Genomic DNA, 42352 nt, shown 5'->3' with positions numbered 1-42352 from the left:
ATCGCCTGCTGCACCGAGGCGACCAGGTCCAGGGCCAGCAGGCAGTCGAAATCACCGCGCACCACCAGCAGATCACTGCCGCCATAGACCAGCTCGCCGCGCGGGTTGCGGTTGCGCTGCTGCACGCCGTGGTAGCTGAGCAGCACGCCATTGATCATCACCTGGCCGACGCTGTGGGTCTGCGGGTCGTCCAGGTCATCCTCGATCACCAGGCCGTGCAGGTAATCCTGCTCTTCGTAGCGGGCCAACGCCTGGGCCAACTGGTCGGCATCGGCGACCACCTGCTGGCCCTGCCCGCCCCGGCTCGCCGCCGGCTTCAGGCGCTGCGGGCCCCTGTGCAGCCGGGCACTGGCGCCGCGCAGGGCGTCGTGGTGACAGAACACGCTGTGACCATCGAGCACCAGCGGCCTGACCCGTGTCGCAAAGGCTTCGCTCCAGCCGCGCGGGGTCAGGGTCGGGCGCTCGATCAGCGGATGGACGATAGCCTTGCCGGCCTGGAAGGCGCGCTCCACGTAGCCGCCGAAGAGGTCCAGCGGTCCCTGCACGCCCAGCTCGGCCGCCTGTTCGCGGCCAGCCACCGTCGCGTCGGGTATCCAGTAGAAGTGCTGGCCGGGGCGGCGTTCGGCCGGGGGCTGGGCAGCGAACGGCAAGCCCTGGATTTCCGCCAGCCAGGCGGCCAACGCCTGGTGCGTGCTGCGGTCGGCCGGCTGCGCTTGTGGGTCCAGTGTGCAGGCCACGACCAGGCGTGAAGGCTCGGCGTCGTGCATGGGGGCGTCCCTCGGTCAGGCTGTATGAACACTCGACTGATCTGGCAGTCATCGGTTCTACACAGATGACAAACAGTCATCGGGCAGTCAGTCATCGGGCAGTCGTTGAAGAAGCCGGGAGCAACCCATGGAACAAGATCGCCAAGCGCAGATACGCCAGAAGGCCCATGACCTCTGGGTCGCCGAGGGCAAGCCGAGCGGCCAGGCCGCCCGCCACTGGAAGCAGGCCGAGGAAAGTCTCGACCAGCCCTTGCCGGTCGAGCGCGCCCAGGACCTCGACTACAAGGGCAAGAACAACCCGCGCCGCGAAGCGTAGCGGCAGGCCATGAAGGCATTGCACATCGGTATTTCCGGCTGGCGCTACGTCCCCTGGCGCGGCGATTTCTACCCCGCGGGGCTGCGCCAGAAGGACGAGCTGCGCTACGCCTCGCGGGCCTTCAACAGCATCGAACTGAACGGCTCGTTCTACGCCCTGCAGAAGCCCGAGCGTTACCGCCAATGGGCGCAGGACACGCCGGACGGCTTCCTCTTCAGCCTCAAGGCGCCGCGCTACATCACCCATATCAAGCGGCTGCGCGACGCCAGCGAAGGCACTGCCAACTTCTTCGCCTCCGGCCCGCTGGAGCTGGGCGACAAGCTCGGCCCGCTGCTCTGGCAATTGCCGCCGAGCCTGAAGTACGACGCGCAGGTGGTCGAAGACTTCCTCGCCCTGCTGCCGGCGACCACCACGGCCGCGCTGAAACTGGCCAGGGACGCCGCCACCCGCCGCCCGGAGCATTGGCCCCGGTCATTGCCGGACCGCCCGCTGCGCCACGCCATGGAAGTTCGCCACGCAAGCTTCGCCTGCCCGGAGTTCGCCCAGCAGCTGCGCCGCCATGGCGTGGCCCTGGTGTTCGCCGACGCGCCGCGCAAATGGCCCTATGGCGAGGACCTGACGGCCACAGATTTCATCTACCTGCGCCTGCACGGCGACAAGCAGCTGTACGCCAGCGGCTACGGCGAGGCGGCGCTCCAGCGCTGGGCCGAGCGCATCGCTCGCTGGCGGCGCGGGTTGCAGCCGGGGGATGCCGAACTGTTCGAGCCATCGACCCGTGGCGATCGCCGCCAGCGCGAGGTGTTCTGCTACTTCGACAACGACGTGAAGGTCCGCGCGCCCTATGACGCCAGCCGGCTCATGGCCTTGCTGGACCTGCGCCTGGCCAACCGCCAGGAACCCGGCCAGCCGGCGGGAGGCTGGGCATGAGCCGCGCCGAAGCCGAGCCCGTCGGGCTGGTGCAGGCCCAGGCCGGGACGCTGCTGCGAGTGCTGACGGTGAATACCCACAAGGGCTTCAACGCCTTCAACCGGCGCTTCATCCTCCCTGAGCTGCGCGAGGCGGTGCGCGCCACCGCGGCGGACCTGGTGTTCCTCCAGGAAGTGCATGGCGAGCACCAGCTGCACGCCGAACGCCAGCCGGGCTGGCCCAAGGGGCCGCAGTACGAGTTCCTCGCCGACAGCATGTGGCCGGCCTTCGCCTACGGGCGCAACGCGGTGTACCCCGAAGGCCACCATGGCAACGCCCTGCTCTCGCGCCTGCCGATCATCCAGTGGGACAACCGGGATATCTCCGTGGCCGGCACCGAGGAACGCGGGCTGCTCCATGCACAGATCGAACTGCCCGATGGCCGCGAACTGCACGCCGTCTGTGTGCACCTGGGCCTGCACGAAGCGCAGCGGCAGAGCCAGTTGCAGCTGCTTTGCAAGCTGGTCGGCGAACTGCCGGCCGCCGCGCCGGTGGTGGTCGCCGGCGACTTCAACGACTGGCGCTGCAAGGCCGGCGGCATTCTCGCCGGCTGCGGCCTGCAGGCGGCCTTCGCGGCCAGTGGCGGCACACCGCGCAGTTTTCCGGCGCGCTGGCCGCTGCTGCGCCTGGACCGCATCTACGTGCGTCATCTGAAGGTGACGCTGAGCGAAGTGCTCAACCGCAAACCCTGGCCGCACCTGTCCGACCACCTGCCGCTGCTCGCCGAGGTATCGCTATGAACGAATGCTGGCGCGACGGCAATCGCGTCGAACTGCTGATCAATGGCGAGGAGTTCTTCCCGGCGGTGTTCCAGGCCATTGCCGGCGCCCGCCGCGAGGTGCTGCTGGAAACCTTCATCATCCGCGATGACAAGGTCGGCCGCGGGTTGCGCCAGGTACTGATCGAGGCGGCCCAGCGCGGCGTGCGGGTGGAACTGGTCGCCGATGGCTACGGCACGCCGGACCTGGATGCCGGTTACCTGGGCAGCCTGCTGGATGCCGGCGTGCGCCTGCACCTGTTCGACCCGCAGCCGCTGCTGCTGGGCATGCGTACCAACCTGTTCCGCCGCCTGCACCGCAAGCTGGTGGTGGTCGACGGGGAAATTGCCTTCGTCGGCGGCATCAACTTCTGCGCCGATCACCTGGCCGATTTCGGTGCCATGGCCAAGCAGGATTATGCGGTGCAGGTGCAAGGGCCCAGCGTGGACGACATCCGCCACGCCAGCCTGCAGTTGCTCCGCCAGGCTGCATTCAGGGACAGCGGCGATATTTTCAGGGCGAACGCCGATCTGCCGGCCGCCGATGCCGCGAATACGGGCGGGGTTGGTCGGAGCGGCGGCCCGTGCCGCAGTTGCCTGGTAATCCGCGACAACCTCGATCGCCGTACCGAGATCGAGCAGCACTACCTGCGGGCGATCCAGCAGGCGCAGGAGCGGCTGCAGATCGCCAATGCGTATTTCTTCCCTGGCTATCGACTGCTGCGGGCCCTGCGCGATGCCGCCAGGCGCGGCGTGCAGGTACGTCTGATTCTCCAGGGCCTGCCGGACATGCCGCTGGTGCGCCTGTGCAGCAAGCTGCTGTACGACACGCTGCTGCGTGACGGCGTGGAAATCTACGAGTACCGCGAGCGTCCGCTGCACGGCAAGGTCGCCGTGGTGGATCGGCGCTGGGCCACGGTGGGTTCGAGCAATCTCGACCCGTTGAGCCTGTCGCTGAACCTGGAGGGCAACCTGATGATCGAGGATGCGGCCTTCGCCCAGGGCCTGGATGCCCACCTGGAGGAGCTGGCCAACAGCAGTTGCCGGCGCGTTACCCGCCAGGCGGCGCGGCGCGGGTACTGGTGGCGGGCACCGCTGGTATTCGCCTGCTTCCACTTTCTGCGGCATTTCCCGGCAATCGCCGGGCAGCTGCCGGCGCACCGGCAGAGCCTGCATCGCGCCCGTGTCGACGACGGGACCGCGCAGTCGCAGGTGCAGCCATGAACCGCAAACGCGGATGGAAACTGGCCAGCCGGGCCTTCAACATCGTCCTGCTGATCGCCCTGCCGGTGCTGCTGTTCCTGCTGCTGCGCGCCACCGACTGGGGCGAGGTGCTGCGCCTGCTGCGCGAGTACAAGCTGAGCACCCTGGGCCTGGGGTTGCTGATCGCCCTGGGCAGCTACGCGATCTTCAGCAGCTTCGATGTGCTCAGCCGCTACTACATCGGCCACCCGCTGCCGGTGCGGCGGGTGCTCAGCGTGGCGTTCGTGTGCAATGCGTTCAACCTCAACCTGAGCTCCTGGGTGGGCGCCATCGCCATGCGCTACCGGCTTTACGGGCGCCTGGGGCTGAGCACTGGCGACATCACGCGCATCCTCACCTTCAGCCTGATCACCAACTGGTACGGCTACCTGTTGCTGGCGGCGATCCTGTTCCTCTGCGGTTTCCCCAACCTGCCGGACAGCTGGTCCCTCGGCCAGAATGGCCTGCGCGCCATCGGTGGGTTGCTCCTGCTGCTGGGCGCCGGCTACCTGCTGGCCTGCCGTTTCGCCCGGCGCCGCGCCTGGGGCTGGAAGCGCTATCGGCTGAAGCTGCCGTCCTGGCGCCTGGCGGCGCTGCAAGGGCTGGTCGGCGCCAGCAACTGGTCGATGATGGCCCTGCTGATCTACAGCCTGCTGCCGGACTCGGCGAGCTACCCGGCGGTGCTGGCGACCCTGTTGATCAGCAGCATCGCCGGCGTGGTGCTGCACGTCCCCGCGGGGCTCGGGGTGATCGAGACGGTGTTCATCACCGTGCTGCGCGAGCAATTCTCCCGCGGTGAGCTGGTCGCCGCGCTGATCGGCTACCGGGTGCTGTATTTCCTGATTCCGCTGCTGCTGGCCTGTCTGGTCTACCTGTGGCTGGAGCGCCACACGAAGAAATTGCGGCGCCGCGCGCAGCGCCAGGAAGCGGCCTGAGCCACGGGGTCAGCCGGCTTTTTTCGCAGTCGGTTTTGCAGCAGGTTTCGCGGCTGGCTTGCTTTTGCTGGCAGCCTTCGCGCTTTTCTGCGCAGCAGCGCCTTTGCCTTTGCCGGCAGCCGCCGCAGCAGGCTTGCTGGCCGTCGAGCTCTTGCCGCTGCGCGCGGCCGGCGCCTTGCCCTTGCCGCCCCCCTTGAGGCTGCGCTTGAGCAGCTCGGTGAGGTCGATGATCTCGGCGCCTTCGCTGGCCTGCTCCTGGGCCTGCGGGACGTTCTCCAGCTGGCCCTTGGCGGCCTTCTGTTCAACCAGGCGGTGGATCTCCTCGCTGAAGCTGTCCTGGTAATCCGCCGGGCTCCATTCGCCGCTCATGCCTTTTACCAGCTGTTCGGCCATGTCCGTCTCGCGCTTGTCGAGCTTCACCTTGCCCAGCGCCAGGCCCAGTTCGTCAACCTCGCGCAGGTCCGCCGGCCAGCGCAGGGTCATCAGCAGGATGGCGTCGCCCTCCTCGCGCAGCATCGCCAGGTGCTGGCGGCTGTGCATCACCAGTTGGCAGATGGCGGCCTTGGTGGTCTTCTTCAGGGTATCGCGCAGCAGCACGTAGACTTTCTCGCCGCGTTTCTCGGGAGTGAGGTAATAGGGCGAGTCGTAGAACGGCAGCGGAATCTCGTCGATGTCGATGAAGCTGAGGATGTCGATGGTCTGGGTGGCCTCCGGGCGCGCGGCGCGGATTTCCTCCTCGCTGATCACCACATAGCGGCCCTTCTCCAGCTCCACGCCCTTGACGATGTGCTCCCTGGGCACCTCCTTGCCGGTGATCTTGTTCACCCGCTTGTAGCCCACCGGCTCCAGGCTGCGCTCGTCGAGCCAGTCGAAGTCGGTGCCGCTGGAGCGCGAGGCGCTGTTGAGCGCCACCGGTATGTGCACCAGGCCGAAGCTGATGGCGCCTTTCCAGATCACACGGGCCATGGGCAGTCCTCCTGCAGGGCGACGCCGTCGTCAAAATGCACGCGCCCATCGCTGTCGATGTCGCGCACCCGCGAGAGCATGCGCTGCGCGCCCTCTTCCGCTTCGGCCATGCTCCGGCTGCCGGGGGTGTAGACCCAGAGCACTGCCACCGCGGCGCCTTCGCGCAACACCTGGTATTCGATCAGGCCGGTGTAGCGCCCTGCCTCGTGCATGGCGTCGGTCCAGGCGCAGGCCTGGGAGAACTCGCGGAACATGCCCATCTCCCCGGCCTCAGCCGTTGACCACCGTGCCGCCGTTGACGTGCAGGACCTGGCCGATGACATAGGAAGAGTCGGAGCTGGCCAGGTAGACGTAGGCGGGGGCGAGTTCCTCCGGCTGGCCGGGGCGCTCCATCGGGGTGCTGGCGCCGAAATGGGTGACTTCCTCGGCGTTGAAGGTGGACGGGATCAGCGGCGTCCAGATCGGCCCGGGGGCCACGGCGTTGACGCGGATGCCGCGCTTGACCAGGTTCATCGCCAGCGAGCGGGTGAACGAGGTGATCGCGCCCTTGGTGGAGGAATAGTCGATCAGCTTGGGGTTGCCCTTGTAGGCGGTGATCGAGGTGGTGTTGACGATGGCGCCGCCCTCGCCCATCAGCGGCAACAGCGCCTTGGTCAGCTGGAACATGCCGAAGATGTTGGTGCGGAAGGTGCGTTCCCACTGCTCCTCGCTGATGTCTTCCAGGCAGTCCTGGGGGTGCTGTTCGCCGGCGTTGTTGATCAGGATATCCAGCTTGCCCCAGCGTTCCTGCACCTGGCGCGCCACCTCGCCGCAGAAGCCGGCGTCAGCCACGTCACCGGCCATTTCCAGGCACTGCTGGCCGAGGGATTCGATGATCTGGCGGGTCTTGAGCGCATCCTCGGTTTCGTCCAGATAGAGCAGCACCACGTCGGCGCGCTCGCGGGCGAAGGTGACCGCCACGGCGCGGCCGATGCCGCTGTCGCCGCCGGTGATGACCGCCACCTTGCCGGCGAGCTTCTCGGCGGCGCGGTAGTGGCCGGAGATGAACTCCGGGTGCGGATGCATCTGTTCTTCCTGGCCGGGTTGCTGGTCCTGATGCTGTGGCGGCAGGGTGTCGGTCTCGCTCATGCCGTTCTCCTTCGGTAATTGCCGGGCTTGCAGCAAATGCGGGATGGAGCTGTCTGCGGTAGGCCGGCGCCGACGCGGGGAGTTCAGGCTATTTCGCCAGCGGTCGGGACCGGCGACCGGCTTTTCTGAACCACGTCCTCGCCTCCGCGTCGATGGCGGTAGCACCAAGCCGAATAACCGGAAGCAGGAGACCTTCATGAAGACGCCAGCCAACCTCTGGTTCACCCGCAGCCTGGCGCTCGCCCTGTTGCTGCTGGGCGGCACCGGCTACGCCAACGACAACAGCGACTCGACCTTCATTTCCGCCGCCCTGCGCAATAGCCAGCAGCAGCTCGCGCGGGCGCAGCAGGCCATTCATTACGGCAAGACCCTGGCGGTGCGCGACCAGGCGCAGGGCGTGCTGGATGAACACAGCACGCTGCTGCGCGAATTGCAGGCACTGGCACAGAAGAAGGGCTTGCCGGCCCAGAGCGATGCGCCGCTCAAGCCCCAGGCCAGCCAGGATCAGTTGCGAACCAGCGAGCGCTTCGACCACGACTACGCGGCGGAACAGCTCAAGGCCAGCAAGGCCGCGCTGGAATCTTTCGAACGCATGAGCAAGGACGGTTCCGACCCGGACCTGCAGGGCTTCGCCCGCCAGTGGCTGCCGATGCTCTACCACCAGCGCGAGATCGCCGACCAGTTGCTGGCCTCCCAGGCTTCCTAGCCTTTGAGCTGGCTACGCATCTTGCGGGTGAGGCGCTGCCGGGTCTTCGCCCAACCGGTCCAGGGGTCGGCCGCCGCCAGTCGTTCGTCGATATTGGCCAGGGTCCAGGCATTGGCACCCTTGAGTGTCGCCAGCTCCTCGCGGCTCACCGGGACCGACACCGGCAAGCCCTCCCGTGCGCGCACCGACCAGACGCAAACGGTACTGGCGCCCCGGCTGTTGCGCATGTAGTCGATGAAGATCCGGCCCACGCGGTTCTTCGGCCCAGCCACCGCGCTGAAGCGGTCCGGCATCACCTGCGCCATGTGCCGGCTGATGGCGTGGGCGAAGTCCTTGACCTCGTCCCAGCCGTGGTAGCGCTGCAACGGCACGAGGATATGCATGCCCTTGCCGCCGCTGGTCTTGAGGAAGGCTTGCAGGCCCAGTTCGTCCAGCAGCGTGAGGGCCAGCTGGGTCGCCTCGATCATCCGCGACCAGGGCAGCGCCGGATCGGGGTCTAGATCGAGGACGAAGCGGTCGGGCTTTTCCAGGTCGTCGATGGCGGCGTTCCAGGTGTGCAGTTCCAGCACGCCCATCTGCGCGGCGCCGACCAGGCCCTTGGCGCTGGCGATCCGCAGCAGCGACGCGTGGCCGGGGTCGAGCTTGCCATCCAGCTGCTGCGCACCGGGAATCGCTGTGCGCGAGGCGTGGCGCTGGAAGAACTGCTCGCCGGCAACGCCGTCCGGGGCGCGCACCAGGGACACCGGCCGATCCGCCAGCCAGGGCAGCAGGCGTTCGGCAGCCTTCGCGTAATAGCGCGCCACATCGATCTTGCGCAGCTGGCTGGCAGCGTCGATCACCCGCTCGGGATGGGTGATGGTGACGCCTTCGAGGCTGTTCCCGGCCCGTCTGGCGGGTGGCGCTGACTTGCTACCAGCGGCCTTGCGCGGTTTCTCCTCGATGATCGCTGTGGCCGGCTTGTCGCTGCGCAGGCCATGGAACACCGCCTGGCGCACCAGCCCTTCGCGGGTCATCTCGGCGAAGGCGACTTCGCCGAGCAGGTCCGGGCGCAGCCAGGTCACGCCCCGTGCGTCCGCACCTTTGGGTGGTTCCCGCAGCGGGCTGGTCTTGCGTTGCAGTGGCTGCAGCTGCTGATGCAGCGCCTTCAGGCTGGCAGCGCTGAAACCGGTGCCGACCTTGCCGGCATAGCGCAGCGCGCCTTCCTCATCGTGCAGGCCGAGCAGCAAGGCGCCGAAGTGCTCGCGCGAGCCCTTCGGCGCGCTGAAGCCGACGATGACGAACTCCTGGCGGCGCTTGCACTTGAGCTTGATCCAGTCGCGGGAGCGCTTCTCGCTGTAGAGGCTGCCGGCACGCTTGCCGATCAGCCCTTCGAGGCCCAGGCGGCAAGCGCTGTCGAGAATGCTGCGGGGGTCGTCGGTGAAGTCCTCGGAATAGCGCAGGCTGTCGCTGCCGTTGCCGCGCAGTACCTGCTGCAGGGCCTGGCGGCGCTGCTCCAGCGGCTTGCTGCGGTAGTCGGTGCCGTCCAGCCAGAGCAGGTCGAACAGGGTGTAGTGGATGTCTTCGCAATGCTCGGCTTCGAAGGCATTCTGCAGGCGCTGGAAGTCCGGCCGGCCCTCCTCGTCCATCACCAGGATTTCGCCATCGAGCCAGGCTGAACGCACCTCCAGCCCGGCCAGCGCCTCGCACAGCTGCGGCAGTTTCTTCGACCAGTCGTGGCCATTGCGGGTCAGCAGGCGCACCTTGCCACCCTCCAGCCGGGCGAGGATGCGATAGCCGTCGAGCTTGATCTCGTAGCGCCAGTCGCCGGCCGGCGGGGCATCCACCAGGGTGGCCAGCTGCGGCGACAGGGCGGCGGGCATCTTCGCTGTGGCCGCCTTCTTCTGCTCAGCTTTCTTCTGGGGAACCGTCTTCTGTGCCTTGGCGGCTTTGGCGCGGCGCGGTGGCGCCTTGTCCATGGTCGCCGCTTCGCTGGGCAGGGCCTGCCCGGTGACCACGCTGAGTGGGGCTTCGGCGAGGATGTCGAAACGCGGGAAGTCCCGCGCCTGGTCATCGCGCCCCTTGATCAGGAACCACTGCGGCTGGCGCCCCGGCATGCGCGTGCGCACCAGGTTCCAGCTGCCGACGAGCTTGCTGCCATGCAGGCGGAACTTCAGGTGGCCGCTGGTCAGCCCTTCGCGGGGATCGCCAATGGGCGTCCAGTGGCCTTCGTCCCAGACGATGACGTCGCCGGCGCCGTAGTGGCCCTCGGGGATATGCCCCTCGAAGCGCGCGTAGTCCAGCGGATGGTCTTCCACCTGGATCGCCAGGCGCTTCACGCTGGGGTCCAGGCACGGCCCCTTGGGCACCGCCCAGCTTTTCAGCACGCCGTCGATCTCCRGGCGGAAGTCGTAGTGCAGGTGGCTAGCGTCGTGCTTCTGCACCACGAAGGCGTGCTCCTCGGCGGAGCCGGCGACGCCCTCGCCGCTGGGCTCGGGGGTGCCGCTGAAATCCCGCTTGCGCGCGTATTCCTTCAGGGTGCTGGTTGCATGTGCCATGGCTCGCTGCTCCTCGTCGCCGCAAGGTTCACCGCGAGCGTGTACGGCCCGGACGCCGAGACCTCGCGATCATCTGGGTTGAGTCGGGCGTACCGGCCGAGTTCAGACTTTCCGGCGCAGGGAGGGCCGCCTGCCTCGGCGTTGGCTTATGCCTCACCGCTGGTCGCAAATAGCGAACGGCTACTTCCGCTTGCCACTCCCCTGTCATGAGCGTCGCAGAATGCTTCCGGGCCTCGCGGCCCTGTCCATTGCCCAGCCGCTCGCAGTCCCTGCCCTCGCCCCATACGAGCCTTGCCCAAGGCTCGCGGGTAGCTGCGCGGAAAGCTTTACCCAGAAAAGTCGTCTGACCAGGCCCGGTGCTCTGCGCCGGCGCCACCCGAGCAGCCTGAAGCCAGCTTTGCGTTGCTCAACTGCCTGAGGCCTCTGGCCAGGAGCGCACGATGAACTTCGAAGAACGCGACAAGTACGGCATGTACAAGGGACGCACCGATTTCACCGCCGAAGGCGACCGCGGGCCGGGCCCCCGGCTGATGGGCGCGGATACCCTGATCGGCAATGACGTCTACAACACCCAGGACCAGGACCTGGGCGACATCAAGGAAATCATGCTCGACACCGCCAGCGGCAAGGTGGCGTATGCCGTGCTGTCGTTCGGCGGCTTCCTCGGCATGGGCGAGAAGCTGTTCGCCGTGCCCTGGGCCGCACTGCGGCTGGACACGGTGAACAAGCGCTTCGTCCTCGACGCCGACAAGGACCGCCTGAAGAACGCCCCCGGCTTTGACAAGGACCACTGGCCGGACATGAGCGACCCCACCTGGGGCAAGGACATCCACGCCTACTACGGCGCCACCTGGGACGACAAGCCGCGGCTGTAACCCTCCCCTCGCCTGGCCGGGTTACCGGCCGGGCATCTCCCTGTATTCCCGGCAGCAGGACCGTAGGACGCATAACGCGCCAGCGTTATCCGCCGCCGGGGCATCGGCGCTGGGACTCGCGTAGGAGCGGATTTATCCGCGATTGGCGGCGCCCAGCCGGAGGACGCACCGGCGGAAAACGATCGCGGACGGAGTCCGCTCCTACGGGGAACGCCGGAGCAGCTCTTGTAGGAGCGGAGCTTCTCCGCGATCCCCGGCTCAGCCGGGGCAGACCGTAGGGCGAATAACGCGCCAGCGTTATCCGCCACCGGGGCCATCGGCGGATAACCCGTTCCGGGTTATCCGCCCTACGTGGGAGGTGTGACGGCGGGCGGGTTCGCGAGCAAGGACTGGGCGTCCCCCTCGCTCCTACAGTTCGCCAGCGCCGGCGAGAAGGTTCAGTGAGGCGCTGTCAGTTCGAGCCTACTGCGCGGGCCCGCGCCTGGTGCAGCTTCTTGTAGCTCTCGATCAGTCGCAGGTGGCGGTCGAGGCCTTCCAGCTTGGTGCTGGTGGGCGTCAGGCCGTAGAAGCGCACGCTGCCGTCCAGCGAGCCGAGCACGGCGTCCATGCGCGGGTTGCCGAACATGCGGCGGAAGTTGGCCTCGAAGTCGGCCATCTCCAGTTCCTCGTCCAGGTGTACTTCCAGCGCCGCGTTGAGCGCCTGGTAGAACAGCCCGCGCTCGACGGTGTTGTCGTTGTACTGCAGGTACATCTCCACCAGTTCCTTGGCCGTCTCGAAGCGCTTCACCGCAAGGTTGATCAGCAGCTTAAGCTCGAGGATGGTCAGCTGGCCCCAGACGGTGTTGTCGTCGAACTCGATGCCGATCAGTGTGGTGATGTCGGTGTACTCGTCCACCTCGCAGGCTTCCAGGCGCTTGAGCAGCGACTTGAGGCGGACGATGTTGAGGCTGTGCAGGTTGAGGATGTCGGCGCGGAACGCCAGGGCCTTGTTGGTGTTGTCCCAGATGAGGTCTTCCACCGGGTAGATTTCCGAATAACCCGGCACCAGGATGCGGCAGGCAGTGGCGCCCAGGTGCTCGTAGACGGCCATGTAGACCTGTTTGCCCTGCTCTTCGAGGATGCCGAACAGGGTCTGCGCTTCCTGCTGGTTCGAATCCTCGCCGTGGCCGGAGAAGTCCCACTCGACGAACTCGTAATCGGCCTTGGCGCTGAAGAAGCGCCACGACACCACGCCGCTGGAGTCGATGAAGTGCTCGACGAAGTTGTTCGGCTCGGTCAGCGCCTGGCTTTCGAAGGTCGGCTTGGGCAGGTCGTTGAGGCCCTCGAAGCTGCGGCCCTGGAGCAGTTCGGTGAGGCTGCGTTCCAGCGCCACTTCGAAGCTCGGGTGGGCGCCGAAGGAGGCGAACACGCCGCCGGTGCGCGGGTTCATCAGGGTCACGCATATCACCGGGAACTCGCCGCCCAGCGACGCATCCTTGACCAGCACCGGGAAGCCCTGCTCCTCCAGGCCCTGGATGCCGGCGACGATGCCGGGGTACTTGGCCAGCACCTCCTGCGGCACGTCCGGCAGGGCCAGTTCGCCTTCGAGGATTTCGCGCTTCACCGCACGCTCGAAGATTTCCGACAGGCACTGCACCTGGGCTTCGGCCAGGGTGTTGCCGGCGCTCATGCCGTTGGACAGGTAGAGGTTCTCGATCAGGTTGGACGGGAAGTACACCGTCTCGCCATCGGACTGGCGCACGAACGGCAGCGAGCAGATGCCGCGCTCGGTGTTGCCCGAGTTGGTGTCGTAGAGGTGCGAGCCGCGCAGCTCACCGTCCGGGTTGAAGATCTCCAGGCAGTGCTCGTCGAGGATTTCCTCCGGCAGTTCGTCCTTCGCGCCCGGCTTGAACCAGCGCTCGTCGGGGTAATGCACGAACGGCGCGTTGGCGATCTCCTCGCCCCAGTACTGGTCGTTGTAGAAGAAGTTGCAGTTCAGCCGCTCGATGAACTCGCCCAGCGCCGAGGCCAGCGCGCTTTCCTTTGTGGAACCCTTGCCGTTGGTGAAGCACATCGGCGACTGCGCGTCGCGGATGTGCAGCGACCAGACGTTGGGCACGATGTTGCGCCAGGAGGCGATCTCGATCTTCATGCCCAGGCCTGCGAGGATTTCCGACATGTTGGCGATGGTCTGCTCCAGCGGCAGGTCCTTGCCCTGGATATAGGTGCTGGCACCTTCGGCGGTGCTCGGCATCAGCAGCGCCTGGGCGTCGGCGTCGAGGTTCTCGACCTGTTCGATGACGAAGTCCGGGCCGGTCTGCACCACCTTCTTCACGGTGCAACGGTCGATGGAACGCAGGATGCCCTGGCGGTCCTTCTCGGAAATGTCCGCCGGCAGCTCGACCTGGATCTTGAAGATCTGCTTGTAGCGATTTTCCGGGTCGACGATGTTGTTCTGCGACAGGCGGATGTTATCGGTGGGGATGTCGCGGGTCTGGCAGTACAGCTTGACGAAGTAGGCCGCGCACAGGGCCGAGGAAGCCAGGAAATAGTCGAACGGCCCCGGCGCCGAACCGTCGCCCTTGTAGCGGATCGGCTGGTCGGCGATCACCGTGAAGTCGTCGAACTTGGCCTCCAGGCGAAGGTTGTCGAGAAAGTTGACCTTGATTTCCATGCGCACGCACCACGAAAGGAGAAATAACAACAGGGCCGGCATTATCCGGACAAATGCCGCCGGGGGATACCTTGGGCGCCGGCACGGCGCTGCCGGTCGACGCACGGCCGCGCCGCGCCCCCAACTGGGCCGGCGCTTGCGGTAAGATGCGCGGCTTTGCGCCGGCCAGGCGCCCGTCCACGAGGAATCCAGCGTGCTCACATCCCAGGTCATCATCATCGGCGCCGGCGCCGCGGGACTGATGTGCGCGATGAGCGCCGCCGAGCGCGGCCGCCAGGTGCTGCTGCTGGACCACGCCAACAAGGCCGGCAAGAAGATCCTCATGTCCGGCGGCGGGCGCTGCAACTTCACCAACATGTACTGCGAGCCGGCCAACTTCCTCTCGCACAACCCGCACTTCTGCAAGTCGGCCCTGGCGCGCTTCACCCAGTGGGACTTCATCGGCCTGGTGGCCAAGCACGGCGTCCCGTACCACGAGAAGAAGCTCGGCCAGCTGTTCTGCGATAACAAGTCCAGCGACATCCTCGGCCTGCTGCTGGACGAGTGCGACCAGGCCGGCGTCGACCTGCGCCTGGACACCTCGGTGAGCGAGATCGCTCGCCTCGACGACGGCGGCTACCAGCTGCAGACCAGCCTCGGCCCGGCGCGCTGCGAATCCCTGGTGATCGCCACCGGCGGCCTGTCGATCCCGACCCTGGGCGCCACCGGCTTCGGCTACCAGATCGCCCGCCAGTTCGGCCACAGCGTGCTGCCGACCCGCGCCGGCCTGGTGCCCTTCACCATTACCGACCCGCAGCTGAAGACGCTGTGCACGGAGCTGTCCGGCACTTCGGTGGAGGATTGCCGGGTCAGCTGCAACGGCCAGAGCTTCGTCGAGAACATCCTGTTCACCCACCGCGGCCTCAGCGGCCCGGCGATCCTGCAGATTTCCTCCTACTGGCAGGCCGGCGATGCCATCAGCATCGACCTGCTGCCGCACATCGACCTGCCGACCTGGCTGGCCGACCAGCAGCGCGAGCGCCCCAACAGCGAGCTGAAGACCCTGCTGGCGGAACTCTTCACCAAGAAGATGGCCGGCCTGCTGGCCGAACAGTGGTTCGTCTCCAGGCCGATGAAGCAGTACACCCCGGCCGAGCTGAAGGCGATTGCCGAGCGCCTGGGCGACTGGCAGCTGGTGCCGGCCGGCACCGAGGGCTACCGCACGGCGGAAGTCACCCTGGGCGGTGTCGATACCCGCGAGGTGTCATCCAAAACCCTGGAGTCGCTGAAGTCCCCCGGCCTGTATTTCGTCGGCGAAGTGCTCGACGTCACCGGCCACCTGGGCGGCTTCAACTTCCAGTGGGCCTGGGCCTCGGGCTACGCCGCCGCGCAGTATGTCTGACGTCGCCCCTGAGTTCCCGCGCAGAGCACCGCTCAGAGCCTTGAGCTGAACTTCTGCGCGTCGCGCGCCCCCAACCCTACTCCTGTCACCGTTGATGAGGAGGGATCATGGGGTCGTTCAATGCCTGGCTGGACCTGACCCAGTTCAGCCGCCTGCTGCTGGTGGTGCTCGCCGCCGCCATCGGTTTCGCCATCCTGCGCTTCCTGGTCGGTTCCGCGCGCAAGCGCCTGGAGGGCCGCACCAGCCACTGGGCGCGCTACGCCTGGGCCATCGCCGAGCGCACCAGCAACCTGCTGATTTTCGTCTTCGCGCTGATGCTGGCGATGAAACTGACCACCCTCCCCGACAACTGGAGCTCGGCCCTGTCCCACGCCTGGTTCGTCGTGCTCGCGCTGCAGGTGGCCTGGTGGATGGACGCCTGCGTGCGGCTATGGACACGCGACCTGTCGCTCGCGCGGTTCGGCGGCATGCAGAACCCGGTGATGGCTTCGCTGATCTCCGTCGTCGTGCTGCTGGTGGTGTGGGCGGTGATGCTGCTGTCGATCCTGGCCAACCTGGGCGTGGACATCACCGCGCTGATCGCCAGCCTCGGCGTCGGCGGCATCGCCGTGGCGCTGGCGGTGCAGACCATCCTCAGCGATATCTTCGCCTCGCTGTCGATCGGCTTCGACAAGCCGTTCGAGATCGGCGACTTCGTGGTCTTCGGCGACGTTGCCGGCACCATCGAGCACATCGGCCTGAAGACCACCCGCATCCGCAGCCTGAGCGGCGAGCAGATCGTCTGCTCCAACGCCGAGCTGCTCAAGCAGACGCTGCACAACTACAAGCGCATGAACACCCGGCGCATCGTCTTCCAGTTCGGCGTCAGCTACCGCACGCCGGCGGACAAGGCCGAAGCGGTGGCCGGGCTGGTCAAGGAGATCATCGATGAACTGAGCGAGGCGAAGTTCGACCGTGCGCACTTCTTCTCCTTCGCCGAGAGCCGCCTGCTCTACGAGGTGGTCTACATCATGCAAACCGCCGACTACAACCGCTACATGGACGTGCAGCAGCGCATCAACCTGCGGCTGCTGGCCGGCATGCAGGAGCTGGGCGTGGACTTCGCCTTCCCGGTGCGTGAGCTGCGCAACGTGGAAGTGCTGGCCGATTCCTCGCGCAAGCCAATAGAACGAAACCATGCCCATTCGGCGCCTCGCAGCGAACCGGGGCGGACCAGTCACTGAGCAGGTGCTTCACTGTTCGGGGCGGGATTCGATGGCTGGGGTGATCGCTGCGGCAACCAGGGGTTCGCAGCAGATCGCCAGGAATTGATATCCAACTGCCATCATTCTGTGCTTAAGTCGGTGCTTCGAGCGGCTGGCAGGGAGGCGGCGTGGTGGCGATCTACAGCAAGGGCAACTACGAGGTTTACACCCCGGGCGGGGTCGGCAAGCGCATCGGCATGCTGCAGAACGGCCGGGTGGAACTGCTGGACCGCCCGGAACGCTTCCGCGTCTACGCCAACCACCTGTTCATCGAACTCGACGGCCAGGACCTGGGCCAATGCGTCGGCGAGATCGACGCCAATGGCAGCGCCCAGTGGCTGGATGGCCGCGCCCTGTTCCGCCTGGTGCCGAGCGGCTCCTGACTCAGCCGGCGCTCGGCGTCAGGGCACGCTCCAGGTCGGCCACGCAGCGCAGTGCGGCGGCATGGCTGCTGCGCCGCGCGCGTTCCAGCCCGCTGGCACATTCGATGATCTGGTAAAGCTCCGGTGCCAGTGCCTGAACCTGGAACAGCGGCTGTCGCCGCCGCGTTTCGAAGGCCTCGCGGGCCAGGGCGGTGCGGCGCAACAGGTTCGGTAACGACTGGCGGTCGGGCATGGCAATCCTCTGCCTGGGAGTCCCTGGAGGCCCGATTATCCTGTCGGGCCGTTCTTCGATAACGCCCCGATAGTAGCCAACTGATATCAATCTGCGTTTGTCGCTGCTCCCGCGCAGGAGCTGGGGAATATCGCCTAGGACTGTAGGACGCATAACGCGCCAGCGTTATCCGCCATGGGGTAATCGGCGGATAACCCGTTCCGGGTTATGCGCCCTACGGTCCTGCGCCGGGGTTTCGCGGAGAAGCTCCGCTCCTACAAGAGCTGCCGGGGTTCCCCGTAGGAGCGGACCTTGTCCGCGAAATCCTGTCGGCGCTGCCTTAGGCAATCGGCGGATAACCCGTTCCGGGTTATGCGCCCTACGGGAAGGCGTGGTGTCGGGAGGGTTCGGCCCTGCCGGATTCAGCGCGCGCCGTCCGGCATGTAGAACGCGACGAGGTCGAGGCAGGCGCCGATGCCGTTCTCGATGGCCTTCATGTTCCGCCGGCGCTGCCAGTCCAGCCACAGGCCGTCGAGCATGGCCATGATGGCGTCGGCGGACCTCTCCACGCGCTCGGCGGCGGTGTCGCGCTCCGTGGCGATGCGCCGGAGGATTTCCACCAGCCGTTCGCGGTAGATGGCGTAGAGCTTGCGCTCGGTGTCGGCGATGTCTTCCTGGAACAGCGAGGCGGACCACAGGTCAATACGCACCGACAGATAGCTGCGGTCGAGGAAGGTGGCGGTGAAGCCGCTGCGCAGGAACACTTCCAGCTGTGCCATGGAGGTACGCGGCTCGGCGACCAGTCCGGCGCGGGTGGCTTCGTAGAGCTGATGCGAGGCGTACTTGTAGGCCTCCACCAGCAGCTCGTTCATGTCCTTGAAGTGGTAGCTGATGTGCCCCAGCGCCATCTCGGCGCGCGCCGCCACCTTGCGCGCGGAAAGCTTGGCGTAGCCCTCCTCGCTCAGGCAGAGGAAAGCCGCCTTGATGATTTCCTCGCGGCGCGTTTCAGGGTCGTAGACCTTTTTCGTTTTCTGCTGAGCCACTTTCTGTTGCGCCGCTTTCTGTAGAGCCGCTTTCTGTAGGGCCATGGGTGCCGGTTCCGAGGTTGGCAGTTCGGGGCGGATTATTCCGCCCCGCGTCCGTGATGGTCAAAAGTTAGTTCATTCAGAGCTTGATCCAGGTGGCCTTCAGCTCGGTGTACTTGTCGAAGGCATGCAGCGAGCGGTCGCGGCCATTGCCGGATTGCTTGAAACCGCCAAAGGGTGCAGTCATGTCGCCGCCGGAATACTGGTTGACCCACACCGAGCCGGCCCGTAGCGCACGCGAAACCTGATGCGCTTGCGACAGGTTCGACGTCCACAAGGCCGCCGCCAGGCCGTAGGGCGTGTCGTTGGCGATGGCCACCGCTTCCTCTGCATCCGCAAAGGCAATCACCGAGAGCACCGCGCCGAAGATTTCCTCGCGGGCGATGCGCATGTCGTTGCGCACGCCATCGAAGACCACCGGCGCCAGGTAGCAACCTTCGCCCTTCCCCGTGCCGGCTACCAACCGCGCGCCCTCCTCCAGGCCGCTGGCGATATAGCCCTGTACCGACTGCAAATGCTGCGCGTCGACCAGCGCGCCGTAGCGGCTGGCCGGGTCGAGGGCGTCGCTGGGCGTCCAGACGGCGAGCGCTTCGCGCAGGTAGCCGAGGAACTCCTCGCGCACCGACTCCTGCACCAGCAGCCGCGAACCGGCGGTGCACACCTGGCCCTGGTTGTAGGCGATGGCGGAAGCGGCGCTGGTGGCCGCTGCGCGCAGGTCCGGGGCGTCGGCGAAGACGATGTTCGGACTCTTGCCGCCGGCCTCGGTCCACACGCGTTTCAGGTTGGACTGCCCGGAGGCGATCATCAGTCGCTTGGCCACGCCGGTCGAACCGGTGAAGGCAATGGCGTCCACGTCCATATGCCGGGACAGCGCGTCGCCGGCCTCGGCGCCGAAACCGGGCACCACGTTCAGCACGCCCTCGGGAATCCCCGCCTCGCAGGCCAGCGCGGCGATGCGAATGGCCGTCAGCGGCGAGCGCTCGGACGGCTTGAGCACCACCGAGTTGCCGCAGGCCAGGGCCGGGCCGAGCTTCCAGCTGGCCATCAGCAGCGGGAAGTTCCACGGCACTATCACCCCGACCACGCCCACCGCTTCGCGGGTGACCAGGCCCAGCTGGTCCTCGGCGGTGGCGGCGATCTCGCCGTAGACCTTGTCGATGGCCTCGGCGGACCAGCGGATGGCATTCGCCGCGCCCGGCACGTCGGTGGCCAGGGCATGGGCGATGGGCTTGCCCATGTCGAGGGTTTCCAGCAACGCCAGCTCCTCGGCATGGTTTTCCAGCAGCTCGGCGAAGCGGATCAGGATGCGCTTGCGCTGCACCGGCGCCATGCGCGACCAGTGCCCGGCCTCGAATACCCGGCGCGCGGCGGCTACCTCGCGGTCGATGTCAGCTGCGCCGCCACGGGCAATGGCCGCCAGCTTGCGGCCGTCCAGCGGGCTGTTCTTGTCGAAGCTGCGCTGATCCTGCGCAGCGCTGTAGGTCCCGTCGATAAAGCAGCGGCCTTCGATGGCGAGCGCGGCGGCGCGCTCGCGCCAGTCCTTCAGTGTTGTTGCGGTCATTGGTTGGTTCCTTGAGCGGAAATGGGTTCAGGCCACGCCCCGTTGCGACAGGCCGTCGAGCCAGTCCGGGTCCATCTGCGGCATGCTGTCGAGCAGGCGGGTGACGTAGCTGTCGCAGGGCGGCGTGAACACCCGCTGCTTTTCGCCGAAGTCGACGACCTTGCCGGCCTTGAGTACCAGCACGTCGTCGGCGATGGACTTCACCACCGACAGGTCGTGGGTGATGAACAGGTAGGTCACGCCCAGGCTCTGCTTGAGGTCGTCGATCAGCCGCAGGATTCCCTCGGCGACCAACTGGTCGAGGGCACTGGTGATTTCGTCGCAGACGATCACCGCCGGGTCCGCCGCCAGCGCACGGGCGATGCCGACGCGCTGCTTCTGCCCGCCGGACAGTTCGCCCGGCCGCCGCGTCATGAAGCGGCCCGGCTCCAGCCCGACGGCAGATAGCAGCTCACGGGTACGCTCGTCGCGCCGCGCGGCGCTCAGGCCGCCGTAGAACTGCAGCGGGCGGCCGACGATGTCGCCGATGCGGTGGCGCGGGTTCAGCGCGGTGTCGGCCATCTGGTAGATCATCTGGATCGCCCGCAGCTCGTCGCGGCTGCGCTTGGCGTAGTGCCCGGCCAGCGGCCCGCCACGGAACAGGATGCTGCCCTCGCGGCTGGGCAAGGCCCCGGTGATGCAGCGGCCGAGGGTCGACTTGCCCGAGCCGGACTCGCCGACGATAGCCAGCGTGCGCCCGGGGAAGACCTTCAGCGACACATCGTCGAGCACTTGCTTGTTGCCGTAGCCGGCGCGAATGCCGCGCAGCTCCAGCAGCGGTTGCTGGTCGGCGGGCACCGGCGGGCGCGCCTCGCAGGCCAGGTTCCGCACCGCCCACAGCGAGCGGGTGTAGTCCGCCTGGGGCTGGGCGATCAGCCGGCGCTTGTCGCCGCGCTCGACCAGATGGCCATCCTTGAGCACCATCACCTCGTCGGCCATCTGCGCCACCACCGCGAGGTCGTGGGAGATGTAGATGGCCGCCACCTGGAACTCGCGCACCAGCTCGCGGATGGTCAGCAGCACGTCGATCTGGGTGGTGACGTCCAGTGCCGTGGTCGGTTCGTCGAAGATGATCAGGTCCGGCCGGCAGGACATCGCCATGGCGGTCATGATCCGCTGCAGCTGGCCACCGGAGACCTGGTGCGGGTAGCGCTCGCCGATGGTTTCCGGTTCCGGCAGGGAAATCTTGCGGTACAGCTCCACCGCATCCCGGCGCGCCTGCTCCCGAGCGGCCAAGCCGTGTTCCAGGGCGCTCTCGCAGTGCTGGTCGATCAAGCGGTGCGCCGGGTTGAAGCTCGCCGCCGCCGACTGCGCGACGTAAGCGATGCGCGCGCCGAGCAGCTCGCGGTGCTGCGACTCGGGTACCTGGCGCAGGTCGATGCCGTCGAAGAGGATTTCGCCGCCGCTGATGCGGCAGCCGTCGCGGGTGTAGCCCATGGCGGCGAGGCCGATGGTGGATTTGCCGGCGCCGGACTCGCCGACCAGGCCGAGTATCTTGCCGCGCTGCAGCTGCAGGTCGATGCCGTGGACGATCTCGTTCCAGCCATCCGCGCCGCCGGCCTCGATGCGCAGGCCGGTGATCTTCAGCAAGGGTTCGCTCATGTTGCGGGTCCTCAAATACGGGGGCTGACGTTCATCGCCGCTGGGCGAGGAACCAGTCGGCGACGAAGTTGACGGCGATCGCCAGCACGCCGATGGCGGCCGCGGGAATCAGCGGAGTGAGGTCGCCGAAGGAAATCAGCGAGGCGTTCTCGCGGACCATGCTGCCCCAGTCCGCCAGCGGCGGTTGCAGGCCCAGGCCGAGGAACGACAACGAGGAAATGGTCAGGAACACGAAGCAGAAGCGCAGGCCGAATTCCGCCACCAGCGGCGCCCGCACATTGGGCAGCAGCTCTACCGCCACCAGCCAGAACAGCCCTTCACCGCGCAGCCGGGCGACTTCCATGTAGTCGGTCACCACCACGTTGAGCGACACCGAGCGCGCCAGGCGGAAGATCCGCGTGGCGTCCACCAGGGCGATGACGAACACCAGGTTGGCGATGCTGGTGCCGAAGATGGTCAGCAGCAACAGCGCGCAGATCAGTTGCGGCACCGCCATCAGCACGTCCACCAGGCGCGACAACACGCCGTCCACCCAGCCGCCCATGGCAGCGGCGATCAGCCCCAGCGAGCCGCCGATGAAGAACGCCAGCGCGGTCGAAAGCAGCGCGATGCCGATGGTGTTGCGCGCGGCGAAGATCACCCGCGAAAGCATGTCGCGACCCAGGGCGTCGGTGCCCAGCCAGTGCTGCGCGCTCCACGGGTCGTATTCGCCGCCGATGATCTCGGTTTCGCCGAAGGGCGCCACCAGCGGGCCGAACAGCGCGAGGAAGGTGTAGAAGAGGATGATCAGCAGGCCGATACGGGCGGTCCAGGTCATCTGCTTGAAGGTTGCGATCAAGGCATTCATCGGTTCGCCCTCACTTGCGGTGCAACAGGCGCGGATTGGTGACGATGGACAGCACATCGGCGAGCAGGTTGATGCCGATGTAGACCACCGCGAAGATGCAGCAGCAGGCCTGGACCACCATGACGTCGCGCTTGATCACCGAGTCCACCATCAGTTGCCCGAGGCCGGGGTAGACGAACACCACCTCGACCACCACCACGCCGGTGATCAGGTACGCCAGGTTCACCGCGATGACGTTGACGATGGGCGCCCAGGCGTTGGGCAGCGCATGGCGCAGGACGATCTTCAGCCGCGACAGGCCCTTGAGCCGGGCCATCTCGATGTAGGGCAGCTGCAGCAGGTCGAGCACCGCGATGCGGGTCATGCGCATCATGTGCGCGGTGATCACCAGGGTCAGCGTCAGCGCCGGCAGGAAGGCCGCCTGCAGATGCTCCAGCAGGCTCGCCGAGGCCGGCACGTCGGCAATGGACGGGAACAGCGGGTGCTTCACCGCCAGCCAGAGGATGAGGATGTAGCCGATGAAGAACTCCGGCAGCGACACCGCCGCCAGGGAGATGATGTTGACCACGCGGTCGTACAGCGAATCCTTGTACAACGCCGCGAACAGCCCCAGCAGCAGCGCCAGCGGCACCGCAATCAGCGCCGTGTAGCCGGCCAGGAACAGGGTGTTGAGCAGGCGCTGGCCGATCAGCTCGGACACCGCCCGGCCGTTGGACAGCGAGGTGCCGAAGTCGCCCTGCAAACTGCCCAGCAGCCAGTGCAGGTAGCGGCTCAGCGCCGGCTGGTCGAGCCCCAGCTCGTGGCGCAGGGCGTGCAGTGCCTCGGGGGTGGCGGACTGACCGAGGAGCTTCTGCGCCATGTCGCCGGGCAGTAGCTGGACTGCCGCAAAGATGAGTGCGGAGACGCCCAACAGGGTCAGGGCTCCGAGAAGAATGCGCCGCAAGAGAATCGGGTAAATCAGAGCCATGGTAGCGACCTGCTGATCGGTTGGGCCGTTATTGTTTTTCTGGTTATGGTTTTTTCTATTTTTCAGTTGTGACGGAGAGGGTTGGGGCCGTCCCCACCCTCCTCCGCCTATCGGCAGGCGTTACTGCGAGGCCCTGGTCAGGAAGGCCTTCAGGTGCGGAACCACCTTGTCGCTCGCTTCGATCAGGATGGCGTGCTTGAGGTCGGGCAACACCACCAGCTCGGAATGCGGCAGCGCGTCGGCGATCTGCTGGTTCAACCCCGGATTGCAACCGCCGTCGAACTCGCCGGTAAGTACCAGGCACGGCTGCGTGACTTCGTGCAGCCAGGGCGCCATCTCGGTCTCCGCGTAGATGTGGAAGACGTTGAGGAACACCTCGGCCGGGGTCGCCATCGCCTGCTGCTTGCGCCACTCGATGACCTCCGGGTGGGCAGTGCAGAAGGCTTCGGTGAACCAGCGCTGGGTCAGGGTATCCAGTACCGGACCGATGCCCTTTTCCTCCATGGCGCGGACCACCTTGCGCACGTTCTCGCTGTCCTGCGGCGAGCGGAACGCCGCGGTGGACAGCAGGCCGATGCTCAGCACGTGCTGCGGGTACTTGTGCGCATAGGCCGGGCCGATCATGCCGCCTAAGGAGTGGCCGATGATGTGCATCTGCTCGATGCCCAGCCGCGCGCGCAGGGCTTCCAGGTCCGCGACCAGTTCATCCAGGCCGAAGTCTTCGGTCGGCAGCGGCGAGTCGCCGTGGCCGCGCAGGTCGTAGCGGATGCAGGTGAAGCTGTCCTTCAGTGCCTCGGTGACATTGTCCCAGCCGGTCTTGCGTGCGCCGATGCCGTGCACCATCACCAGGGCCGGGCCCTGGCCGTCCACCACGTAGGCGCAATCGATCGCCTTGCTCATCGTTCGCCTCCTCAGCTCTGGGCTATGTTTTCCGCGATGATCTCCGCGTAGCTGCGGCCACCTACGCCCCAATCTGCCGGGTCCACCTCCTTGAGCAGGATGGTCACCGCCTGGGCCTTGCCGCCGCAGACCTGCAGGTAGGTCTCGGTCAGCGCCTGGATCAGCTCGCGTTTCTTTTCGGGGGTGCGTCCGGGGAAGAGTTCTACGGTCAGCAGGGGCATCAGCCAGTCCTCTTTGTCATGTTGGTCATATGGGTCATGGCGGGTTGAGTGGTGTTGGCGCTGAAGTGCGGAATGATCTGCTCGCCGAAGCGCCGCATCATGTCCAGGCTGTCCTCCTGGGACTGGCCGAAGTTGGCGGTCATGATCACTTCGTCGATGCCTGCCTCGGCGTAGGCCGAGAGCTGGTCGAGCATCTGCTCGCGGGTGCAGATCAGCAGGTTCTTGCCCAGTTCCTCGATGGACTGCTGGCGCGGCAGCGCCTCGATGCCGCCGCCATGGACGATGCCGGGGCCGGTGAAGACGTTGTCGAAGCGCCGGTAGTACTCGTAGGCCAGCTGCAGCTTCTCGCGGGCATCCGCCTCGTCGCGGGCCAGGTAGGTGGCGCGCTGCAGCGAGAGCCGGGCGCGGCGCGAGGATTTCGGTTTGGCCTCGGCCTTGCCGCGGCGGAAGGCGTTGACCTGGTCCAGCAGCATCTGGTGGTCGCCACTCAGCGGCGTGGTCTGCACCGAGAAGCCCCGCCGTGCGCAGGCCTGGATGCCTTCGGGCGCCATGCTCGCCACCACCAGCGGAATCTCCCGCTCGGGGCGCGGCATCACGGTGAGCGGGCCGAACTGGTAGTACTTGCCGTCCCAGCTCACTTCCTTGCGCGTCAGCAGGGCCTGCAGCACGGCGAGGGATTCGTCGAAGCGCTCGCGGGTCTCGTGCATCGGCACGCCGAGCTTCTCGATCTCGTACTTGAAGGCGCCGCGCCCGACGCCCAGCACCAGCCGGCCATCGCACAGGGCATCGGCCTGCACCACTTCGCCAGCGAAGATGCGCATGTCGCGCACCGGCAGCACGACAATGGAGGTGACCAGCTCGATGTGCCGGGTGACGGCGGCGATCTTCACTGCCATCTGCAGCGGCGAAGGCACCAGCAGGATGTTGATCAGGTGGTGCTCGGGGATCGAGATGCCGGCGTAGCCGACCTCTTCCGCCACCACGGCCTGCTCGACCATCTGCTCGTAGAGCTGTTTGCCGGAGGCATCCGGATCGGGCAGGTAGGAACTGAGGAAATGGTTGAATTCCATGTTGTTATCCACTCGGTGGTCTTAGTGTTTCCAGTCCAGCCAGTGCACGGGCTTGCCCGCGATGCCGGCGATTCGTCCGCCATCGGCGGTGTCGCAATAAATGCCGAAGCTGTCGGCCTGGCGCTCGCTGAAGAAGCGATGAAGCATGCTGGTCAGGTAGTCGCCACGAACCAGCAACCAGGGTTCGTCCTCGTAACGGAACAGCCGCACTTCGCGCCCGGCGCTGGCCGGCGGTGCCAGTTCGCCTCTGGCGTCGGCGCGGAAGATCAGGCGGGTGAAGTCATCCCCCGCCTCCTCGAACATCGAGTAGATGAACGACACCTCTCCTGTCAGCCCGACCCGGCGGAACACCTCGTCGATCACTGCCTTCTGGCTCACCCCGGCGCGCCAGAACACTTCGGGGATGCTCCAGTGCTCCTGGCCCGCCTCGCGCACCAGCAGCACGCCGTTGTCGCGGGCGATCAGGCAACCGACCTTGAGCGCGCTGCCGCGCTCCACCTGGATGGCCTTGGCGCCCTCGGCGAAATCGATGTAGCTGCCGCGGAAGTAGCCCAGTGGGCTGCCGACGCTGCTGCGGTAGCGCTGCACTTCGCCGATCAGGATCACGTGGTCGCCCGCTTCCACCAGGCTGTGGCGGCGGCAGCTGAGCACGCTGAGGCTGTCGGCCAGGCACGGCACGTCAGCCTCGCAGGAGAGCAGCTCGACCCCGTCGAACTTGTCCGCCGTACGCCCGGCGAAGCGGTTGGACAGCTCGCGCTGCCAGTCGCCGAGGATGTTGATGGCGAAGCGTTCGGCCGCGCTGAACACTGCCAGGCTGCCGGCGCTTTTGGCGATGCACACCAGCACCAGCGCCGGGCTCAGCGACACCGAGGTGAAGGAGTTGGCGGTGAAGCCGCGCGGAGTGCCATCGGCCTCACGAGTGGTAACGATGGTGACGCCAGTCATGAAGGTGCCGAAGACGTTGCGCAGGCTGCGGGTGTCGTCGGCGCTGACCGGATGCCAGTCGAGGTTGCTCATCTCGCTCTCCCGTTTCACGCCAGCGACCAGCGTTCGATGGCGCGCATGCCGTCCAGCGCCATGTCGCCGGCCACGGTCGGCGAGGTCACTACGTCGTTGCCCATGCCCATGATGTGGTTCATGAACATCGGCACCACGGTGGAGCCCTCGTCGCGGAGCATCGCCTGCATGTCCCAGTAGATCGCCTTGCGCCGGGACTCATCGAGCTCGGAGCGGGCCTGCAACAGCAGCTTGTCGAAGCGCTCGTTGTTCCATTGGGTGTCGCCCCAGGAAGCACCGGTGGCGTAGATCTGGCTGAAGATCCAGTCCGGCGTGGCGCGGCCGGTCCAGTAGCACATGCACATCGGCTTCTTCGACCAGACGTTGATCCAGTAGCCGTCGTTGGATTCGCGCACCACCTTGAGGTTGATGCCGGCCTTGCGCGCGCTTTCCTCGAACAGCACCCCGGCATCCACCGCTCCGGCGAAGGCCGCGTCGGCGGCGCTGATACTGATGTCCAGGCTGTCCATGCCGGCCTGCTTGAGGTAGAAGCGCGCCTTGTCCGGGTCGTACTGGCGCTGTGGCAGCTCGCTGTTGAAGTACTTCTGCTGGCGGCCGATGGGATGGTCGTTGCCGACGCTGCCATGGCCACGCAGCAGCGACTTCACCCACTGGTCGCGGTCCACCGCGTGCTTGAGCGCCAGGCGCACGTTGTTGTCCTGGAACGGGCTAACCTGGGCGATCATCGGCATGGTCGCGTGGTTCAGCCCGGTGACCTCGGCGATGCGCACCTTGTTGCTACGCTGCAGCAGCGACAGGGTCTTGATCTCCACGCGGTTGATGACGTTGACCTTGCCGGTGAGCAGCGCGTTCTGCCGCGCCACCGAGTCGGCGATGGCGATCAGCTCGGCTTCCTCAACATGGGCGCGGCCCGGCTTCCAGTAGTTGGGGTTGCGCACCACGAAGGCGCGCACGCCGGGGTTGTATTCCTTGAGCATGTAGCCGCCGGTACCGACGCCGGAGCGCCAGTCCACCTGGCCGTCGGCGCCGCGCGGGAGGATGCTCAGGTGGTAGTCGCTCATCAGCACCGGGAAGTCGGCGTTGCCGCCCTTGAGGCTGACGCGCACCGTCGAGTCGTCCACCGCCTTCACTTCGTCGATCTGCGAGACGATGGATTTGGAGAGGGACTTGGAGCCGTCCTTGCGGTGGTAGTCGAGGGTCGCCACCACGTCATCGGCGACGAAGGGCTTGCCGTTGTGGAACTGCACGCCGCTGCGCAGCTTGAAGGTCCAGACCTTGGCGTCCGGCGAGGACTCCCAGGATTCGGCCAGCTCGGGGATGGCGTTGCCGTTGCTGTCGATCTCCACCAGGTTGCCGCGCAGGGCCTGGCTCAGCAGCATCATGAAATCGTCTTCGGCCAGGCCCGGATCGAGGCTGTCGGTGGTCGACGCACCGGCCAGGCCGAACACCAACCGCCCGCCCTTCTTCGGCTCGGCGAAGGCCGGCAGCGGCAAGCCGCCCAGCAACACGCCCGCCCATAACAGGCCCATCGTCCCTTTCACCAGGTCACGACGGGTTACGCCGGAGGATGGCTCCCCAGGTTGCTTTTCCTTCATCCCACACCTCGCAAGACACTTGAGTTTTGTACGACCGTACAGGCGTGGAGCGAAGCAGCCCTGCGGTCTTCTGATAATTGTTATTGCCTCAATGCGGCTGCCAAGGCGTTCTCTAAGCGGAACGTTTTGGACAGTTGTACAGATTATTATCAGCAAGCACCCTGGCCTGCAAGATATTTCTGTACAGGCGTACAGATGCTGCGCAACACCCCCGGCCAGCGGCGAAATCGGCTATCGTCTTCGCCTCCCCAGCCAGCCCCGAGGTTCTGCTCGCATGCGCATTGTCATTCCCGACGACTACCAGCACGTGATCGCCACGCTGGACTGTTTCAGCCGCCTGGCGGGGCACGAAGTCACCCTGCTCCATGATGTGCAGCCGGCAAGCACGGACGAACTGGCCGAGCGCTTCGCCGACGCCGACGCCCTGGTGCTCACCCGCGAGCGCACACGCATCGATGCAGCGCTGCTCGACCGGCTGCCGAAACTCAAGTTGATCTGCCAGACCGGCAAGGTTTCCAGCCATCTCGACCTGCAGGCCTGCACCGAGCGCGGCGTGGTGGTCACCGAAGGCCGCGGCTCGCCGGTGGCGCCCACCGAACTGGCCTGGGCGCTGATCCTCAATGCGCGCCGACAACTGGTGCCGGCCATCGAGGCGTTCAAGCAGGGGCAGTGGCAGGTCAACATGGGCCGCGCCCTCGCCGGGCAGACCCTGGGCATCTGGGGCTACGGCAAGATCGGCCAGCGCCTGGCGCGCTACGCCACGGCCTTCGACATGCCGGTGCTGGTCTGGGGCAGCGACAACAGCCGCGCGGCCGCCGAGGCCGACGGGCACCGCGCCGCCGCATCAAGGGAAGCGTTCTTCGCCGAGGCGAATATCCTCAGCCTCAACCTGCGCCTGTCCGACGCCACGCGGCACCTGGTCACCCTCGAAGACCTCAGCCGGATGAAGCCCGACGCCCTGCTGATCAACGTCAGCCGCGCTGAACTGATCGCCCCCGGCGCGCTGCTGCAGGCGGTCAATGCCGGGCGACCGGGGCAAGCGGCGCTGGATGTGTTCGAGACCGAGCCGCTGCTCGACCCCGCCGATCCCCTGCTCAACCACCCGCGCATCCTCTGCTCCCCGCACCTGGGCTACGTGGAGAAGAACGGCTACGAGCTGTACTTCGGCGACGCCTTCAACAACCTGCTGGCGTTCTTCGATGGCTCGCCGAATAACGTGGCCAATCCGCAGGCGCTGGGCAAAACCCGCTCTGGGTAAACGTACTGCGAGGAAAATCGCCGAGCCAGGACAGACGGCCTATGCTCTGAACTCAGGTCGCGCCGACACAGGGAGAATTGAGTGAATCGCACCGCATTGGTCCTCTGCGCAAGCCTGCTTTCCACCACCTTCACGACCCTCCCCGCCAGCGCCGACGACGCGGTTTCGCGGGTATTCCTCCGCGACCGGGTCTTCGAGTTGCGCACGCCGACCTGCGTCGAGTGGCCCGTCGGCCTGCCCGACGGCGCCTGGGGCAACGGCGGCGATTTCGGCCCGGAGACCGCGACGCTGTTCGACAAGGGCCAGGTGCTGGTCGTTTCGGCAGAGCAGCGGGCCAGCGGCGAGCGTGTCTCCCACCGTTTCTACAAGAGTCGGGAAGCCTGCCAGGCGGACCTGGCGCGACCGCCTGCACCGCCTACCCGCACCAGGGCCGTTGCCAGCAAGGATGACGGGCTGACCTACGTGCAGCGTCTGCAACGCGATTATGGCCAGCGCCTGCACTTCAGTTCACCTCAGGCCGAAGAGGTGGTGCGGCAGATCAACATCGATTGCCGGGCCAACGACGGGCGCTACCTGCCGTTGTACAACGCCCTGCTGGCGCGGCTGGACGAGGCCCGCGTCGACGATGCCTGGATGGAGACCCGTGTGGTCAACGCCGGGCGCAACATCAAGGTGTTCGACACCATCCACATCCAGGGCGGCAAGCCGCGGGTGCCGCAGCTGATCTTCGAGATCAACGAATGGGGCGCGGTGACCACCCACCAGGGCGTGCGCAGCGACGCGCTGGAGAACGCCTGCTTCGGCAGCTACGGGCCGATCTGGCAGTTCTGATCCTTTACGGTTGGTGCGTTCAGGGCTTCCAGTCCACCCCCGAATCCGCCAGGTAGGCATCCACGGCGGCGCCGAGGGTGGGATGGAAGGCGTTGGCGCCCAGCCCCTCGAACAGTTCGAACTGTTTCATCTTGTCCTTCACCGGGTCCTTCATCTCGGCGAACTGCAGCTCGACGCCACGTTGCTCCAGCGCGCGGTCCAGTTCGGCGAGCATGTCGGCGGAGGTGATGTCGATGCTGGTCACCGGGCTGGCCGCGATCACCAGTCGCTGCACCGGGGTCGGCGAGGCGTCCAGCGCCGCCAGTACCTGGTTCTGGAACTGCTCGGCGTTGGCGAAGAACAGCGGCGCGTCCCAGCGCAACAGCACCAGGCCGGGAATGCGCCGGGCATTCGGGTAACGCGTTACGTCGTGATAGCCGCGCACCCCGTCGACCCTCCCGAGCACCGCATGGTGCGGCCGCCAGCCATCCCAGAGGAACTCGATCACCGAGATCACCACGGCGATGCAGATGCCCGGAATCGCGCCGAACACCGCCACCCCGGCGAAGCAGCCGATGGATAGCCAGAACTCCCATTGCTGCAGGCGGAAGATGCGCCGCAGGTCGGCGATCTCGAACAGCCCGAGCGCTGCGGCGATCACCACCGCCGCCAGTGCGCTGGTGGGCAGGTGCTGCATCAGGTTCGGCGCCACCAGCAGCAACAGGGTGACGGCCAGGGCGCCGACGATGCCGGTGAGCTGGGTCTGCGAGCCGGCCGCTTCCGCCACCGGCGTGCGCGACGAGCTGCTGCTGATGGGGATGCCCTGGAACAGCCCGGAGGCGACGTTGGCCACGCCCAGGCCGAACATTTCCTGGTTGGGATTCACCGGTGTCTTCAGCCGCGCCGCGTAGGTGCGTGACAGCACGCTGGTATCGGCAAAGGACACCAGCGCCACGGCCACGCCGCCCAGCAGCACTTCCAGCAGGTCTACGCCGCTCGGCCACGGCAGGGAGAACGACGGCAACCCCTGCGGCAGCTCGCCGAGCACTTTCACGCCCAGCGCGGACAGGTCGAACAGGCTGACCGCCAGGGTAGCGAGGATCACCGCCAGGAGAATCCCCGGCAGGCGCTTGAACGGCCGCAGCAGGAGGATCAGCGCCAGGCTGCCGGCGCCCACGGCCAGGCTCGGCCAGTTGGCCTGGCCGGCGAGCAGGGCCTGGCCCAGGGCCCAGAGGTCGCGCAGCGGCCCCTGGCTGTCGAAGGAGATGCCGAACAGCTTGGGCAATTGGCTGATCAGCACCGTCAGCGCGATGCCGTTCATGTAGCCGTAGCGTATCGGCTTGGACAGCAGCTCGGTGATGAAACCCAGGCGCAGCAACCCGGCGACCATGCACACCACGCCGGATACCAGCGCCATCAGGCTGGCGATGGCGATGGCCCGCTGCGGATCGTTCGCCGCCTGCACCAGCACCACCGCGAGAATCGGCGCGGCCAGCGCGGAATCCGGGCCGAGCACGAGGATGCGGCTGGGGCCGAACAGCGCGTAGGCCAGCAGCGGCACGATGGTCGCGTACAGGCCGTAGATTCCCGGTACGCCGGACGCCTCGGCGTAGGCGATGCCCACCGGCACCAGCATGGTGGTGAGCACCAGCCCGGCGGCGATGTCCCTGGGCAGCCAGGCTGCCTTGTAGTGGCGCAGGGTAACCAGGCCTGGCAGCCAGCGCTGCCAGTCGAAGCCGGTAGTTGGCGGCGGGGTTTCGGGCATCGGCAAGGGCTCCGGGCATCAACAGAAAAGGCGCGCTGCCAGGCTGCTCCGCCAGGGCCGCAAGCGTAGCTCAGCAATCGAGCGTTCGAGGGTCGCGGAGCCGGGCTCAGGAGGCTTCCGGCAACTGGCTGCCCAACTCCGTGGAGAGCAGGTGCAGGCGCTCAAGGGCAAGATCGTAGTCGAATGCCTCCATCGCTTCGATGACTCCGCGCAGCAGTACTGCACGCTCGCCGTCCGGGCAGGCCGCTGCCAGTTGCCGGACGACCTCCTCCGCGCCGGTATCGCTGTCGGCCAGCAGGGTCTGCAGGCGCCGCAGCAGGATAGGCGTATTCACCGGAACCACGCTGCCGCCCTGCTGTTTCGCCGGCGGGGCGCCGGCCAGCGCTGCCAACCCGGTCTGGACGAGTTCCAGTTCGTCGCGCACCTGGGACAACAGCGCCGCAATGCGAGCCTCCGGCTCGGCGCTGCGACAGGCTTCCTCCAGGGAGGCTGCGGCACTGGCCAGCACCCGTGCGCCGATATTGCCCGCCGCACCGCGCAGGGAATGCGCCGCCCGCCGTTGCGCCGCCGGATCGCCACTGCCGGCTGCCGCCTGGAAGTCCGCGGGGAAGTCCCGGTAGCTGCTGTGGAAGCGGTTCAGCAGTCGTTCGTACAAGCCCTGCTTGCCGGCGCAGGTGGCCAGCCCGGCCTGGGTATCGATACCGGGCAGCTCCAGTTGGCCCTTGGCAGAAGGTGTCGCCGGCGCCGTAATAGCTGGCGCAGCGCGGCGAGTTGGGCTGATCCAGCGCGCCAGGGTGCGGAACATCGCGGCAGGGTCGATGGGCTTGGCGATGTGGTCGTTCATCCCGGCCGCCAGTGCCAGTTCACGGTCGCCGGTCATGTTGTTGGCGGTCATGGCGAGGATCGGCAACTGCTGCAGTTCCGGCTGCAGGCGCAGTGCCTGCGTCGCCGCGTAGCCGTCGAGCACCGGCATCTGGCAGTCCATCAGCACGCAGTCGAAATCACGGTCCGCCGCCAGCCGCTCGACGGCCTCCTGGCCGTTGCAGGCCAGCACCACCTCGATGCCGGCCTCGCCGAGCAGCTCCAGGGCCAGCTCCTGGTTCAGCTCGTTGTCCTCCACCAGCAGCACGCGGCTGCCCATGACTGCCGCCAGCGCTTCCTCGGTGGCGCTCTCGCGCTCCTGGCTGCGCCGGTCGCTGCTCGCCGGCCGGCCCAGCGCCAGGTTGATCGCCTCCAGCAGGGTCGAAGGCGTGACCGGTTTGGTCAGCACCGTGCCCAGCACCACGCCGCGGGTCTGCGCTTCGTCCAGCGCCTCTTCACGGCCGAAGGCGGTCACCATCACCACGGCGGGAACCGCCGCCGGGTCCTGCGCGCGCAGCTGGCCGACCAGCTCGATGCCGTCCATGCCGGGCATCTGCCAGTCCACCAGCAGCAACTGGTACGGCAACTGGCGGCTCTGCGCATGGCGGATGAACTCCAGCGCTTCGCGGCCACCGCCGGCGACGTCCACCTCCAGGCCATAGCTCACCGCCATGGCCGAGAGAATCTCCCGCGCCGAGGCATTGTCATCGACCACCAGTGCGCGCACGCCAAGCAGCTCGTCCGCCTGCCGCGTCCGCCGCGGGGCCAGCGTGGCGCAAAGGCCGAAGCGGGCACGGAAGTGAAAGGTCGAACCGACGCCCGGCTCGCTGTCGACCCAGATCCGCCCACCCATCAGCTCCACCAGGTTGCGCGAGATCGACAGCCCCAGGCCGGTACCGCCGAAACGCCGGGAGGTCGACGAATCCGCCTGGATGAATGACTGGAACATGCGCCCGCACTGCTCGGCAGTCATGCCGATGCCGGTGTCGCGCACCCAGAAGTGCAGCTCGACTTCCTCGGCTTTCTCGCCGGTCTCACCAGCCTGGCCGGCTTCCTCGATGCCCAGCACCACTTCGCCGCGCTCGGTGAACTTCACCGCGTTGTTGCCCAGGTTGAGCAGCACCTGGCCCAGGCGCAGCGGATCGCCGACCAGCGCGGTGGGCAGCCGCGCATCGAGCTGCAACAGCAGTTCCAGGGACTTCTCCTCGGCGCGGAAGCCAACCAGTTCGACGAACTGGTCGAGCACGTCCTCCAGGCGGAACTCGATGCGCTCCACGCTCATCATGCCGGCCTCGATCTTGGAGAAGTCGAGGATGTCGTTGATGATCCCCAGCAGCCCTTCGGCCGAGCGGTGCACCTTCTGGATGTAATTGCGCTGCCGTGCATCCAGCGCGGTCTTCAGTGCCAGGGCGCTCATGCCGATGATCACGTTCATCGGCGTGCGGATTTCATGGCTCATGTTGGCGAGGAATTCGCTCTTGGCCCGCGTTGCTTCCTCCGCCAGTTCGCGGGCGCGCTGCATCTCCCTTTCGGCCTGGCGCCGCTGGGTGACATCGAACAGCCAGCCGAGCACGCCGAACTCGCCGCGGTGATGCACCGGCAGGTAGATGGTGAGCATTTCCCGCTCGCGACCTTCGCAGTCGAGCATGCGGATTTCCCGCTCGACGCGCTGCTCGCCGGACAGCAGCAGTTGCCAGACTTCCTCGCGCACCGCCGGCTCGATGTAGATCGGCGTGGTCTCCTCGCCGACCTGGCGGCCGAATATCTCGATGAATTTGGGGTTGGCCAGCTGGATGTGCTGCTGGTTGGCGATCACCACGCTGATCGGGCTGCAATCGAGGATGTACTGCAGGCGCTTCTCGCTGTCCTGCAGGGCTGCCTCCATAGCCCGGCGCTCGCTGATGTCGCGCACCGAGGCGCAGACACACACGCCGCGGCCGAGCAGGTCCGGCAGCGGCGCCAGGGCGATTTCCACGGAGAAGCGGCTGCCGTCCTTGCGCAGCCCGAGCAGGTCGGCGTCGCCTCGGCCCATCTGCCGGCGGCCCTGCTCCGCCATGAACCCCGAACGCTGGCGCGCGTGCTGGTGGCGGTAGACATGGGGCACCAGCTCGTCCACCGAGCGCCCCAGCAAGGCGCCCCGTTCATAGCCGAAGAGCTGCTCCAGCCGTGGGTTGGCGAGGATGATCAGGCCCTGCTGGTCGACCACCAGCATGCCGTCCGGCGCGGATTCCAGGATGCCCTGGTACCAGGCGCGGGTGGCTTCGATCTCGCGCTGGCGGGCTTCCAGCTCGCGAGTCTGTGCCTGCAGGTTGGCCGCCTGGGTTTCCATCAGCTCGGCCTGGGCCAGGGTTTCCGCCAGCAACTGGCGGGTGCGCGAGCTGCGCTCGAGAATCTCCAGGTTCATCGCCAGCAGCGGCACGAACTCCTCCAGCAGCGAGCTTTGCCGGCAACCCGGCGCCCGCGCCAGATCCAGCGCCAGTACACCGACCAGACGCTCGCCCTGGATCAGCGGCAGGATTTCGCTGGCCGCCACCACCGGTTCCCGGGCATGGCTGTCCGGCTGCTGCGGCTCAAGACGAATGGCCTGGCGCTGCCGGGCACACTGGCCGATCAGCCCCTCGCCGGGGCGCACACGCTGGGCCACGCTGCCGGTGCCGGCATAGCTGCCGAGCAGGACGAGGTCCTCGCTGCCCTCCTCGCGCACATGGATGGAGGCGCGCAGCAGCGGCATCAGCTCGGCCAGGCTCACCAGGATGCGTTCGCCCAGTTCCGCCGAGTCGGCGGCCGCCTGCATCTGCCCGGTGAGCGCCGCCACCTGGGTCTTCACCCAGCGCTGATTGGCCATCTGCCGCGCCTCGGATTGCAGCTCGGTAATCGCCCGGGCCATTTCGCCCACTTCGTTGGGGTAGTCCTGGAACGGCACCAGGATGTCCAGCTCGCCCTGGCTCAGGGTCTTCACCGAGTTGCGCAGCTGCTCCGCCGGCCGGCGGATCGACAGGCTGATCAGCAGGCCGAACAGCAGGCCACTGCCCACGCCCAGCGCCATCAGCCAGAAGGTCAGGTTGACGCTGCGGCGGAAGCGCTCGGAGGCCAGCTTGACCTCCAGGTCCGCGCCGGCACGCTTGATCTGCGCCACTTCGGCCAGGGCCTGGTTGGCCACGTCGTTGGGCCTTTGCAGCGCCGTCGACGAGAGCAGCGCGATGGCCGCCTGGTCACCGCCGGAGCTGCCGTTGGCGACCGACTGGTCGTTGTAGGCGAGTACCCGCTGCAACTGGTCCTGGTAATCCTCGTAGGCCGCCTCGAAGCGCACCAGACCCTGCATCGCCGATGGCCGGTAGATCAGCGGGCGGGCGTACTCGATTTCCTCGCGCAGCGTGGTGCGGTCTTCTTCCAGTTGCTCCAGGGCCTGCCGGTGCCCGGCCGCGTCCGCCGCCATGACCGCCTGGCGGACGCTGCGACCGATTCCGGCCAGCGCCACCCGTGCCGCCTCGATATGCGACAGGCCAAGCATCTCTTTTTCATAGACCTGGGTGATCTGCTCGTTCTGCTTGCGCTGCACATCCAGGCTGTACAGGACGATGAACAACGCCAGCAGCAGGATGCCGCCGAAGCCCAGCGTCAGCCGGGTACGCAAACGCAGGCGCTGCAGGTAACCGAGCGGGCTCATGGGCTGGCTTCCTCAGGTGCTGGGCTGGCTCAGTGTGTGGCGTCGCTGAAGCGCGCGGCGATGCCCTGGAACTCGCCCTGCAGGAAGAGGAAGGCATCGACGATATCCGGGTCGAAATGCTGGCCGCGCTGGCCGGCGATCAGCTGCACCGCCTCGGCATGGGGCATGCCGCGCTTGTAGATGCGCTGGCTGATCAGCGCGTCATAGACATCGGCCAGCGCCATCAGCCGCGCCGCCACGGGAATCGCCTCGCCGGCCAGGCCCTGCGGATAGCCGCTGCCGTCCCAGCGCTCGTGGTGGCCGTAGGCGATCTGCTTGGCCAGGCGCAGGAACGGCACGTCCATGCCCAGGCGCTGCTCGGCCTTCTCCAGGGCATCGAGGCCCAGCGCGGCGTGGGTCTTCATGATCTCGAACTCTTCGGCGGTCAGCCGCCCCGGCTTGAGCAGGATGTAGTCGGGAATGCCGACCTTGCCGATATCGTGCAGCGGCGCCGACTTGTACAGCAGGCGGCAGGTTTCCTCGTCCAGTTCGGCGGCGAAGCGCGGGTGCCCGCGCAGGTGCTCCGCCAGGGCGGCAACGTAGTGCTGGGTACGACGGATGTGGTTGCCGGTCTCGTTGTCGCGGGTTTCCGCCAGCGAGGCCATGGCGATGATGGTGACGTCCTGGATCGCCGCCAACTCCTGGGTGCGCCGTTGCACCTCCTGTTCGAGGAACTGGTTGTGGTCGCGCAGGAAGTCCGCGGCGGCCTTGACCCGCAGCTGGTTGTCCACGCGCATCAGCACCACCGGCGGGTTGATCGGCTTGGTCAGGTAGTCCACCGCGCCCAGTTCCAGCCCGTGGATCTCGTCGTCGGCGGCGCTCTGGCTGGTGATGAAGATCACCGGGATGTCGCGGGTGCGCGGCTGCTCGCGCAGGCGCCGGCAGACTTCGAAGCCGCTCATGCCGGGCATCATCACGTCGAGCAGGATGAGATCCGGCGGGTCATCGCCAAGGCAGATCTGCAACGCCTTCTCGCCGGTGCGCGCCGCCTTGACGCGGTACAGCAGCTTGAGCAGCTCGCTGAGCAGGGTGAGGTTCTCGGGGGTATCGTCGACGATCAGGATCGTCGGCCGGACAACGGGACCAGGCTCATTCATTGACCTTTCTCCGCCGAACAGGTGGGCGCGCAGGTCATCCCGCCTGCTGGTGGAAAACCAGTATAGCCAGCCGCCGAGAACCCGCCGCCAGTGGCCGAGCGCCGAATCGCGCCTAGACTTCGGGCAGTTGTCCCAGGCCAGGATGTCCCTCCATGACGAGTCTGCTCGATGCGATCCTGCTCGGCCTGCTGGCCCTGCTGCCGCTGATCAACCCGCCGACCACGGTGGCGCTGTTCCTGGCCCTGTCCAACGGCTGCAGTCGCGAGGAGAAGAATCGCCAGGCGCGGGCGACGGCCTTCTATGTGTTCCTCATCATGACGATGGCCTACTACATCGGCGAGTTCATCATGAGCGCCTTCAGCATCTCCATTCCGGGGCTGCGGATCGCCGGTGGCGGCATCCTCTGCATCATCGGCTCGCGCATGCTGTTCCCGCAGCCGGTGCCGAAGGTGGATGTCAGCGAGTGCGCCGAGGAACGGCCGAACTTCGCCTTCATCCCGCTGGCCATGCCCAGCACCGCAGGGCCGGGAACCATCGCGCTGATCATCAGCTCATCGGCGAGCATCAAGCACAGCACCAGCTTCCCGCAGTGGGTGATCATGGTCGCGCCGCCGCTGATCTTCCTCTGCACCGCGCTGATCCTCTGGGGCTGCCTGCAGGCCTCGGAGCTGATCATGAAGGCCACCGGCAAGTCGGGCATCGACGCGGTGTCGCGGCTGATGGGCTTCCTGCTGGTGTGCATGGGCGTGCAGTTCGCCATCAACGGCCTGGTGGAAGTCGCGCAGACACTGATCGACGCCAACGCGTAAAAACCCAGGGCTGATCTTCCCGAAAACGCCTGTTGCCGGCCTGACTTAGGGCAGTCAGCCGCCAGCGTTGGCCAGCAGGCGCTGGGCGCGGGCCAGCACGGGCGCATCGACCATCTGCCCGTCGACCTGGAAGGCCGCTGCACCGCCCTCCGCTGCCGCCACCACGCGGCGCGCCCAGTCCAGCTCGTCGCCGCTGGGAGCCAGCGCGGCATGCACCACGGCGACCTGCTTCGGGTGGATGCACAGTGCGCCGAGCAGGCCGAGGTCGCGGCCATGGCGGATGGTCGCGGCGAAGCCTTCGGCGTCGTCGAAGGCCGGGAACACGGTGTCCAGCGGCGGCTGCAGGTCGTTGATCCGCGAGTGCAGCAGCAGGCTCAGGCGCACCTGGTCATAGACCCCGGCGGCCGCCGGGGTGCCGCTGGCCATGCCGATATCCAGCGCCAGGTCGAGGCCACCGAAGGTCAGGCGCTCGACGCCTTCGCAGCTGGCGATCTCGCCCAGCGCGAGCAGTCCGCGGGCGCTTTCGATCAGCGTCCATACCGGCTTGCCACAGGAAGCCGCGATGCGCACCTGCACCGCGCGCTCGGCCTTGGGCAGCAGGATGCCGATGACGCCGGGCAGGCGCCCGCACAATTCGAGGTCGGCGGCCTGCTCGGGGTCGCCGGCGGCGTTCACCCGCACCCGCACGCGGGCGTCCGGGTTAGCGGTAAGGAAGGCTTCGAGGTTGTCGCGGGCCTGGGCCTTGAGCGCCGGCTCGACGGCATCCTCGAAATCGACAATCACCGCATCGGCGCCGCTGGCCAGGGCCTTGGCGAAGCGTTCCGGGCGGCTGCCGGGCACGAACAGCGCGGTCCGCACAATAGGCTGCGCCGGGGTCTGCTCAATCATTGGGTTCTCCTGGGTCATACCGCGCCCTGCTCGTGCAGGCGCTGGATATCCCCGGCGGTATACCCCAGTTCCTGCAGCAGGTCATCTGTCTGCTGACCTAATGCCGGTACGGCGTCCATCCGCGGCGTGTAGGCGTTGCTGTTCACTGGCGGCAACAGTGCCGGCAGGCGACCGGCGGGGCTGTCGATTTCACGCCAGCGGTCGCGGGCGGCCAGCTGTGGGTGCTGCCACAGGCCGCGCATGTCGTTGACATGGGCATTGGCGATCTGCGCCTGCTCCAGGCGTTCAACCACCTGCTCGGCGCCGAGGCTGGCGAAGGCTTCGATGATCAGCGCGCGCAGGGCGTCGCGGTTGGCCACGCGCAGGCTGGTCGCGGTGAAGCGCGGATCGACCGCCAGCTCCGGGCGTTGCAGGACGATCTCGCAGAACAGCTTCCACTCGCGCTCGTTCTGCACGCCGAGCATGACGCTGCCGCCATCACCGGTGGGGAACGGCCCGTAGGGATAGATGGTGGCGTGGGCGGCGCCGGCGCGCGGCGGCTGCGACTGGCCGTCGAAGGCGTAGTACATGGGGAAACCCATCCACTCGGCCATGCCTTCGAGCATCGATACCTCGACGCGGCTGCCCTCCCCCGTGCGGCCACGCAGCAGCAACGCGGAGAGAATGCCGCTGTAGGCGTACATGCCGGCGGAGATGTCGGCGATGGAGCAGCCGGCCTTGGCCATCTCGTCGGCGCCCGGCCCGCCGGTCACCGAGAGGAAGCCGCTCTCGCTCTGGATCAGCAGGTCGTAGGCCTTTTTCTGCTCGTAGGGGCCGCCTTCGCCGTAGCCGGAGATGTCACAGACGATCAGCCGCGGAAAACGCTCGTGCAGTGCCTCGAACGACAGCCCCAGGCGCGCGGCGGCGCCCGGCGCGAGGTTCTGCACCAGCACGTCGGCGGTTTCCAGCAGTTGTTCCAGCACGGTCTGCGCCGGCGCCTGCTTGAGGTCCAGGGACAGGCTTTCCTTGGAGCGGTTGGTCCAGACGAAGTGCGAGGCCAGGCCGCGCACGCGCTCGTCATAGCCACGGGCGAAGTCGCCGACGCCGGGGCGCTCGACCTTGATCACGCGGGCGCCGAGGTCGGCCAGCTGGCGGGTGCAGAACGGCGCGGCAATGGCGTGTTCCAGGCTGATGACGGTGATGCCGTCGAGGGGACGCGAACTCATGGGCAACTCCAGACGCCGGCCGGCGGGCCGACGCTACGATTCGGTGGGAACAGGCGGCCAGGCCGCCCGCAAAGCGCTATCAGTGGAAGTCGTCGAGATTCGCCAGCTCATGCAGACGCCAGCTGGCCTGCACCAGACGATCCGCCTCGGCTTCGCTGCGCTGGCCGGCGAAGGCCAGCAGGCGGCGGAACTTGTCCTCCAGCTCGGCGCGGCTCAGGCCGTTGCCCGGATCGCCCTTGGGCTCGTCGATGGCGCCGTGCAGCTGGCGGCCGTCGGTGGTGAGCACGTCGACGCGGCCCAGCCAGCGCCGTGGGTATGCGCCGTCCACTTCAGCATCGAGCTGCATGCTGACTTTCTCGCGGAAGGCCGAGACCTCGGCGTCGCTCAGGGAGAATTCCTCGAACTCCACCAGCCCGGCCTTGCCGTGCACGGCGATCAGGCCCAGCACGGTGCCCATGGAGAATTTCGCCTGGTGCACCGTCTGCGGTACCACCACGCGGCCGAGCACGTCGATGGCGCCCTGGTGCACGCGGGTGATTACCTTGGCGATATCGCCATGCCTGAGCCCTTCGCGCTGCATCAGGTCCAGCAGCGCATCAGCGGCGGGATGGGTGTGGCGGCAGGAAGCGTGGAACTTGTAGGAGGTCTCGCAGAGCGCCCAGCGGGTGCCCAGGCCGTCGACCAGACGGCTCGGGTCGGCGTCGCTGGACATGCCGGCGGCCATGCCCTGCTCGCCTTCGAGGATGTTCTGCGCACCGGTCAGGCCGTCAGCCGTCAGGTAGGCGGCGAGCAGGCCGTCAGCGGCGGCTTTCGCGGTATGCAGCTGTTTGGAATCGGCAGCGTCGCGGAGGAACTCCCAGAGCCCGGCGGCCTGGGTGCCGGCACTGCCCAGGCAGTTGACGAACTGCCGGCTGTCCAGCCCCAGCAGTTTGCCCACGGCCACTGCGGCGGCCAGGGTGCCGACCGTGGCGGTGGTGTGGAAGATGCGGTAGTGCGAGCGGCCGAGGAATTCGCCGATGCGGATGCCCGCTTCGTAGCCGGCGACGCTGGCGAGAATCAGCTCGCGGCCGGACTTGCCCAGTTCCTGCGCGGCAGCCAGGGCCGCGGGGAAGACCACGGTGGCCGGGTGCAGCACGGAGCTGTTGTGCAGGTCGTCCTGTTCTACCAGGTGCGAGCTGGCACCGTTGACCAGCGCGGCGAAGTACGCCGAGGTCGAGGTGCCGTCCACCAGTACGCGGCTCTTGCCGCTGGCCGGGCCCATGCGCTGGGCGTAGCGCTGGAACAGTGGGATCGGGTGGCGATTCTGGCTGGCCAGGGCCGAGCCGAGCCAGTCGAGGAACAGCTCCTCGGTGTACTCGACCACGGCGGTGGGCAGGTCTTCATAGCGCAGACCAGCAAGGAATTCGGCAAGGGCGTGGGTATTGTTCATTGTTCTTGGTCCCGGCTCAGTTGGTCCCGGCTCAGAAGGAACGCGGCAGTTCGAGCAGGTGCTCGGCCACGTACGACAGGATCAGGTTGGTGGAGATCGGCGCCACCTGGTACAGGCGCGTCTCGCGGAACTTGCGCTCGACGTCGTATTCGTTGGCGAAGCCGAAGCCGCCGTGGGTCTGCAGGCAGGCGTTGGCGGCTTCCCAGCTGGCCTTGGCCGCCAGGTACTTGGCCATGTTCGCGGCAGCGCCGGCGTTCTTGCCGCTGTCGTATTCCTGGCAGGCGCGCCAGCGCATCAGGTCGGCCGCTTCGATCTCGATGTAAGCCTCGGCGATGGGGAACTGCACGCCCTGGTTCTGCCCGATCGGGCGGCCGAACACCACGCGGTCACGGGCGTACTGCGCGGATTTTTCGTTGAACCAGCGGCCATCGCCGATGCACTCGGCGGCGATCAGCGTGCGCTCGGCGTTGAGGCCGTCGAGGATGTACTTGAAGCCCTTGCCCTCTTCGCCGATCAGGTTGCCGGCGGGGATTTCCAGGTTGTCGAAGAACAGCTC

At 67.1% G+C, this 42352-nt stretch carries 37 protein-coding genes; 13 read left to right on the top strand and 24 right to left on the bottom strand.

The window, feature by feature from the left end:
* A partial coding sequence (locus tag QO207_RS27905; RefSeq protein ID WP_301535501.1) for a DUF3182 family protein occupies positions 1–767 on the bottom strand: 767 nt, incomplete at its 3' end.
* A gap of 127 nt (positions 768–894) precedes the next feature.
* Between QO207_RS27905 and QO207_RS27900 the strand changes: the two genes are divergently transcribed.
* The 5 genes from QO207_RS27900 to QO207_RS27880 are packed head-to-tail and all read left to right on the top strand — an operon-like array spanning position 895 to position 4983.
* Positions 895–1083: a DUF2934 domain-containing protein gene (locus QO207_RS27900; protein ID WP_301535500.1), complete on the top strand. Its 189-nt coding sequence runs from the start codon at positions 895–897 to the stop codon at positions 1081–1083.
* Between the two features lie 9 nt (positions 1084–1092).
* Positions 1093–2010, top strand: coding sequence for a DUF72 domain-containing protein (locus QO207_RS27895; RefSeq protein WP_301535499.1), 918 nt, complete (start codon positions 1093–1095; stop codon positions 2008–2010).
* The gene (locus QO207_RS27890) at positions 2007–2789 is read left to right on the top strand and encodes an endonuclease/exonuclease/phosphatase family protein (RefSeq protein ID WP_301535498.1); all 783 of its coding nucleotides are present in this window, start codon (positions 2007–2009) and stop codon (positions 2787–2789) included. The genes QO207_RS27895 and QO207_RS27890 overlap by 4 nt, the downstream gene beginning before the upstream one ends.
* Positions 2786–4030, top strand: a complete 1245-nt coding sequence (clsB, locus tag QO207_RS27885; RefSeq protein WP_301535497.1) for a cardiolipin synthase ClsB — start codon at positions 2786–2788, stop codon at positions 4028–4030. The genes QO207_RS27890 and clsB overlap by 4 nt, the downstream gene beginning before the upstream one ends.
* The gene (locus QO207_RS27880; RefSeq protein ID WP_301535496.1) at positions 4027–4983 is read left to right on the top strand and encodes a lysylphosphatidylglycerol synthase domain-containing protein; all 957 of its coding nucleotides are present in this window, start codon (positions 4027–4029) and stop codon (positions 4981–4983) included. Before clsB ends, QO207_RS27880 begins: the two co-directional genes overlap by 4 nt.
* A gap of 9 nt (positions 4984–4992) precedes the next feature.
* Here QO207_RS27880 and QO207_RS27875 read toward each other — a convergent pair whose 3' ends face one another.
* From QO207_RS27875 to QO207_RS27865, 3 genes are read right to left on the bottom strand one after another with little or no spacing between them, the layout of a single operon-like run.
* Positions 4993–5949 carry a Ku protein gene (locus QO207_RS27875; RefSeq protein WP_301535495.1) on the bottom strand — a complete coding sequence of 319 codons (957 nt, stop codon included), beginning with the start codon at positions 5947–5949 and terminating at the stop codon, positions 4993–4995.
* Entirely contained in the window at positions 5937–6203 is a 267-nt protein-coding gene (locus QO207_RS27870; protein WP_301535494.1) for a hypothetical protein, read from the bottom strand. The genes QO207_RS27875 and QO207_RS27870 overlap by 13 nt, the downstream gene beginning before the upstream one ends.
* Before the next feature lie 16 nt (positions 6204–6219).
* Entirely contained in the window at positions 6220–7077 is an 858-nt protein-coding gene (locus QO207_RS27865) for an SDR family oxidoreductase (protein ID WP_301535493.1), read from the bottom strand.
* Between the two features lie 196 nt (positions 7078–7273).
* Here QO207_RS27865 and QO207_RS27860 point away from each other — a divergent pair, with 196 nt between their 5' ends.
* A complete protein-coding gene (locus QO207_RS27860; RefSeq protein ID WP_301535492.1) occupies positions 7274–7783 on the top strand; it encodes a DUF4142 domain-containing protein in 510 nt (169 codons plus the stop codon).
* Here QO207_RS27860 and ligD read toward each other — a convergent pair.
* Positions 7780–10317 (bottom strand): DNA ligase D, encoded by a 2538-nt coding sequence (ligD, locus tag QO207_RS27855; RefSeq protein ID WP_301535491.1) that lies wholly within the window; start codon positions 10315–10317, stop codon positions 7780–7782. The two genes, QO207_RS27860 and ligD, sit on opposite strands and share 4 nt — an antisense overlap.
* 440 nt (positions 10318–10757) lie before the next feature.
* Between ligD and QO207_RS27850 the strand changes: the two genes are divergently transcribed.
* The gene (locus QO207_RS27850; RefSeq protein ID WP_301535490.1) at positions 10758–11192 is read left to right on the top strand and encodes a PRC-barrel domain-containing protein; all 435 of its coding nucleotides are present in this window, start codon (positions 10758–10760) and stop codon (positions 11190–11192) included.
* A 451-nt stretch (positions 11193–11643) separates the two neighbouring features.
* Here the strand turns inward: QO207_RS27850 and QO207_RS27845 are convergent, their stop codons facing one another.
* The gene (locus tag QO207_RS27845) at positions 11644–13845 is read right to left on the bottom strand and encodes an OsmC domain/YcaO domain-containing protein (protein ID WP_301535489.1); all 2202 of its coding nucleotides are present in this window, start codon (positions 13843–13845) and stop codon (positions 11644–11646) included.
* Between the two features lie 193 nt (positions 13846–14038).
* Here QO207_RS27845 and QO207_RS27840 point away from each other — a divergent pair, with 193 nt between their 5' ends.
* The 3 genes from QO207_RS27840 (at position 14039) to QO207_RS27830 (ending at position 16853) form a co-directional block, all read left to right on the top strand.
* Entirely contained in the window at positions 14039–15226 is a 1188-nt protein-coding gene (locus QO207_RS27840) for an NAD(P)/FAD-dependent oxidoreductase (RefSeq protein WP_301535488.1), read from the top strand.
* Positions 15227–15333: 107 nt separating this feature from the next.
* The gene (locus QO207_RS27835; RefSeq protein WP_301535487.1) at positions 15334–16449 is read left to right on the top strand and encodes a mechanosensitive ion channel family protein; all 1116 of its coding nucleotides are present in this window, start codon (positions 15334–15336) and stop codon (positions 16447–16449) included.
* Positions 16450–16601: 152 nt separating this feature from the next.
* Complete coding sequence (locus QO207_RS27830; RefSeq protein WP_301535486.1) at positions 16602–16853, top strand: hypothetical protein; 252 nt, start codon at positions 16602–16604, stop codon at positions 16851–16853.
* Position 16854: 1 nt separating this feature from the next.
* Here QO207_RS27830 and QO207_RS27825 read toward each other — a convergent pair whose 3' ends face one another.
* The 11 genes from QO207_RS27825 to QO207_RS27775 all read right to left on the bottom strand — a co-directional run bounded on the left by QO207_RS27825 (position 16855) and on the right by QO207_RS27775 (position 27902).
* Positions 16855–17085, bottom strand: a complete 231-nt coding sequence (locus QO207_RS27825; RefSeq protein ID WP_301535485.1) for a hypothetical protein — start codon at positions 17083–17085, stop codon at positions 16855–16857.
* 401 nt (positions 17086–17486) lie between these two features.
* The gene (locus tag QO207_RS27820) at positions 17487–18152 is read right to left on the bottom strand and encodes a TetR/AcrR family transcriptional regulator (RefSeq protein ID WP_301535484.1); all 666 of its coding nucleotides are present in this window, start codon (positions 18150–18152) and stop codon (positions 17487–17489) included.
* A 76-nt stretch (positions 18153–18228) separates the two neighbouring features.
* Complete coding sequence (locus QO207_RS27815) at positions 18229–19710, bottom strand: aldehyde dehydrogenase (RefSeq protein WP_301535483.1); 1482 nt, start codon at positions 19708–19710, stop codon at positions 18229–18231.
* A 27-nt stretch (positions 19711–19737) separates the two neighbouring features.
* On the bottom strand, positions 19738–21351 hold the full coding sequence (locus QO207_RS27810; protein ID WP_301535482.1) for an ABC transporter ATP-binding protein: 1614 nt from the start codon (positions 21349–21351) through the stop codon (positions 19738–19740).
* A 31-nt stretch (positions 21352–21382) separates the two neighbouring features.
* Positions 21383–22198 (bottom strand): ABC transporter permease, encoded by an 816-nt coding sequence (locus QO207_RS27805; RefSeq protein WP_301535481.1) that lies wholly within the window; start codon positions 22196–22198, stop codon positions 21383–21385.
* Positions 22199–22208: 10 nt separating this feature from the next.
* Positions 22209–23165: an ABC transporter permease gene (locus tag QO207_RS27800; protein WP_301535480.1), complete on the bottom strand. Its 957-nt coding sequence runs from the start codon at positions 23163–23165 to the stop codon at positions 22209–22211.
* Positions 23166–23285: 120 nt separating this feature from the next.
* Positions 23286–24065 (bottom strand): alpha/beta fold hydrolase, encoded by a 780-nt coding sequence (locus QO207_RS27795; protein ID WP_301535479.1) that lies wholly within the window; start codon positions 24063–24065, stop codon positions 23286–23288.
* An 11-nt stretch (positions 24066–24076) separates the two neighbouring features.
* Positions 24077–24286, bottom strand: a complete 210-nt coding sequence (locus tag QO207_RS27790) for a tautomerase family protein (RefSeq protein ID WP_301535478.1) — start codon at positions 24284–24286, stop codon at positions 24077–24079.
* A complete protein-coding gene (locus QO207_RS27785; RefSeq protein ID WP_301535477.1) occupies positions 24286–25356 on the bottom strand; it encodes an LLM class flavin-dependent oxidoreductase in 1071 nt (356 codons plus the stop codon). Before QO207_RS27785 ends, QO207_RS27790 begins: the two co-directional genes overlap by 1 nt.
* A 21-nt stretch (positions 25357–25377) precedes the next feature.
* Complete coding sequence (locus QO207_RS27780; RefSeq protein ID WP_301535476.1) at positions 25378–26373, bottom strand: flavin reductase; 996 nt, start codon at positions 26371–26373, stop codon at positions 25378–25380.
* Positions 26374–26387: 14 nt separating this feature from the next.
* The gene (locus tag QO207_RS27775; RefSeq protein ID WP_301535475.1) at positions 26388–27902 is read right to left on the bottom strand and encodes an ABC transporter substrate-binding protein; all 1515 of its coding nucleotides are present in this window, start codon (positions 27900–27902) and stop codon (positions 26388–26390) included.
* Between the two features lie 340 nt (positions 27903–28242).
* Between QO207_RS27775 and QO207_RS27770 the strand changes: the two genes are divergently transcribed.
* Both QO207_RS27770 and QO207_RS27765 read left to right on the top strand, forming a co-directional pair.
* Positions 28243–29226 carry a D-2-hydroxyacid dehydrogenase family protein gene (locus tag QO207_RS27770; protein ID WP_301535474.1) on the top strand — a complete coding sequence of 328 codons (984 nt, stop codon included), beginning with the start codon at positions 28243–28245 and terminating at the stop codon, positions 29224–29226.
* Positions 29227–29307: 81 nt separating this feature from the next.
* Entirely contained in the window at positions 29308–30057 is a 750-nt protein-coding gene (locus tag QO207_RS27765) for a hypothetical protein (RefSeq protein WP_301535473.1), read from the top strand.
* Positions 30058–30076: 19 nt separating this feature from the next.
* On the opposite strand, the gene QO207_RS27760 is transcribed toward QO207_RS27765, so the two are convergent.
* From QO207_RS27760 to QO207_RS27750, 3 genes are all read right to left on the bottom strand, one after another.
* On the bottom strand, positions 30077–31801 hold the full coding sequence (locus QO207_RS27760) for a SulP family inorganic anion transporter (protein WP_301535472.1): 1725 nt from the start codon (positions 31799–31801) through the stop codon (positions 30077–30079).
* Between the two features lie 106 nt (positions 31802–31907).
* Entirely contained in the window at positions 31908–36329 is a 4422-nt protein-coding gene (locus tag QO207_RS27755; RefSeq protein WP_301535471.1) for a response regulator, read from the bottom strand.
* Positions 36330–36358: 29 nt separating this feature from the next.
* Entirely contained in the window at positions 36359–37465 is a 1107-nt protein-coding gene (locus QO207_RS27750; RefSeq protein ID WP_301535470.1) for an HD-GYP domain-containing protein, read from the bottom strand.
* A 152-nt stretch (positions 37466–37617) separates the two neighbouring features.
* Between QO207_RS27750 and QO207_RS27745 the strand changes: the two genes are divergently transcribed.
* Positions 37618–38274, top strand: coding sequence for a MarC family NAAT transporter (locus tag QO207_RS27745; protein ID WP_301535469.1), 657 nt, complete (start codon positions 37618–37620; stop codon positions 38272–38274).
* Between the two features lie 54 nt (positions 38275–38328).
* Here the strand turns inward: QO207_RS27745 and QO207_RS27740 are convergent, their stop codons facing one another.
* The 4 genes from QO207_RS27740 to QO207_RS27725 all read right to left on the bottom strand — a co-directional run.
* Positions 38329–39162 (bottom strand): CoA ester lyase, encoded by an 834-nt coding sequence (locus QO207_RS27740; protein WP_301535468.1) that lies wholly within the window; start codon positions 39160–39162, stop codon positions 38329–38331.
* A gap of 14 nt (positions 39163–39176) precedes the next feature.
* Complete coding sequence (locus QO207_RS27735; protein WP_301535467.1) at positions 39177–40367, bottom strand: CaiB/BaiF CoA-transferase family protein; 1191 nt, start codon at positions 40365–40367, stop codon at positions 39177–39179.
* A gap of 79 nt (positions 40368–40446) precedes the next feature.
* A complete protein-coding gene (locus tag QO207_RS27730; RefSeq protein ID WP_301535466.1) occupies positions 40447–41796 on the bottom strand; it encodes an MmgE/PrpD family protein in 1350 nt (449 codons plus the stop codon).
* 31 nt (positions 41797–41827) lie between these two features.
* The coding region (locus QO207_RS27725) for an acyl-CoA dehydrogenase family protein (RefSeq protein ID WP_301535465.1) at positions 41828–42352 on the bottom strand (525 nt) is incomplete at its 5' end.

The organism is Pseudomonas sp. CAN1 (genome assembly GCF_030462585.1).
Lineage (GTDB): Bacteria > Pseudomonadota > Gammaproteobacteria > Pseudomonadales > Pseudomonadaceae > Pseudomonas.
Note: the sequence above shows the minus strand (reverse complement) of the source record. Positions and strands in the feature narration are given on the sequence as shown.

Bases quoted from the DNA above. Each gene is read 5' to 3' on its own strand.
- QO207_RS27900 (WP_301535500.1), top strand. From the start codon at position 895: ATGGAACAAGATCGCCAAGCGCAGATACGCCAGAAGGCCCATGACCTC.
- QO207_RS27895 (WP_301535499.1), top strand. From the start codon at position 1,093: ATGAAGGCATTGCACATCGGTATTTCCGGCTGGCGCTACGTCCCCTGG.
- QO207_RS27890 (WP_301535498.1), top strand. From the start codon at position 2,007: ATGAGCCGCGCCGAAGCCGAGCCCGTCGGGCTGGTGCAGGCCCAGGCC.
- clsB (WP_301535497.1), top strand. From the start codon at position 2,786: ATGAACGAATGCTGGCGCGACGGCAATCGCGTCGAACTGCTGATCAAT.
- QO207_RS27880 (WP_301535496.1), top strand. From the start codon at position 4,027: ATGAACCGCAAACGCGGATGGAAACTGGCCAGCCGGGCCTTCAACATC.
- QO207_RS27875 (WP_301535495.1), bottom strand. From the start codon at position 5,949: ATGGCCCGTGTGATCTGGAAAGGCGCCATCAGCTTCGGCCTGGTGCAC.
- QO207_RS27870 (WP_301535494.1), bottom strand. From the start codon at position 6,203: ATGTTCCGCGAGTTCTCCCAGGCCTGCGCCTGGACCGACGCCATGCAC.
- QO207_RS27865 (WP_301535493.1), bottom strand. From the start codon at position 7,077: ATGAGCGAGACCGACACCCTGCCGCCACAGCATCAGGACCAGCAACCC.
- QO207_RS27860 (WP_301535492.1), top strand. From the start codon at position 7,274: ATGAAGACGCCAGCCAACCTCTGGTTCACCCGCAGCCTGGCGCTCGCC.
- QO207_RS27850 (WP_301535490.1), top strand. From the start codon at position 10,758: ATGAACTTCGAAGAACGCGACAAGTACGGCATGTACAAGGGACGCACC.
- QO207_RS27845 (WP_301535489.1), bottom strand. From the start codon at position 13,845: ATGGAAATCAAGGTCAACTTTCTCGACAACCTTCGCCTGGAGGCCAAG.
- QO207_RS27835 (WP_301535487.1), top strand. From the start codon at position 15,334: ATGGGGTCGTTCAATGCCTGGCTGGACCTGACCCAGTTCAGCCGCCTG.
- QO207_RS27825 (WP_301535485.1), bottom strand. From the start codon at position 17,085: ATGCCCGACCGCCAGTCGTTACCGAACCTGTTGCGCCGCACCGCCCTG.
- QO207_RS27820 (WP_301535484.1), bottom strand. From the start codon at position 18,152: ATGGCCCTACAGAAAGCGGCTCTACAGAAAGCGGCGCAACAGAAAGTG.
- QO207_RS27815 (WP_301535483.1), bottom strand. From the start codon at position 19,710: ATGACCGCAACAACACTGAAGGACTGGCGCGAGCGCGCCGCCGCGCTC.
- QO207_RS27810 (WP_301535482.1), bottom strand. From the start codon at position 21,351: ATGAGCGAACCCTTGCTGAAGATCACCGGCCTGCGCATCGAGGCCGGC.
- QO207_RS27805 (WP_301535481.1), bottom strand. From the start codon at position 22,198: ATGAATGCCTTGATCGCAACCTTCAAGCAGATGACCTGGACCGCCCGT.
- QO207_RS27800 (WP_301535480.1), bottom strand. From the start codon at position 23,165: ATGGCTCTGATTTACCCGATTCTCTTGCGGCGCATTCTTCTCGGAGCC.
- QO207_RS27795 (WP_301535479.1), bottom strand. From the start codon at position 24,065: ATGAGCAAGGCGATCGATTGCGCCTACGTGGTGGACGGCCAGGGCCCG.
- QO207_RS27790 (WP_301535478.1), bottom strand. From the start codon at position 24,286: ATGCCCCTGCTGACCGTAGAACTCTTCCCCGGACGCACCCCCGAAAAG.
- QO207_RS27785 (WP_301535477.1), bottom strand. From the start codon at position 25,356: ATGGAATTCAACCATTTCCTCAGTTCCTACCTGCCCGATCCGGATGCC.
- QO207_RS27780 (WP_301535476.1), bottom strand. From the start codon at position 26,373: ATGAGCAACCTCGACTGGCATCCGGTCAGCGCCGACGACACCCGCAGC.
- QO207_RS27775 (WP_301535475.1), bottom strand. From the start codon at position 27,902: ATGGGCCTGTTATGGGCGGGCGTGTTGCTGGGCGGCTTGCCGCTGCCG.
- QO207_RS27770 (WP_301535474.1), top strand. From the start codon at position 28,243: ATGCGCATTGTCATTCCCGACGACTACCAGCACGTGATCGCCACGCTG.
- QO207_RS27760 (WP_301535472.1), bottom strand. From the start codon at position 31,801: ATGCCCGAAACCCCGCCGCCAACTACCGGCTTCGACTGGCAGCGCTGG.
- QO207_RS27755 (WP_301535471.1), bottom strand. From the start codon at position 36,329: ATGAGCCCGCTCGGTTACCTGCAGCGCCTGCGTTTGCGTACCCGGCTG.
- QO207_RS27750 (WP_301535470.1), bottom strand. From the start codon at position 37,465: ATGAATGAGCCTGGTCCCGTTGTCCGGCCGACGATCCTGATCGTCGAC.
- QO207_RS27745 (WP_301535469.1), top strand. From the start codon at position 37,618: ATGACGAGTCTGCTCGATGCGATCCTGCTCGGCCTGCTGGCCCTGCTG.
- QO207_RS27740 (WP_301535468.1), bottom strand. From the start codon at position 39,162: ATGATTGAGCAGACCCCGGCGCAGCCTATTGTGCGGACCGCGCTGTTC.
- QO207_RS27735 (WP_301535467.1), bottom strand. From the start codon at position 40,367: ATGAGTTCGCGTCCCCTCGACGGCATCACCGTCATCAGCCTGGAACAC.
- QO207_RS27730 (WP_301535466.1), bottom strand. From the start codon at position 41,796: ATGAACAATACCCACGCCCTTGCCGAATTCCTTGCTGGTCTGCGCTAT.